This is a genomic window from Vibrio sp. EA2 (assembly GCF_033042495.1).
Taxonomy (GTDB): Bacteria; Pseudomonadota; Gammaproteobacteria; order Enterobacterales; family Vibrionaceae; genus Vibrio.
This window is the reverse complement of record NZ_JAWLID010000001.1, coordinates 1-57,671: the sequence shown is the minus strand read 5'-3', so window position 1 is coordinate 57,671 and position 57,671 is coordinate 1. Positions and strand designations below refer to the sequence as shown.

General features: G+C 43.0%; 54 protein-coding genes (1 of these 54 running past the window's edge). 19 read left to right on the top strand and 35 right to left on the bottom strand.

Going from position 1 to position 57,671, the window contains the following annotated elements; translation table 11 throughout:
* Positions 1 to 321: the 3' portion of a siderophore ABC transporter substrate-binding protein gene (locus tag RXX31_RS00270; RefSeq protein ID WP_317587104.1), read on the top strand. It extends 636 nt beyond the left edge of the window; only the last 321 of its 957 coding nucleotides appear in the window; its start codon lies beyond the left edge, outside the window; the stop codon is at positions 319 to 321.
* Between the two features lie 114 nt (positions 322 to 435).
* On the opposite strand, the gene RXX31_RS00265 is transcribed toward RXX31_RS00270, so the two are convergent.
* Positions 436 to 780, bottom strand: coding sequence for a YajD family HNH nuclease (locus RXX31_RS00265; protein WP_317587103.1), 345 nt, complete (start codon positions 778 to 780; stop codon positions 436 to 438).
* A gap of 72 nt (positions 781 to 852) precedes the next feature.
* Complete coding sequence (ppiC, locus tag RXX31_RS00260) at positions 853 to 1,155, bottom strand: peptidylprolyl isomerase PpiC (RefSeq protein ID WP_317587869.1); 303 nt, start codon at positions 1,153 to 1,155, stop codon at positions 853 to 855.
* Between the two features lie 231 nt (positions 1,156 to 1,386).
* On the opposite strand from ppiC, the gene RXX31_RS00255 reads away from it, so the two are divergent.
* Complete coding sequence (locus RXX31_RS00255) at positions 1,387 to 2,298, top strand: chemotaxis protein (RefSeq protein WP_317587102.1); 912 nt, start codon at positions 1,387 to 1,389, stop codon at positions 2,296 to 2,298.
* A 50-nt stretch (positions 2,299 to 2,348) separates the two neighbouring features.
* Here RXX31_RS00255 and RXX31_RS00250 read toward each other — a convergent pair whose 3' ends face one another.
* A complete protein-coding gene (locus RXX31_RS00250; RefSeq protein ID WP_317587101.1) occupies positions 2,349 to 2,810 on the bottom strand; it encodes a TetR/AcrR family transcriptional regulator in 462 nt (153 codons plus the stop codon).
* 506 nt (positions 2,811 to 3,316) lie between these two features.
* On the opposite strand from RXX31_RS00250, the gene RXX31_RS00245 reads away from it, so the two are divergent.
* Both RXX31_RS00245 and RXX31_RS00240 read left to right on the top strand, forming a co-directional pair.
* The gene (locus RXX31_RS00245) at positions 3,317 to 3,616 is read left to right on the top strand and encodes a DUF406 family protein (RefSeq protein ID WP_317587100.1); all 300 of its coding nucleotides are present in this window, start codon (positions 3,317 to 3,319) and stop codon (positions 3,614 to 3,616) included.
* Between the two features lie 151 nt (positions 3,617 to 3,767).
* Positions 3,768 to 4,367, top strand: coding sequence for a hypothetical protein (locus RXX31_RS00240; protein ID WP_317587099.1), 600 nt, complete (start codon positions 3,768 to 3,770; stop codon positions 4,365 to 4,367).
* 81 nt (positions 4,368 to 4,448) lie between these two features.
* Here RXX31_RS00240 and RXX31_RS00235 read toward each other — a convergent pair whose 3' ends face one another.
* Entirely contained in the window at positions 4,449 to 5,555 is a 1,107-nt protein-coding gene (locus RXX31_RS00235; RefSeq protein WP_317587098.1) for a 1-acyl-sn-glycerol-3-phosphate acyltransferase, read from the bottom strand.
* 192 nt (positions 5,556 to 5,747) lie between these two features.
* Here RXX31_RS00235 and RXX31_RS00230 point away from each other — a divergent pair, with 192 nt between their 5' ends.
* Positions 5,748 to 6,356, top strand: a complete 609-nt coding sequence (locus RXX31_RS00230) for an AraC family transcriptional regulator (protein WP_317587097.1) — start codon at positions 5,748 to 5,750, stop codon at positions 6,354 to 6,356.
* 101 nt (positions 6,357 to 6,457) lie between these two features.
* Here RXX31_RS00230 and RXX31_RS00225 read toward each other — a convergent pair whose 3' ends face one another.
* Entirely contained in the window at positions 6,458 to 6,940 is a 483-nt protein-coding gene (locus RXX31_RS00225) for a hypothetical protein (RefSeq protein WP_317587868.1), read from the bottom strand.
* A gap of 14 nt (positions 6,941 to 6,954) precedes the next feature.
* Positions 6,955 to 7,488: a nicotinate-nicotinamide nucleotide adenylyltransferase gene (locus tag RXX31_RS00220; RefSeq protein ID WP_317587096.1), complete on the bottom strand. Its 534-nt coding sequence runs from the start codon at positions 7,486 to 7,488 to the stop codon at positions 6,955 to 6,957.
* 215 nt (positions 7,489 to 7,703) lie between these two features.
* On the opposite strand from RXX31_RS00220, the gene nadE reads away from it, so the two are divergent.
* Entirely contained in the window at positions 7,704 to 8,534 is an 831-nt protein-coding gene (nadE, locus tag RXX31_RS00215) for an ammonia-dependent NAD(+) synthetase (RefSeq protein WP_317587095.1), read from the top strand.
* 53 nt (positions 8,535 to 8,587) lie between these two features.
* Here the strand turns inward: nadE and RXX31_RS00210 are convergent, their stop codons facing one another.
* A complete protein-coding gene (locus tag RXX31_RS00210) occupies positions 8,588 to 10,405 on the bottom strand; it encodes a hybrid-cluster NAD(P)-dependent oxidoreductase (RefSeq protein WP_317587094.1) in 1,818 nt (605 codons plus the stop codon).
* Positions 10,406 to 10,604: 199 nt separating this feature from the next.
* Between RXX31_RS00210 and RXX31_RS00205 the strand changes: the two genes are divergently transcribed.
* On the top strand, positions 10,605 to 10,769 hold the full coding sequence (locus tag RXX31_RS00205; RefSeq protein WP_014234744.1) for a YqaE/Pmp3 family membrane protein: 165 nt from the start codon (positions 10,605 to 10,607) through the stop codon (positions 10,767 to 10,769).
* Positions 10,770 to 10,926: 157 nt separating this feature from the next.
* Positions 10,927 to 11,955, top strand: coding sequence for a dihydroorotase (pyrC, locus tag RXX31_RS00200; RefSeq protein WP_317587093.1), 1,029 nt, complete (start codon positions 10,927 to 10,929; stop codon positions 11,953 to 11,955).
* 88 nt (positions 11,956 to 12,043) lie between these two features.
* Here the strand turns inward: pyrC and RXX31_RS00195 are convergent, their stop codons facing one another.
* Positions 12,044 to 12,949 carry a DUF808 domain-containing protein gene (locus RXX31_RS00195; protein ID WP_317587092.1) on the bottom strand — a complete coding sequence of 302 codons (906 nt, stop codon included), beginning with the start codon at positions 12,947 to 12,949 and terminating at the stop codon, positions 12,044 to 12,046.
* Positions 12,950 to 13,136: 187 nt separating this feature from the next.
* Between RXX31_RS00195 and RXX31_RS00190 the strand changes: the two genes are divergently transcribed.
* Complete coding sequence (locus RXX31_RS00190) at positions 13,137 to 14,054, top strand: M14 family metallocarboxypeptidase (RefSeq protein WP_317587091.1); 918 nt, start codon at positions 13,137 to 13,139, stop codon at positions 14,052 to 14,054.
* Positions 14,055 to 14,124: 70 nt separating this feature from the next.
* Positions 14,125 to 14,916 carry a CLCA_X family protein gene (locus tag RXX31_RS00185; RefSeq protein ID WP_317587090.1) on the top strand — a complete coding sequence of 264 codons (792 nt, stop codon included), beginning with the start codon at positions 14,125 to 14,127 and terminating at the stop codon, positions 14,914 to 14,916.
* 122 nt (positions 14,917 to 15,038) lie between these two features.
* On the opposite strand, the gene alsE is transcribed toward RXX31_RS00185, so the two are convergent.
* The 7 genes from alsE to RXX31_RS00150 all read right to left on the bottom strand — a co-directional run bounded on the left by alsE (position 15,039) and on the right by RXX31_RS00150 (position 20,675).
* Complete coding sequence (alsE, locus tag RXX31_RS00180; RefSeq protein ID WP_317587089.1) at positions 15,039 to 15,755, bottom strand: D-allulose 6-phosphate 3-epimerase; 717 nt, start codon at positions 15,753 to 15,755, stop codon at positions 15,039 to 15,041.
* A 158-nt stretch (positions 15,756 to 15,913) separates the two neighbouring features.
* On the bottom strand, positions 15,914 to 17,020 hold the full coding sequence (locus RXX31_RS00175) for a PTS fructose transporter subunit IIC (RefSeq protein ID WP_317587088.1): 1,107 nt from the start codon (positions 17,018 to 17,020) through the stop codon (positions 15,914 to 15,916).
* A 57-nt stretch (positions 17,021 to 17,077) separates the two neighbouring features.
* Positions 17,078 to 17,401, bottom strand: coding sequence for a PTS fructose transporter subunit IIB (locus RXX31_RS00170; RefSeq protein ID WP_317587087.1), 324 nt, complete (start codon positions 17,399 to 17,401; stop codon positions 17,078 to 17,080).
* Between the two features lie 65 nt (positions 17,402 to 17,466).
* Positions 17,467 to 17,934 (bottom strand): fructose PTS transporter subunit IIA, encoded by a 468-nt coding sequence (locus RXX31_RS00165; protein WP_317587086.1) that lies wholly within the window; start codon positions 17,932 to 17,934, stop codon positions 17,467 to 17,469.
* A 423-nt stretch (positions 17,935 to 18,357) separates the two neighbouring features.
* Positions 18,358 to 18,813, bottom strand: a complete 456-nt coding sequence (locus tag RXX31_RS00160; protein ID WP_317587085.1) for a fructose PTS transporter subunit IIA — start codon at positions 18,811 to 18,813, stop codon at positions 18,358 to 18,360.
* 23 nt (positions 18,814 to 18,836) lie between these two features.
* Positions 18,837 to 20,396: a transcription antiterminator gene (locus RXX31_RS00155; RefSeq protein WP_317587084.1), complete on the bottom strand. Its 1,560-nt coding sequence runs from the start codon at positions 20,394 to 20,396 to the stop codon at positions 18,837 to 18,839.
* A gap of 129 nt (positions 20,397 to 20,525) precedes the next feature.
* Entirely contained in the window at positions 20,526 to 20,675 is a 150-nt protein-coding gene (locus tag RXX31_RS00150; RefSeq protein WP_317587083.1) for a hypothetical protein, read from the bottom strand.
* A gap of 191 nt (positions 20,676 to 20,866) precedes the next feature.
* On the opposite strand from RXX31_RS00150, the gene RXX31_RS00145 reads away from it, so the two are divergent.
* Entirely contained in the window at positions 20,867 to 22,627 is a 1,761-nt protein-coding gene (locus tag RXX31_RS00145; RefSeq protein WP_317587082.1) for an ABC transporter ATP-binding protein/permease, read from the top strand.
* Between the two features lie 110 nt (positions 22,628 to 22,737).
* On the opposite strand, the gene RXX31_RS00140 is transcribed toward RXX31_RS00145, so the two are convergent.
* Positions 22,738 to 23,526, bottom strand: coding sequence for a helix-turn-helix transcriptional regulator (locus RXX31_RS00140; RefSeq protein ID WP_317587081.1), 789 nt, complete (start codon positions 23,524 to 23,526; stop codon positions 22,738 to 22,740).
* A gap of 98 nt (positions 23,527 to 23,624) precedes the next feature.
* On the opposite strand from RXX31_RS00140, the gene RXX31_RS00135 reads away from it, so the two are divergent.
* Together RXX31_RS00135 and RXX31_RS00130 are read left to right on the top strand one after the other, a co-directional pair.
* Complete coding sequence (locus RXX31_RS00135) at positions 23,625 to 24,530, top strand: DMT family transporter (RefSeq protein WP_317587080.1); 906 nt, start codon at positions 23,625 to 23,627, stop codon at positions 24,528 to 24,530.
* A gap of 126 nt (positions 24,531 to 24,656) precedes the next feature.
* Positions 24,657 to 25,079: an Hsp20/alpha crystallin family protein gene (locus RXX31_RS00130; RefSeq protein ID WP_317587079.1), complete on the top strand. Its 423-nt coding sequence runs from the start codon at positions 24,657 to 24,659 to the stop codon at positions 25,077 to 25,079.
* Positions 25,080 to 25,154: 75 nt separating this feature from the next.
* Here RXX31_RS00130 and RXX31_RS00125 read toward each other — a convergent pair whose 3' ends face one another.
* Positions 25,155 to 25,958, bottom strand: coding sequence for an alpha/beta hydrolase (locus RXX31_RS00125; RefSeq protein ID WP_317587078.1), 804 nt, complete (start codon positions 25,956 to 25,958; stop codon positions 25,155 to 25,157).
* Positions 25,959 to 25,988: 30 nt separating this feature from the next.
* Positions 25,989 to 27,491 (bottom strand): NAD(P)/FAD-dependent oxidoreductase, encoded by a 1,503-nt coding sequence (locus RXX31_RS00120; RefSeq protein ID WP_317587077.1) that lies wholly within the window; start codon positions 27,489 to 27,491, stop codon positions 25,989 to 25,991.
* 138 nt (positions 27,492 to 27,629) lie between these two features.
* Between RXX31_RS00120 and RXX31_RS00115 the strand changes: the two genes are divergently transcribed.
* A complete protein-coding gene (locus tag RXX31_RS00115; protein ID WP_317587076.1) occupies positions 27,630 to 28,700 on the top strand; it encodes an AraC family transcriptional regulator in 1,071 nt (356 codons plus the stop codon).
* A 71-nt stretch (positions 28,701 to 28,771) separates the two neighbouring features.
* Here the strand turns inward: RXX31_RS00115 and RXX31_RS00110 are convergent, their stop codons facing one another.
* A complete protein-coding gene (locus RXX31_RS00110) occupies positions 28,772 to 30,877 on the bottom strand; it encodes a phytase (protein WP_317587075.1) in 2,106 nt (701 codons plus the stop codon).
* 274 nt (positions 30,878 to 31,151) lie between these two features.
* Between RXX31_RS00110 and RXX31_RS00105 the strand changes: the two genes are divergently transcribed.
* A complete protein-coding gene (locus tag RXX31_RS00105) occupies positions 31,152 to 32,102 on the top strand; it encodes a hypothetical protein (RefSeq protein ID WP_317587074.1) in 951 nt (316 codons plus the stop codon).
* Between the two features lie 10 nt (positions 32,103 to 32,112).
* Entirely contained in the window at positions 32,113 to 33,132 is a 1,020-nt protein-coding gene (locus RXX31_RS00100) for an AraC family transcriptional regulator ligand-binding domain-containing protein (protein WP_317587073.1), read from the top strand.
* Between the two features lie 92 nt (positions 33,133 to 33,224).
* On the opposite strand, the gene RXX31_RS00095 is transcribed toward RXX31_RS00100, so the two are convergent.
* The 14 genes from RXX31_RS00095 to RXX31_RS00030 form a co-directional block, all read right to left on the bottom strand.
* Positions 33,225 to 34,418 carry an amino acid aminotransferase gene (locus RXX31_RS00095; RefSeq protein WP_317587072.1) on the bottom strand — a complete coding sequence of 398 codons (1,194 nt, stop codon included), beginning with the start codon at positions 34,416 to 34,418 and terminating at the stop codon, positions 33,225 to 33,227.
* A 14-nt stretch (positions 34,419 to 34,432) separates the two neighbouring features.
* The gene (locus RXX31_RS00090; protein ID WP_317587071.1) at positions 34,433 to 35,035 is read right to left on the bottom strand and encodes a YitT family protein; all 603 of its coding nucleotides are present in this window, start codon (positions 35,033 to 35,035) and stop codon (positions 34,433 to 34,435) included.
* A gap of 227 nt (positions 35,036 to 35,262) precedes the next feature.
* On the bottom strand, positions 35,263 to 35,727 hold the full coding sequence (locus RXX31_RS00085; RefSeq protein WP_317587070.1) for an Lrp/AsnC family transcriptional regulator: 465 nt from the start codon (positions 35,725 to 35,727) through the stop codon (positions 35,263 to 35,265).
* Between the two features lie 275 nt (positions 35,728 to 36,002).
* Positions 36,003 to 36,653: a hypothetical protein gene (locus tag RXX31_RS00080; RefSeq protein WP_317587069.1), complete on the bottom strand. Its 651-nt coding sequence runs from the start codon at positions 36,651 to 36,653 to the stop codon at positions 36,003 to 36,005.
* Positions 36,654 to 36,887: 234 nt separating this feature from the next.
* The gene (locus tag RXX31_RS00075) at positions 36,888 to 39,056 is read right to left on the bottom strand and encodes a VWA domain-containing protein (RefSeq protein WP_317587068.1); all 2,169 of its coding nucleotides are present in this window, start codon (positions 39,054 to 39,056) and stop codon (positions 36,888 to 36,890) included.
* Between the two features lie 199 nt (positions 39,057 to 39,255).
* Entirely contained in the window at positions 39,256 to 39,831 is a 576-nt protein-coding gene (locus tag RXX31_RS00070) for a hypothetical protein (RefSeq protein WP_317587067.1), read from the bottom strand.
* Positions 39,832 to 39,842: 11 nt separating this feature from the next.
* Positions 39,843 to 41,165 carry a transglycosylase SLT domain-containing protein gene (locus RXX31_RS00065; RefSeq protein ID WP_317587066.1) on the bottom strand — a complete coding sequence of 441 codons (1,323 nt, stop codon included), beginning with the start codon at positions 41,163 to 41,165 and terminating at the stop codon, positions 39,843 to 39,845.
* A gap of 23 nt (positions 41,166 to 41,188) precedes the next feature.
* On the bottom strand, positions 41,189 to 41,953 hold the full coding sequence (locus tag RXX31_RS00060; RefSeq protein WP_317587065.1) for a hypothetical protein: 765 nt from the start codon (positions 41,951 to 41,953) through the stop codon (positions 41,189 to 41,191).
* Positions 41,943 to 43,241, bottom strand: a complete 1,299-nt coding sequence (locus tag RXX31_RS00055; protein ID WP_317587064.1) for a hypothetical protein — start codon at positions 43,239 to 43,241, stop codon at positions 41,943 to 41,945. Before RXX31_RS00055 ends, RXX31_RS00060 begins: the two co-directional genes overlap by 11 nt.
* Positions 43,242 to 43,259: 18 nt before the next feature.
* Positions 43,260 to 44,657 (bottom strand): hypothetical protein, encoded by a 1,398-nt coding sequence (locus tag RXX31_RS00050; protein ID WP_317587063.1) that lies wholly within the window; start codon positions 44,655 to 44,657, stop codon positions 43,260 to 43,262.
* The gene (locus RXX31_RS00045) at positions 44,639 to 45,817 is read right to left on the bottom strand and encodes a hypothetical protein (protein WP_317587062.1); all 1,179 of its coding nucleotides are present in this window, start codon (positions 45,815 to 45,817) and stop codon (positions 44,639 to 44,641) included. The genes RXX31_RS00050 and RXX31_RS00045 overlap by 19 nt, the downstream gene beginning before the upstream one ends.
* A complete protein-coding gene (locus RXX31_RS00040) occupies positions 45,817 to 46,533 on the bottom strand; it encodes a hypothetical protein (RefSeq protein ID WP_317587061.1) in 717 nt (238 codons plus the stop codon). The genes RXX31_RS00045 and RXX31_RS00040 overlap by 1 nt, the downstream gene beginning before the upstream one ends.
* Positions 46,534 to 46,562: 29 nt before the next feature.
* Positions 46,563 to 47,462 (bottom strand): hypothetical protein, encoded by a 900-nt coding sequence (locus RXX31_RS00035; RefSeq protein ID WP_317587060.1) that lies wholly within the window; start codon positions 47,460 to 47,462, stop codon positions 46,563 to 46,565.
* Between the two features lie 732 nt (positions 47,463 to 48,194).
* On the bottom strand, positions 48,195 to 49,832 hold the full coding sequence (locus RXX31_RS00030; protein ID WP_317587059.1) for a BCCT family transporter: 1,638 nt from the start codon (positions 49,830 to 49,832) through the stop codon (positions 48,195 to 48,197).
* 636 nt (positions 49,833 to 50,468) lie between these two features.
* Between RXX31_RS00030 and RXX31_RS00025 the strand changes: the two genes are divergently transcribed.
* The 3 genes from RXX31_RS00025 to RXX31_RS00015 all read left to right on the top strand — a co-directional run bounded on the left by RXX31_RS00025 (position 50,469) and on the right by RXX31_RS00015 (position 54,882).
* Positions 50,469 to 51,581 carry a two-component system response regulator gene (locus tag RXX31_RS00025; protein WP_317587058.1) on the top strand — a complete coding sequence of 371 codons (1,113 nt, stop codon included), beginning with the start codon at positions 50,469 to 50,471 and terminating at the stop codon, positions 51,579 to 51,581.
* Between the two features lie 36 nt (positions 51,582 to 51,617).
* The gene (locus RXX31_RS00020; RefSeq protein ID WP_317587057.1) at positions 51,618 to 54,047 is read left to right on the top strand and encodes an ATP-binding protein; all 2,430 of its coding nucleotides are present in this window, start codon (positions 51,618 to 51,620) and stop codon (positions 54,045 to 54,047) included.
* Positions 54,048 to 54,390: 343 nt separating this feature from the next.
* Positions 54,391 to 54,882 (top strand): VOC family protein, encoded by a 492-nt coding sequence (locus RXX31_RS00015; protein WP_065303750.1) that lies wholly within the window; start codon positions 54,391 to 54,393, stop codon positions 54,880 to 54,882.
* Positions 54,883 to 54,995: 113 nt separating this feature from the next.
* On the opposite strand, the gene RXX31_RS00010 is transcribed toward RXX31_RS00015, so the two are convergent.
* Together RXX31_RS00010 and RXX31_RS00005 are read right to left on the bottom strand one after the other, a co-directional pair.
* Positions 54,996 to 55,934 carry a LysR family transcriptional regulator gene (locus tag RXX31_RS00010; RefSeq protein ID WP_317587056.1) on the bottom strand — a complete coding sequence of 313 codons (939 nt, stop codon included), beginning with the start codon at positions 55,932 to 55,934 and terminating at the stop codon, positions 54,996 to 54,998.
* A gap of 1,376 nt (positions 55,935 to 57,310) precedes the next feature.
* Positions 57,311 to 57,671: group II intron maturase-specific domain-containing protein (locus RXX31_RS00005; protein WP_317587055.1), on the bottom strand; the 361-nt coding region annotated here is incomplete at its 5' end.

Genomic DNA, 57,671 nt, shown 5'->3' with positions numbered 1-57,671 from the left:
TCATCAGAACAAAAACCTCAGTCAAGACCAAAACCGGGGTCTGAGGAAGCGAAAGCAGCCAGACTGCTGAGAGAACAAAAGCTGAAACAGGCTTTGGACAATAACCCTGAATGGCTCATTGTACTTGATCGCGGGGCAGCGACAGGCGGAGAGGGGCAAGCTGAGCAGACGCTGGCAGCACGAGAAGCGATTACGCAAACTCCGGCATGGAAATCCGGTCAGACGTACTATCTGAATCCAACCAATTGGTATCTCGCAACGGGTGGTTATCAAAGTGTAAGTGGTACTTTGTCAGCGTTAAAATCTCGTTTCAACAAGTAACTTGAACTGCACCCTATCGCCTTTTATTAGATGATACATGCAAGACCTGTATTGTGAAGTGAGGGCTAAAGTAAAGTTTGGAGGACAACCTCAAAGCACTTTAGCCCTTACGCATCACTTTTTCATCAGATTTGCTAAATCAGCAAATGGATTGTATGTCGCCCCTTGGTGTTCATCTTCACCGGGTTTAACTTCACTGCCATAACGTTCATGTTCCAGATATTTACTATGTTCATGATCGTGACAATAGAGACACAACAACTCCCAGTTGCTGCCATCTTCCGGGTTATTGGTGTGATCATGATCCTTGTGATGAACCGTTAACTCACGCAGATTTGAATACACAAACTCTCGCGCACACCTTCCGCATACCCAAGGGTAAAGCTTCAGTGCTTTCTCGCGATAACCGGCTTCTTTACGTGCATAACTGGCACTGGTTCCGTAGTAGTCTGATGCCATGCGTGCACCCTCACGTGTGATTTAAAATAAGATGCGAGCACGAGCACAAAGTTCCTGTGCTCGTGCTAAATATTATGTTCTATATAAAACTTTTACCACATGCCAGCCAAATTTAGTTTTCACTAAATGCGGGGTTAGCACTTCACCTGAAAAGCAAACTTTGTCGAACTGAGGCACCATTTGCCCACGACGAAACTCACCAAGATCACCACCGCGTTTTCCAGACGGGCAAGTCGAGTATTTCTTTGCCAGTGTCTGAAACTTCGCCCCTTTTTTAAGTTGCTTGATGATGTCTTCTGCTTGTTCTTTGTGTTTCACAAGAATATGCAATGCGGCTGCCGTATTTGCCATCTGTTTATCTCTCGCTGTTCTGATAGCGCAAGTTTACCGAATACACCCAATCACGCCAAACATTTCTCTCAGCACGCCTACAAGTGAAAATCAATTTGTGTTTTATTAACATGACCAGAGCAGAATTTGAACACACTCACATCTGCAATCCTAATAGATTGAATGAAAACTTAACTTTTCGGTGTAGGGCTGTTGAAGCCGAAGGTTGATCCGATTAGATTGGAGGCAATCAGATGTTATTTATAAGGTTATTTCATGGCAAAAGTCGTTAGTAAAGCGAATCAATCTCAGGGAATGCTAGTGTTTAAGCTTACCCTACAACAATATTTCGCCATCGGTACTCTGAAAGTCCGTGAAATTGTGCCTTATATGCCAACAACAAAGATCCCATACTCCCACCAGCATGTAGTGGGCACGGTTACGTTTCGTAATTTAACCGTGCCTGTGATTGATATGTCTGCGGCTGTAGGGTTCCGACCTATTCACGAATCAGAGTATCAGAACTGTTACCTGATAGTGACTGACTGTTTGCGGACCGTTGTTGCCTTTATGGTCCGCAGCATTGAAAAGATCATTGACTGTGACTGGAAAAGCATAGAGTCACCGCCAGAAAACGCCGGTAAAAACATTTTCGTCACGGGCATTACTCACTATGAAGAAAAAATGGTGCAAATGCTGGATGTGGAGCTGTTGCTATCTAAGATCTATCCACAATATGAAAACTCAAAAATTCCCATGTTGACTGATGTGGAGCGCGAACGTTTAAAAGCGTTAAATATCTTACTCGTCGACGACTCTTCCATTGCCCGCAAACAGCTTAGTGATGCGTTAGACAGCATTAACATCCCATATCAGATCAGTAAAAATGGCTCAGATGCTTTGCAATTAATGCAACATCAAGCCGAAGAGCGTAACCCTATTGATCTATTGGTCAGTGATATTGAAATGCCGGGTCTGGATGGATATGAGCTGGCGTTCGAAGTACAGAACGACTCCGCACTCAACCACTCGTACCGTATCCTGCACACTTCTCTCTCAAGCGAAATTTGTGTTGACCGTGCGCATCAGGTTGGCGCGCATGAAGCATTGGAAAAGTTCAACGCTGGTGAGTTAATTGAAGCGATGCTGCGAGGCGCGAAGGAGCTCGAAGTAAGATCAAAGGCCTAAAACAGAAAGCCCCGCTCGTCGACAGCGGGGCTTGCTGAATTGTATATCGATTATTTACTCATTTGAATCAGAGAGCGACCGATCAACCATTCGAGCTCTTTATCACCGCCAGCACCAAATTGACTGTCGACCAACTTATACAGACGATCAATGCCATTTGCTGCGAATTCATGCGCATTTTCAGTCGTTACGATATGGTGGAAGAGAAGTTTTAAAATAGCAATGAATTCCGCATCTTCCAGCGCCGTCATCCAACTATCAGAAAACGCATCCAAGTCTTTATCAAACTTCAGATGCTCGACAAACATTTTAAAGATCCGTGCATCTAGCGCTGCGGTGAAATCTGTTTTCTTCGGGAAGTGATGACTAATGCCTGTACGTGACACACCAGTCTGCTGACTCAGTGTAGTGTACGACATTTTGTCATAACCGAGTCTAAGCAGCTGATCGACAACGGCATCCATGATCTTCTGAATAGTAATTTCGGTATCTTCTTTACTACGCTTTGGCATATTTTTAAGCTCTTCTCTTTTAAATCCATCTGACTCACAACTCAACGAGGCTAGAGTGCCATCGCCCTCAGTCTATTACTGTATTCCCTAACCTAGACTCAGACCTCTGTCTTTACGATAAAGTGGTGCAAGAACCAAAAAACTTGGGATTCTCATCAACGTCTACTGCTTTATTCCGGAAGAAAAAATTAACAGCATCAGTATCTTGCGTCAGGCCACTCTTCAAAGCACCTCAGGAGTTAAGAATGATAATCATGTAGCATTAACAATTAATAGATACTCTTATAAATTGTTTCCCAGTTCAACTGGCCAGACACAAAACCTACTTCAAACTAGTGTAATTGCTCTTAAATATTGATATGTATCACATTAAGTATAGGGTTCGACCATCCATAAATAGAGACACCGCACGACTCTTTGTGCTTTTTTATGCAAATTCATTCATTTTTGTAGATAGAGATCAAATACCTGCTAGAATACCCTTAGTTTTTACAAGAGGATTCGTTATGAGCATCGAATTAGAAGGAAACCAAGTCTGCGAAGCGTGCGGCTGTGCGGGTGAAATTGGCTTTGTCATCAAAGAAGGCGACGAAGTTGCCGACGTAACGATTTTCGCAGAGTCCAAAGAGGCCCTAGAGTCAGGATTAGCAGAGTACATTGAATTGGCTAAATCCGTATGTGCTAACGTTGAATATAATGTCAGTGAAATCACGGAAGAGTCTGAACAAGCGTCGGCCCGTTTCAAGTTCGAAGTCAGTGCAGAGAAGCTGATTTTTGAATTGAAAACTCGTTCATTAGCGCGTTAATCCTATTTTAAAGCGAGCGCCCTGCTCGCTTTCTAACTGCATAACTCCCCGTTAAGCTGTTACTTTCATTCAAGTGTTAACACTTTGAATAGCCGACATGCGCACTTTGAGATATCCTTTTGAGGTTCCGCTTAAAGTAAAGTCATCAGCCATGCGTTTCATTCTACTTATTATTTCACTATTAGCAGTCAGTACATCTTCTGTCGCGTACGAACTGGACTACTACACCAAGCTAGCTTACTTGGATAATTATGGCAACCTGGACCTGCGCAACAAATCCTTCACTCAATTACCATCTGGTTTGTCGATTAAAGGCAACCTGAATATTTCCCAGACGCCCATCTCTCAGCTACCCAAAGGGCTCAATGTCGGTGGTAGTTTAGACGCAACAAACAGCGCACTTAAAACCGTCAGATCGGGGAGCAAAATAAAAGGTTATGCCAATTTATTAGGCAGCCAAATCGAAAGTTGGCCAAAAGGGGTAAAACTCGGCGGATTTTTGAACCTTACTGATACTCCTCTCAAAACACTTCCGGCGAGGCTACGTGTCTATGGTGATTTAAGTGTAATTCGCACGCCATTAACGACTTTACCTGATGGCTTAATCGTGGATGGCAATCTGTATATTGGTGGCTCAGCAGTTCAAGTCTTTCCGGACAATATGACCGTCAAGGGGAATATTTTCTTGGGAGGAAATAGAGTTACTAAATGGCCGGATAATCTGATTTTAGGTGGTGCCGTCGCACCATAGTCCTGATATAAAAACTTCAGATATAAAAAACCTCGGGGCAGAACCGAGGTTTTTTGAATCAGGAATAAGACTGTGTACACGCTATTCTCGATTGTTCACCGGGTTGGCATAGCTCGCAATCAGGTAAGAACGCGCGCCTTCTGGTAACTCTTCAAGCTTATCCGCCAATTTGCGTTTCACTTTTTCAGAAACACCTTCATCTTCACGGCCCGCGGCCAATAGATTTATCGGGTAAAGTCTATAGTTATTGTGAATTTGACGATCAATCTCTCCAGCCAGAGATTCTGGTGTTTCAAATTCTTGCTCAATCACATCACCGAAAGCAACATGGATTCGGCCTTTGTAACCAATAATACCTTGAATGATACTTTCAATATCTTCAAATTCACCTTTCTCGTATCGGCCACTTTCTGCTTTGGCAAACAACTCTTTCGCCTTAGCAAGGTCACAAGGATCATTCTCGTAAGAGATAGAGACAGGCACGATTTTTAAAGAGCGTGTGTACTCACCAAAACTGATTTTTTGTTTGCGCCCTTCGACATGAAACATTTTCAGGATGGCTGGATCAGTAAAGTCGTTTCCGTCTTTTGCTCGGCCTTCCTTTTGCGCAATCCAAATAGAATTGCCAGTATCTAGAGAGTGCTTGATGTAGCTAGACAGCTGTCCTAAGGCTTTCATCATTTCTCGTGGTGCTTTCGCTGAACGCTTAACAATAAAGCTCTTGTTCAATCGCATCAGTTCCGTCGCACAAGGCTTCTTAAGCAGGTTGTCACCAATGGCAATGCGAACGGTACGATGGTCTGTCTGGTGTAAACCATAGTTAACCAAGGCCGGATCCATCGCGATATCACGGTGGTTAGAAACGAATAAGTACGAGGTGTTTTTATCTAACTTATCTAAACCAGAAAAAGTGACGCCGTCCGTTGTCTTTTTCAACGCATCTTCAAGATACTTCTTCACTTCGATCTGAATCGCTTCTACAGAATCAAGCTTGATCCACTTCGCTTTGAGGTAAAGGCGAACAATCGGGCTCATTAGCGTTTTAAACCATCCTGCTTTGTTAGCAAAACGGTGATCAAGAATCGCAGTGATAAATTCATCATCCTGGATTAGACGGTCCAGCGCAGCTGGAATTTCTTCGTCATTATAAGGACGAATATCAATATAAGGGTCGGTATTGGCAGTCATTATTCATTACATATCTAAAAAAGCTGGCACATTTTACGCATAGTTTTCGTGTATAGCAGCATTTCAGCTGATACTTTTCTCATGGTCATACCAGTTCACCTAAAAATAGTGTGGCTAAAAAATTTTTCTAACCGGTTGGAATCCTATAGCTTTAGCGTTACGCTTAGCGCCCAAAAATCACTGGTAATCATAATGAACTACGCAATTGAATTTCACGACACTAATTACCCTTTTCTTAATGTTACTGCGCGTAAAAAAGCACTAAAGCACAGTTTGCTGTCTGTGATTGAAGGATTAGTGATCATTAAATTGGGTAAGCATGAGTATGCCATTGAACCGGGTCAGTTTTTTTGGATTCCTCAGGGATGTTTGAGCTCCCTCACCTTTTTACCTAATACTCGTGTACATCGTTGTGATTTTTCTGTGCGTTTGAGTGATGACTTTGCTCAGCAAGCAGGCTTCATTAAGCCATCCGCGCTACTACAAGCTTTACTCGATAAACTAGCGACCGTCGAATCGCGTTCGGATCTTCAGTTAGACTTGCTTGCAGTGATAAAACACGAAGTTGGTACGATTTCTCCCGCTCTATCTAGCTCCCCATTAAGCAAAGCAATCAATCAGTGGAAGCCTGGAGGTGAGGTCAGTATATCAAGAGAGCTATGCCTGGTACTCACGCTGAGAGAAGCGAGAAAAATGAAGTTATCGGGGAAAAAAGAGGCGGACATTGTGGAAGCGCTGTTTTCTGGAAATAGCGAAGAGTATGAGCAACTTTGTTTCTTGGTATTCGGTGAAGCACTATAGCGACTGACTAACGTAGCGACACACTACGATAACCACAGACTCAACAACCTTCCCCCATAAAAGCAAAAAGCGTACATCATCTAAGGTACGCTTTTATTTACTTAGAATGGTACTTCTATTTGCATCATCCAATCGGCGTCATAGTATTCATGCCAACGATAATCTAACCGCATTCTAGGCTCGCCATCCCCTTTGTCTCCAAAACCGATGCTGAACATCAGACCGTGATTCCGAATCCATTCTTCTGTGGTCATCTTACTTTCTTCGTCTAAAAGTTCTTCAGGCATCCAGATACCCAAGCCAAAGTAATTCTTCTCTAGATTTTGAGTCAGTATCGGTGTTTCATTTGGCGTAAACGCCCACTCTTCCCAGTAATTTTCCGTGGGTCCGTTCAGTTCAAGTTCAGGCTCATACCAGTTCAAAATATCAGAACTTAACACAACAGCACTGTCAAAAAGCTCTTCACATATAGGCATGGTATTGTCAGTGAAAACGACAGAGCGATCAGAAAAATAGTTACACGCTAAACTGGCTTGCGAATTAACAAGCAGTAGGCACGCACTAAATACGGCTAATCTGACCATTAACATTTAACCTCTCAGTTACCAGATAATGTTTCTCTATATAAACCTTCGTTGAGCAATAGTTCACTGACTGTTAACGTCGTAAAAGCGCTGATGTCTTTTCCTTCCATCAACGCTTCTCGAATATCGGTACTTCTAATTTTTATTTTTTCAGGACACGCCATAACGGTCCAACGCTCGGTAATTTCCTGCGCTCTATAAAATTTAGCAAATTTAAAGAAATTGTCAGGACCAATGACAAAAGTTAAATCGTCCGTCGGATGAATTTGTTGAATTTTGTCTAATAACGCATAGGTCGTCACACTTTGTCCAGGTTGGTATAAAGCTTGCTCCACGTTCGAGCGTTGAACATTAGAAAGCCCAATATCTTTAATAAATGCATCGACCAATTTGCACCGGGTTGGGTAATCCAGCATTTCTTTGCCCCACGCATGTGCGATGCTGGGTTCAAGTAGCACAAGGTCAAAGTGGCTAAGAGACTCGATAACACTTTTGTGGCCTAAGCTAGGTGGATTAAATGCGCTACCAAAAATGGCAATTTTTTTCATATCCGGCGATTACCTGGTTTAAGAGAGTTTTCTAATCTGATGATTTCGGTATGATACTACTAATCTTTATAGCTTTTTGACACTAAAGCGATGTTTGTGAACCTCAATTGGATAGATTGTCACCAATTGTGCGTAATTAAACCGTCGCTCTAACCGGTTTTGGTTCATACCAACGCTAGTGGTGTCTGATATATTTGCAGGAAAAGGAACCCTAAATGGAACAATCCATCCGTGATGAAATGCGCGTACTCCCTTCTATTGATCCGCATTTCGAAATTGAACGCCGTGTTGCTTTCATCAAGCGTAAGCTACAAGAAGCCGGTTGTAAGTCACTCGTGCTTGGTATTAGTGGCGGTGTTGACTCAACCACGTGTGGTCGTCTTGCCCAACTTGCAGTAGACGAACTCAATGAAGCCAGCGGTGGTCAAGACTATCAATTCGTCGCGGTTCGTCTGCCTTATGGCGAGCAAAAAGATGAGGATGAAGCACAACTTGCTTTATCGTTTATTCAACCGTCACATTCAGTATCAGTAAACATCAAACAGGGTGTTGACGGTATGCACGCAGCTTCTAACTTCGCGCTCGAAGGGACTGGCCTGTTACCAACTGACGCAGCAAAAGTAGACTTTGTTAAAGGCAATGTAAAAGCACGTGCTCGAATGGTCGCACAATACGAGATCGCGGGTTATGTGGGCGGTTTAGTCATCGGTACGGATCACTCGGCAGAAAACATCACGGGCTTCTACACGAAATTTGGTGACGGTGCCTGTGACCTTGCTCCTCTGTTTGGTCTGAGCAAGCGCCAAGTACGTGAAGTGGCAGCAACATTAGGCGCGCCAGAACTACTCGTGAAAAAGACACCAACCGCAGATTTGGAAGAGCTTGCACCGCAAAAAGCCGACGAAGATGCGTTGAACCTGACTTACGATCAAATTGATGACTTCCTGGAAGGTAAGCCTGTATCACAACAAGTGAGCGATCGTCTGGTTGCAATTTACAATGCAACGCAGCACAAACGTCAGCCTATCCCGACGATTTACGACTAGTTAAAAAGGTCCTAGGGTCTAGGATCCTAGGACCTAGGACCTAGGCCCCAGAATTAATCAGTCACCTTCACATCGGTTTCCGGAACCGCACAGCAGGCCAATACCGTTCCCATTGCTCGTTCTTCATCGCTTAACGCTGGTACATGCGGGTGGTCTACTTTCCCGGACTTTAATTGCACTTTACAAGAACCACATAACCCGGCGCGACAACTATTGCTGATATCCTTCCCTGCATCTTCCAGTTGATCAAGAAGGGTTTTCTGATTGTTGCCCGTGAATGTAGAACCGTTGAACTCGATTTCAATGCTTTTCTCTGCTTTTGCCTTCACCGGAGTGACGCCAAATGCTTCCTGGTGATAATGATCTTCTGGAAGTCCTTTTCTTAGCAGTAGGTTCTTCGCTTTTTGCATAAAGCCATCAGGACCACAAACAAACACCTGGCGCTGCTCGGCATCCTTAATCTGTTTGATGTGCGAAAGGCTCAGTCGACCTTTCAATCCAAACCAGTCTATCGCAGGCTGCGTCAGGCAGAATTTTACCTCTAGTCCCGGATGCTCTCGCTTCAGTTGTTCCAGTTCAGCTCGGCAAGGGATGTCTTTTTCAGTACGACACTGATGGTAAAACACAACATCATCTAATTGGTTGTTATCAGCTAGGTAACGTACCATCGACAACATCGGCGTGACGCCACTACCTGCAGAAAGCAATAACAGACGTTGGGTATGATGAGGCTTAAGATGAAATTCTCCATCTGGTTTTTCTGATTCTAAAATATCACCAACCTGAAGGTTATCCAGCAACGCATTCGACACACGGCCACCAGAAATTCGCTTAACTGAAATGGCATAACGTCCCGGGCGAGAAGGACTCGAAGAGAGCGTGTAACGTCGACCTACTTTTTTACCATCCACCTCAACATCTATCGGCAAATGCTGACCCGGTAAGTAATTAGGTAACTGACCTTTACTCGGTTCAAGCCAGAACGTCACAAAATCTTGCGCGATTTCTTCACGTTCGACGCAAGTTAACGTCAAACGCACCGGTGAGTTGTCCTCATAAAACTCAGGATCTTTGTATTCCAGTACTTCGACTTTATCGCCCTGGCGAATAATACCTTCATTACGCGCCACTAGGTTTTGCCCAAAAAAGACCCCGCCTTGCTCATTGGCACGGAACTGTTGCAACGTCTTCAGTGGCTCTTTACTCTCGCGGAACGTCCCTCGTTGCGTATTGACCGTGGTAAGAATACAACGCTCACAAGGCTTGAGTGACTCGAACTCCACCTCGCCGATACGAATGCGTTTCCAGGAGTCCTCTTCAAATGGCTTTGTGTCTGCGACAACCAGATTGGTACGGAACTGATCCATAGAGTGCTGCTCTGAGCTTCTCTTATTCAGTTCATCAAGCGAGGCCTGGCTGATAACCAAAACTGGATATCCATCAGCAAAACTCACATTATGACCAAACTTTTCGCGCACGCGGTTCGATTGCTCACCACAGAAAAGCAGCTCGACGCGCTGCCCTAATACACTGGTGAACCAGTCATCAGCTTCATCGGTCGTAGTGTAGGCGGTAAACGTGTCGCTCCAAACCGTTGCCGACGTTTCCTGCATTTTGAAATCTTGATAACGAATTTTAAGTGGTTGCATACCCAAGGCGCTAAACACAACACCATCGGCCAGTATTGCTGATTTCACTGTCACCATCTGAGGATATTTCCTTGCGGTGATCATCGATCCATCTGCTTTGGCAATCATAAAACGGCGATCAAAGCTTAAGCCTTGCTTTTCTACCCATGCAGAAGAGAGCGCGACCCCTCCAACTGATTTAACCGGAAAGACATTTATTTGCGATAAAGTGGGTTGTGACATGGCCTTCTTCCTGAGCTGCATTTTATTTATTGCGCTATTGTAGGGAGAAGTCTTTACTAATGTAAGGAGTTCACTTAACTAAATCTAAACATTGTATTTTTTACAACATGTTGACGAAACACCAATTGATATAGTGTGACACAAGACACATAATTCGCCACGCTTTTGACAACAACGACAAATTGACTAGAGGCTTATCATGGATACAAGAAAACTCGTTCTAATTTTACTGTGTATCTTTCTTCCACCAGTCGCGGTGTTTATGGAAAGAGGCTTCAATAAAGATTTCTTCATCAACTTGATCCTAACCTTTTTCTTCTTCCTACCGGGTACGATTCATGCCCTTTGGTTAACCATGAAGTAACGCGTAGGGCTTCCCTTATCGTAGAAAAGTGAAAAATGGGGTGAAATGTAGAGTCAATTCCTCTATCATCCTGTCGCCTAAGCGCAAGCGTTTGCTAAAAGCGCAAGTGCTTCGTTTAGGCTCCAATCAGACAACTTTTTAATGGTGGGAGCAATTAATGACAACACTGACTATTACTCGTCCAGACGACTGGCACGTTCACTTACGCGATGGGGAAGTCCTTAAAGACACCGTTCGCGATATCAGCCGCTACAATGGTCGCGCGCTGATCATGCCAAACACCGTCCCACCTGCTACTAATACTGAAATGGCGCTGGCCTACCGTGACAGAATCCTTAAAGAGCAACACGGTGAGCAATTTGAACCACTAATGTCGCTGTACCTTACCGACAACACCACTCCAGATGAAATTCGCGCTGCCAAAGCGACAGGAAAAATTGTTGCTGCAAAGCTTTATCCAGCAGGCGCCACCACCAACTCAGATTCTGGCGTGACCAATGCAAAGAACATTTACCACGTTCTGGAAGCAATGGAAGAAGTCGGCATGCTACTGTTGGTTCATGGCGAAGTCACACATCACGATGTTGATATCTTCGACCGTGAAAAAGAGTTCCTTGATACCGTTCTTGCTCCTATCGTTAATGATTTCCCAAATCTAAAAATCGTACTGGAACACATCACCACCGCTGACGCCGCTAACTTTGTAAATAACGCGTCTGATAACGTTGCGGCGACAATCACTGCTCACCACCTACTTTTCAACCGCAACCACATGCTTGTCGGTGGCATTAAGCCACATTTCTACTGCCTGCCAATCCTAAAGCGTAATACCCACCAGCAAGCTCTGATTGAAGCGGCAACAAGCGGCAGTAAGAAGTTCTTCCTAGGTACAGATTCAGCGCCACACGCAAAAGGCGCAAAAGAATCGGCTTGTGGCTGTGCGGGTTCGTACACAGCGCACGCATCTGTTGAGCTTTACGCTGAAGTATTCGACAAAGAAGGCAAACTGGAAAACCTGGAAGCATTTGCAAGTTTCAATGGTCCAGATTTCTACGGTATTGCTCGTAACACCGACACAATTACCTTAGAAAAAGCCGCTTGGGATGTGCCAGAAACAATGCCGTTTGGCAATGACATCGTTGTGCCTATCCGTGCAAACGAACAGATTGAATGGCGAGTTAAATAAGCACTGTACTTGACTAACGCTAGCGAATAAAAGGGTCATGACTTTCTATCTATAAAAAGTCATGACCCTTGTTGTTTTTGGGGTGAGATTAATTCCCACGCACCTTTTCTATCAATGTCCAACCACCAACAATCATCAAACCGGCAATAAACCCTATCAGACCGTTGAGTAAAATCGGTAACACTGCGGTGGCAAAAGAGTGACCACTAAAGTCCATCAGAATTGGTTCTACAAAGTGATGAATGGCTGGAACATTGTGAACAATAATGCCCCCACCAACCAAAAACATCGCTGCCGTGCCCACGATGGTTAGCAATCTCATCAACTTGGGCGCAAAAGTAACCAGCGCGTTACCGACTTTTGCCATGAAACCTTTTCCTTTCGCGCGCACCTCAAGGTACAAGCCTAAGTCATCCAGTTTAACTATCCCAGCAACTAAGCCATAAACACCAATGGTCATGACAACGGCAATCAGGCTCACCACAATGATCTGCGTAACAAAACTGGCTTCTGATACCGTACCTAAAGCAATCACAATGATTTCGGCAGAGAGAATAAAGTCGGTACGAATCGCGCCACTGACTTTCCGCTTTTCGAACGCTTCAATCGACTCTCCCGTATCCAGCACCTCTTCTTTTTCTTCATGAGAATGAGCGTGCGGAAAAAGCTTCTCCAACACTTTTTCAGCCCCTTCAAAGCAAAGAAACAGCCCCCCTAACAGAAGCAATGGCATGATCAACCACGGAATAATGGCGCTAATCAGTAATGCAGAAGGTACCAAAATCAATTTGTTCTTAAACGAACCCTTGGCAACAGCCCAAACAACAGGTATCTCACGTTCAGAGGCTACGCCTTGTACCTGCTGGGCGTTCAATGCTAAATCATCTCCTAACACACCTGCTGTCTTTTTTGCCGCCACTTTTGACATCACCGCGATATCATCGAGTACCGTGGCAATATCATCTAACAGTGTGAGTAAACTTGCTCCAGCCATTTTTTATCTCTTTAAATGCAATTAGTTACATTAAACCTAGTAAAAATTAAAATGTATCACCACAAATATGCTCAGCAAAGTGATTATCTGGCAAAGATTATGCTGACGGACGGTATTTTATATTGCTGTCGAGGTAAGACACGTCTAGTCTTGTCTTACCTTTGAGTAAACAAAAGAAAAAGTATAGATGAAAAGCGGATACACTTACCCAATTGGTACCCCAGGTCAACCTTGGGGCGAGCCAGAACGTAAAGCCTGGTTAGCAGAACGAGAAGTAAAACGCAGCTATCAGGAAGAAGTCGTCAGTAAAATCGACGCACTTCGCGACCGTTTTGATGTCGAGCAATACGGTGCACTCTCATATGACGAAGATCGTTTCCCACTATTTTGTATTAAAACCCGTAACTGGACCTCAGCAAAGCCCATTATTCTTGTGACTGGTGGCGTGCACGGCTACGAAACCAGCGGTGTGCATGGTGCATTAAAATTCTTGGACACAGAAGCAGAGCGTTACGCTGAGCACTTCAATATCGTCGTTGCACCGTGCGTTAGCCCTTGGGGTTATGAGGTGATTAACCGCTGGAATCCAAATGCGATTGATCCGAACCGCTCTTTCTACCCAGACAGCCCAGCAGAAGAGTCTGCAAACCTAATTAAACTGGTTGCAACATTGGGCGACGTATTAATGCACATTGATCTTCACGAGACGACGGATTCTGATGAGACAGAATTCCGCCCCGCTCTGGCGGCTCGCGATGGCATTAAATACATCGAAGGGATGATTCCGGACGGCTTCTACACGGTAGGTGATACTGAAAACCCGCAACCAGAGTTCCAAAAAGCAGTGATTGATTCGGTAGCGAAAGTGACACACATCGCCCCTGCGGACGATCAAGGCGAAATCATTGGATCACCTGTTGTTCAGTTTGGCGTGATCAACTACCCGATGGTGAAACTGGGATTATGTGGCGGTGTGACCAACTGCCAATATGGTACGACAACTGAAGTCTACCCAGACAGCCCAAAAGTCACTGACGAAGAATGTAATGATGCCCAAGTTGCAGCGGTTGTAGGCGGACTGGATTACGTTCTATCTCAGCGATAACTGACAAATTAAAGAACCCCAATCAGTTACTGCTTATCAACATCATAGAGTGCCACACTTAAGGAATACCTTGCAGTTAAAAAGCTTTAAATACAAAACTCGCATAGGTCCCGACTATCGACACGGAGACCAGGTCTCTTTCATCGATATAAAAGAGACGTTTGGTATCGGTAGTATTCGTATCGGCAAATGGGTGAACTCAGAAGAAAAAGACCTCGCGGCGAATTTAATCTTCGATTCGTTAGCCGATCTGGCTTATATATTGGCTTTACCGCCTACGGCTATTGGTCTTCGGGGGAGTCTGAACCTGGCTTTTGGTACTGGTGGCAGTAAAGGCGTTCAGGCTCACTATGCACCCAATCAACGCGAGCTGGCACTAGCGAAAAACGCCGGTGCAGGTGCGCTCGCTCATGAGTTTTGGCACGCTTTCGACCATTATATCGCTGAGAAAGCATTTAATATTGGTGATAGATCTGGTCCCCAGCAAAAAATTTTGTTCGCAAGTGATTGCTGGTTAAGAAGTGTGAACCATTTGCCACATCCGTTGAACGAGAGGTTACTGGAGATTTTTGACTCAACATTGCTAAGTGATGACGGTCAAGATAAACACGATTACGTCTCGCGAAGTGTAAGAGCAGATAAAGCAATGGGCTCAAATTATTTCTCCCAACCTACAGAGATGATGGCGCGCGCTTTTGAGGCGGTGGTCGAATCGTGCTCTGGTATCAAAAACTCGTATTTAGTGTCTGGTACGACTAAGCAAGAATATATCGACTTATATCCAGACATGGACCATAGACAAGTTATAAATAATGCCTTTCAAGCATACTTTCGCCCTCTTGGTGACGCATTAAGTCGATAACTGCTACCAGTGAAAGCGCAGATACCATATATCAGCCTTGGTCGATGGTATCTGCATAATGATCTGAACTAATCTTACATCTCTCACTGTACTAGCTCGTTTGAGGACTGGAATACTCTATGTTAAGCCGCCTCGTCAGAACGAAGCTGGATAAACTTTTCTCCAGTCTCTTCTTCAAACTCAGCAACCATTTGTTGCCATGAACTTTCAATATTATCCGTCAAATTGAACAGTCCACTGCGCCCAATGACATAAATATCCGGTTTAACATCATGAATCACTTTCCAATGTTCTTTATTGGTTGAACCATCCATTTCAATCAGATACTGGTAGCCATTTGCTTCACGAAGCTCTCTTAGTTCGGTAATTTTGTCTAACATCTTTACAAGGAATCGCTGGCCAGCAAACCCAGGATCAACCGTCATAATCGTGACTTTATCAAGAATATCGATATACGGCAGGATTTCGCTAACAGGCGTCTCTGGATTCAGTACCACTCCAGCTTTTAGGCCCGCAGCATGTATTTGGTCAATCAAACGGAAGGCTGTGCCATTTATTTGTTCCGCAGGCATACAAATAACTTCACATTTTATATCAATAAGCTGCTGCACCCAGAATGTAGGATCAGTTACCATCAAATGTGCAGACATCTCTTTATTAGTCAGCTTACGAGTTTGTTCAATAAACCATGGGGATAAGCTGAGATTAGGGACAAAATGACCATCCATTATATCAATATGAAATGAACCTACATTATTATTTAGAAAAGTAATTTGCTCTTTAAACTGGTCAAGATCCATTGTCATTAATGATGGGGAAATATGTATATGTTCACTCATACTTATAAAATCCGTTCTTTAATTAAAAGATAAACACTAAATTTTAGATAAAACGGTCCAGTATCCAATAACAGGTTGGAATACGTTCCATCAACCTACTTATTTAGACCATTTTATATTTCTACTTGAAAGAGGTATTAAATAATTTTAGCTATGTTTTAGCTTACTTTAATATCATCCAAATCGATATCTTCCTCTTCTGCGTCATCATCTGCGATAACATCAACAGGAACATCTTTTTTGATAACAGCATAGACGGTACCCGTAACTAGAATATTGACTAGCAATGCCATTACACCGGCCATTGGGTTCGACATGGTTGGAAGCATGAAAATGCCGCCAAAAGGTACAGTCGCATCAGCACCATACACCATGGTAATCGCACCACCACAAGCACCACCAATAGCTGCTGCAGTGATACCACGAACGATATCGTTCATAACCACCGGAATTGCTCCTTCAACAATATTCACAACCCCCATAGGAACCGCTGATTTAAGAGTTTCGATTTCCGCATAGTTATAAATATTTTTACGCATAAGCTTGCCAATAAAATAAGCCAGACCGAAACCTACAGGTGTTGCTGTATTTACTAACTGGAGTGCCGTAATTGGTTCATTAATACCCTGAGCCTGAAGCGTTAATACAAATGCAAAACATGTTTTATTGATCGGGCCACCGAAGTCAATAATACACAGAGCGCCAATAACAGCACCTAAAACCAAGTTAGATGAAGTGCCCATCTCTCTTAAGAAAGAAGTAAGTGCTTCGGTAAACATGCCCACAGGAGTACCGATGATATAGACCATAACCAGGCCACTAATGATCGATGCAAAAAATGGAACAATCAATGTCGGCATTAAGCCCTTAGCCCAATTTGGTACTTTGACATATTTGATAATGGCAAGAGCAAGGTAACCAGCCATATAACCGCCCAGAATACCACCAATGAAACCGGCGGAAATCGCATTAGCAGCCAAACCGACGACAAAACCAGGTGCTACACCCGGCTTACCGGCAATAGAACCAGCAATCCCGCAAGCAATAACAACAGGCAAAAGTCCAAGAGCCTTCGCTCCCATTGTAGCGAGCACACCCCATATATCGAATTGCCCGGCGACCAAAGTATCTTCGACCGAACCTCCAACGGACAAACCGATGGAAATAATGAAACCAGCACCGCAAACAATTGGAATCAAAAAGGAGATAGCGGTTAGCAGATGGCCTTTAGGGTTTGCTGCTTTCCATAGTTCTTTCATACTCATAAGTAACACCCTCTATTTCATATTGGATAATAATTGGTGAAAAAGTTATTATTTTTATTAATTTTTACAGTCTTCTAAAACTAATTCTTGTAGTTTTTCAATCAGTTTATTTGGCGATTTAACGGCTATTGCTGTTTTTACTTTAACGACTTTCTTTCCGGCAAACCTTTCTTCTCCAGAAACCTGAACATCAGCAGCCAACACAACGATATCTGCTTGAGCAATCTCTTCATCAGTTAAAGCGTTCTCAATACCAATCGTACCCTGCGTTTCAATTTTTACGTTATGACCGGCTTTTTTTCCTGCGATTTCAATTTTCTTTTGTGCAATATAAGTATGTGCAATGCCTACAGTACAAGCCGCAATTCCAACAATATTCATAATAATCCTCGACAATTTATTTCATTATTTTTCCGTCTACTAAAGACATTAAAAAACAACTCGGGTTAAGCAGTAACTTCTTCTGGTGCGTTCAAAATTTCAATAATATTTTCTGGATCATTTTCTTCCAGTAATTTAGCGATGATGTCCTCATCGGCTAATGCACATGAAACTTTGGTTAACAAACGGATGTGAGTTGTATCTTGGTCTTCCAAACGAACAGCAAATAAAATCACACAGCGAATATCGCTTCCATCCATCGTTTCCCATGGGATTTCATGTTGAGTACGTCCAATCGCCAATGTTGTATGGCTTACCGCCAAGGATTTCCCATGCGGGATCGCGACATGATTTTCAAATCCAGTCGATCCTTGTTCCTCGCGTAGCCAGACATCTCGAAGGAATTCATCCTTGTTGCTAACAGAGCCATCCTGCACTAACAAATCTGTTAATTCTTCAATTGCTTCTTCTTTCGTTTTTGCGACCATATCTAATTTGATATGCTTCACATTGAGTACTGACGAAATATCCATAAACCACCTTCGTTAATATTGAATCCAGCTTGAGTAACAGTAGATACATCACTTACCTGATGCAGTTTCTCTTTTATTCGATTTTCTCTAACACACCATATTTCTGCCAAATTGAATAAGATTTCATTTCTATTTAATGGCTACATTAGTGCGTAATCTTGATTATAAATATAAGGAGAAAGTCATAAGTCCACAATACTAAATGGTGTCCATATCTCAGGACATTTGACACACACTTAAGGACAGTAGAAATATTTATGTGAGGTGCATCATATTAATAGCGAATATAATTGAAATTGATTTAATAAAATAGATTCTGCGATGAATACGTTATGGTTGCAGCGAAAGGCTCAAAAGGATGGCGATACTGGAAACAACCGCTCTAGATAAGAAAAATATAAATGATTAGGGTTAACCACGAAATTAAGATTGTGTATTAAACATCTCAATAATATTTTTTGGATCATTTTCTTTCAGTAACTGAGCGATGATTCGATCATCTGCCAATGCACATGAAACTTGTGTTAATAAACGAATATTAGCAGTATTTTTCTCCTCCAAACGAACAGCATATAAAATGATACAGCGAATCTCGCTACCACACATCGTTTCCCATGAAATGTCATGTTGGGTACGCCCTATGGCCAATGTGGTATGCTTTACTGCCAAGGATTGTCCATGTGGGAGCGCTATATGATTTTCAAATCCAGTGGGCCCTTGTTCCTCGCGCTGCCAGATAGCTCGAAGAAATTCATCCTTGTCGTTAACAGAGCCATCTTGCACCAATAAATCTGTTAATTCTTCAAGTGCTTCTTTTTTCGTTTTTGCGACCATATTTAATTTTATATGGTTCAAGTTGAGTAGTGTCGAAATATCCATAAACTCACTTCGTTAATATTGAATCAAGATTGAGGAATAGCATGCGTATCGCTTGCCTGATGTAACTTCTCTGTGATTACTTTTTCAGTAATACGCTGGATATCTGAATCATTAAGAAATGCGGTGACATACACTACTGGCGTATCAATCTCTGGTACATGAATAGTAGAGATAATAAGATCAGGTGCGGTTTTCTGATTAACACTTTGTAAATTACTTGCTGGCACCGAAGCAACGATTTCCCAATCGGGAAATGCACGCAGAATACGGCTTTTCAACAAGTGTGATGTACCAATTCCTGTGGAACACACCAGCAAAACACGCTTATGCGTGATTTGGCGTTCAATAGCAGCCTGAAAATGAACAGCCAGATACCCAACTTCATCATCAGAAACTCTTTGTTGGGTACAACGAACAAAGATGTTTTCTACCGCAATACGGGTTAAGTTATATACATCCACCAGTTCATTTTTAATATCATCCAGTAAAGGATTACGAATATTAATTTGATAATGAAGTCGATTAATCAATGGCCTGATATGCACCACAAGTCCATCATACAGTTGGCTATCCTGGCTAAGGTCAATATTGATTAACTGTGAAAAATTCCTCACTAAGTCCGAAGTAATATCATGTGCCTCATTACTAAATAGTTCGGTATTCAACTGGGCGCTACTGCTATTTTCAACCACCAAGACTCCAGATGAAATAATGTATTGATAAATGAACCACACTTCATCTTCCGGTAAAGGTAAAGCAATGTGTTGTTCAATTTTTTCCACCATCTTACCGGCTACAAAAAATACCGGATCATCAAGAGGTGCTTGGGAGACATGCTCTGGATTATCCAGTAAATTCCCTCTGATACGGCGGCGCATCATAATCAAAATATGGGTAAAAATATTGATGTAGTATGCTTCGCCTAATGGGTAGGCCAGTTCCTGTTCCATTTCATGCAATAGGCCCTGCACAAAGGAAACTTCGTCTTCGCCAAAATACTGAACCAGCGCTTTATAACTCCCCGGATCCAGCCGTGAATGGCTCACGAGGCCCGGCTCCTGATGGTTAATTAACCCGTTAATCAATGCGGCCATCGCCTGACGCACATTACTTTCATTACCTTTAATTCGGGTCCCACTTTGGCTACGAATTAGCTGCAAACCCAGAGGCGTTATCCAATCTTCAATAATTCTTAAGTCATTAACAACAGAGGCATTACTGATATAAAAACGTTCTGACAGCTTATTAATTGACGTTTCTTTTGGTGTCTCGCTCAATAACCAGGAGACAATTTTTATGCGGCGGGCATGCCCCATAATACTGTTTGTATCTTCATTTTCTCCATTGAGCTGAAGCTCCAGTTGCATGAGATCCGCGGTATTTCCAGCCACCAGTAACACACCAGCGCCTACTTTTTTATCCACCTGGACGTTCGAATCAGCTAAGTAATCATTAAGAATATTGAGATCACGCTGGATAGTTTTTTTCGACACACCAAATTGTTCTGCCAGATTAGATAAGGTGACATACTCCCGCTGCTGTAACAGGAAGCGTAATATTTTATGTTGTCGTGAGGTAATCATTTTCAATTTTTACCTTTAGTTGCAGATCAAATAAATATGACCAGTCGCTCAATACTTTTATTTAATAGGCTGTTTCGGTGTGTGAACTATGCTTTTAAATACTAAGGAGAATCATATAAGGTCACAATACTAAATAGTGTCCATATCTAAGGACAATTGATGAACACCGAGATGCGAATTCACAAAGTAGACACGACGGCCAAGATCTGATGATAGCTCGCCTTTTCCCGCTAATACTCTGTGATCCATATCTATTGCAATTAGATTGACAGTCGTCATTTCTACTCATCCTTAGTATCTATCAATAGCATTAACTGTAACCGGTTACAAAAATAATGCAGTGCTAAACGTCAAAATTTAGACACGTGAGAGAAAAAGCCGTTCATCCTCCTGGAAAGAAACGCGTTACTGGTTTCACTAAACCAAGTAGCTTAGTATGCCAAATACTATACAAGGTTTGTGGATCAATCATGAGCAGTAAAAATAACAAAAACCTCGGCATCCTTCTGAAGCTAAACACCTTTGTTTCACCGTATAAATGGCGTGTGACCGCCGCTTTGGTCGCACTGGTCGCGACCGCGAGCCTGACATTGTCGGTAGGCTATGGTGTACGCATGCTAATCGATCAAGGTTTTGCTCAGCAGTCTTTGCAAGAACTCACCAGTGCAATTCAGTTTATTGTCGGTGTCACTTTATGCATTGCTATCGGTACTTTCTTTCGTTTCTATCTTGTTTCATCTGTAGGCGAACGCGTCAGCGCCGATATACGCCTTGCTGTGTTTAACCATGTTATATCGCTGCATCCGAGTTATTTTGAAACCCACAGTAGCGGCGATATTATGTCGCGCCTCACCACTGACACCACTTTGCTACAGAGCATTATTGGATCCTCATTTTCGATGGCAATGCGCAGCGCCTTGATGTGCCTTGGGGCTATCATTATGCTGTTCGCCACCAACTTTAAGCTCACGCTAATTGTACTTGCTTCTGTGCCCTTCGTTTTGGTGCCGATTTTGTTTTATGGGCGACGAGTACGCGCCCTGTCTCGCCAAAGCCAAGACTCAATGGCCGATGTGGGCAGCTATGCCGGTGAAGCGATAGAGCATATTAAAACCGTCCAAAGCTTTAGCTCAGAGCAACATGAAAAAGCCGCCTTTGCCGTAGAGGTGGAAAAAGCATTCGAGATTGGTAGACAGCGAGTAAAACAGCGCGCGATTTTAATCTCGGGTGTCATTGTGATTGTGTTTAGTGCCATTTGCGGCATGCTTTGGGTCGGTGGCAGCGATGTCATTCACGGTAAAATGTCAGCCGGTGATCTGGCAGCGTTTCTGTTTTACGCCATTATGGTCGCGTCCTCCACAGCCACCATTTCTGAAGTGCTTGGTGAACTACAAAGAGCCGCGGGCGCAACGGAAAGACTGATTGAGATCTTGCAAGTAGAAAGCGATATTTGTTCGCCAAACAATGCGTTACCAATAAACCCTACGATGCCGGCGGAGGTTACCTTTAACTCGGTTAGTTTCAACTACCCTTCTCGCCCCGATCAACCAGCTATCAAAGCATTAAACCTCACCGCTGAGCAAGGTAAGGTATTAGCGCTAGTTGGTCCGTCTGGTGCAGGTAAAACGACACTTTTCGAGCTACTCCAACGTTTTTATGACCCACAGCAAGGCCAGGTTATGTATGGAGGCCTTGATATTCGCCAGTTCGACCCGAACGACCTTCGCCAACAGATGGCGCTCGTACCGCAGCAGCCCGCTTTATTCAGCCACGACGTGTTCCACAATATTCGGTACGGCAACCCAGAAGCAACGGACGAGCAAGTCATCGAAGCGGCGAAAAAAGCACATGCACATGAGTTTATCGAGAAGCTACCTGAAGGCTATCGCAGCTTTTTGGGGGAGCGTGGCGTGAGACTATCAGGAGGACAAAAACAGCGAATTGCAATTGCTCGTGCCATTCTTAAAGATCCGAAGATCTTACTGCTTGATGAAGCCACCAGCGCATTAGACAGCGAAAGTGAGCACCATGTTCAGCAAGCACTTGAGGCGTTAATGAAAGGCCGCACCACACTGATCATTGCTCATCGTTTATCGACCATCCAACACGCGGACAAGATAGCCGTATTAGATGACGGCACATTGGTTGATATTGGTGACCACCAATCTTTGATGCAAAGCTGTGAACTTTATCAGCGACTGGTGGCATTGCAGTTTACGCACTTAGGATAACGCTTACTTAAGCTCGTTATAAATCGTTGCCTGAGTGGGTATGAAATTGATTTCGACAACTTCTACTTTCAGCGGAGACATGCGAAACCGTATGGATCCAGCCACACCAGTTATAACAAACGATTCTTATATTGCTCCGGTGTCATGCCGGAGTATTTCTTAAACATTGCAATAAAAGGGCTCGCCTGATTGTAACCCAACGTCAGTGCGACTTCTTTTACCGTTTGTCCCTTGCGCAGCAACTCCATAGAGTGGAGATAACGGACGCGTAATCGCCATTCAGTAAAACTCATTCCCAACTCACTCTGACAGTGACGCGCTAACGTTCGCTCCGTTGTATGAACTTTTGCCGCCCACTCCGCCAGGCTGATTTCATCCGTGGGTGATTCTTCTACAGCTTTAAGGATTGGTTCCAAATACTTATTATCAGTGGTCGGTAAAAAATGGTGTTCCACCTCTTGCTTAGCCAATTGATCGAGCAGCACCTGAACCAGACGTTTGTCTTCATCACTATGTGCGACATTGATGTCACGTTGGCGAAAATCCTCAATAATCGCAGCAATAACCGGCGTCACCTTAATTAAACTGGTTTTTGTAGGGAAATGCGCCGTTAAATCCGGAGAAATATTTAACGAGCAGTACTCGAGCGGTTTACGGTTATAACTGGTATGACGAATCCCCGCAGGCACCCAGATAGCTAAATGAGGTGGGGCTAAAAAGCGCGTGTCTTCGGCATCTATTTCCAAAATACCACCGCTGATCAATTGTACCTGGCCCCACGGGTGACTGTGCATTCGAGTCTCTGTATTGGATAAAAACGCTTCGAAGTTCATAAATACATCGGATGGAGCCCGATCGATTGATAATGAAGGGTGGAGGTTTCGCGAACTCTTTTTCAAAATTGTCTTCCTATCGCTCACTATGTCTTTTAGGAGATACTTTTCATTATAAAGACCTGCCAGACTATCGTCATCAATTATTATGCGATAGGGTTTTCATGGTTTACTTACTTCCGTTTTTTACCGTCATGATTTGGGGTGGAAATACTATCGTAAACAAAATGGCGGCCAGCACCATTGAACCTAGTGCGATGAGTTTCTACCGCTGGTTTATCGCACTGTTGATCCTGACACCATTTTGTCTGCCAGCCGTGATTAAGCAGCGTCAGGTTATTCGCCCTTATCTCACCAAACTAGCTTGTCTTGCTCTACTCGGTATGGTTTTAAATCAATCTCTTGGCTATTACGCTGGTTTAACCACCACGGCTTCTAATATGGCACTGATTACCTCACTGGTCCCACTCATCAGTGTATTTCTCAGCGTGCCTTTGTTAGGGAAGTCGATTTCTAAACTGAGTATCGTGGGCGGCTTAATGTCGTTATTGGGGTTAGCCTTTATGCTTGGTCATGGAGACATTACTTATTTCCTACATCAGGACATCACTCAGGGTGACGGTTTGATGTTGCTTGCGGCATTCGTGTATGCAGCTTACTGCGTACTACTTAAACGCTGGAAAATGCCATTTAACAATCTGACATTGGTGTACATGCAAGGGTTCTTCTCTGTAACCATGTTGACACCATTATGGTTGACGAGTGATCAACTACTACCAAGCCAAGAAGCGCTTCCACTGATTGCTTACGCGGGTATTGCAGCTTCAATTTTCGCACCACTGATGTGGGTAAAAGCGATAGATTTAATTGGCGCTGACTCCAGTGCGATGTTTATGAATTTGTTGCCTGTGGTTGCTGTGGCATTGGCATCCTTACTGCTGGGCGAAGAGCTCCGTCTCTACCATATTTTTGGCGGTTTATTGGTTATTTTTGGTGTAATTCTCTCGCAGATCAAAGTACGTCGTACAAGCCGTAACTTCCCGCCAGAGTTACCTTCGACGACCGTTTAAATTTCAGGTAACAACGCTTCTAGAATATTTGATTTTTATCAAACAGAGCAGTTATTTTTCCTGAAATTTCGGATACTGGAATTACACTTATAGTGGTGTTAGGAAAGAGTGAATGAGGAGGTACTTATGAGCTTGGTTCCTCGTGATAGCTGGGCTGATTTCTCCCGGTTCTTTGACAATTCATTTCCTGCATTGAGGACAAGATTCGAAGAAGGGTCTTTTTCGCCACGAGTTGATATTGTCGAGAAAGACCAAGCCTTCGAAGTCACTGCCGATTTGCCGGGAGTGAAAAAAGAAGATATCAAACTTAGCTGCCAGCAAGGTGTGTTATCCATCGAAGCCAGTATCGAAACTAAAAAAGAGACAGAAAAAGAAGGTAAGGTAGTCCACAGTGAACGATACAGTGGCAAAATGTCTCGAAGTTTTACGCTCGGTAACAACATCAATGTCGAAGAAATTAGCGCTGATTTTGTCGACGGTGTTTTGACTGTCGTGGTACCTAAACTAGCTGACCAACGTGAAGAAGAACATAAGATTCCAATTCGCTAGCTAAGAAAAAACAAATGCCCTCCTGTCACTGGAGGGCATTTTTTTAACGTGCAGTTCAATACCAAAAGTGTGCCGCTATGCGGCTATGTTCATTTGATCATCAAGCCAGTTAAAGATCACCGACATGACTTGGGGCAAATTGCTTCCCCCTATTGTCCAGTGGCATACCGCTGGCAATTCAACCAGGTTGGCCTGTTCCCCATACTTTTTCGCTATCGCACGCTGTACTTTGATAGGTGTAATACGATCTGCCAAACCACCTATGATAAGTATTGGGCACGCCACCTGCTTAGCATCAACCCGTGAAAAGCCACTGTTGAAAAAGCCGCCCACTCCAATCTGAAAAGTGGCCATGCCAGATTCGTAGGTCATGCTTTCCATAATCTGCGCCTGGACAGAAGCAGTCTGAGAGTTGGCAATCCCATATTTAACATTGCTCTCCCCAACTTCCGTGACTTTGCGCCAAAGTGGAAATATCAATAGGTTACGTCCAAATGTTCGAATCACCGACCAACTCCAGCCATTAATCCCGCCAGGAGCCGCTGACGAAAGAAGTACGAGCTTACTGATTGGTACTCTAGCCGCCACTAATTGTGCTAACAAACCTCCCATAGAATGCCCGACGAGAATCGGAGCTACAGCATGATCTTTAACTTTGGCAACGATAAAATCCACATAGTCTTGTAAAGACGTTCTAGCAAGTCGATTCTTAGCTGCTTGATCGTATTCGAGCTTCGCTTTGTGCTCAGGAAGGCATAGAGAATCCACCTCATACCCTTGCGCTTCAAAAGCCTGCTTCACTTCTGACAAGGTTTCCCCCGTGCTCCACATGCCGGGGATAAGTACCACCGGCGGCTTGGTATGATCTGGTATTGTCATTTTCACGTCCTTATCATCTGGCGAGTCGGGTTATGCTGTCGCTTCAACGTCCTGAACCAAGGTTTTCTCTTGGTTGACAGCAGGAGAAAACTGTAAAAACCCATCTTCGATTGGATCCTCAGTCAACGCTTTTTTGTCTTTGCCGTAGTGCATAGTGACAACCCAAGGCCCCTCATTACCTTGTCTCGGCATTCTTTCTTTTGCTCGTTCCATATAGCCCGGAGCAAACCCATCCAGCATACTGACCCCAGTACTTGCGTTGTCATTGTCTACCGGACGAACCACTGCGAAGCTCTTCTGTTCCATATGAGTAAACAAGTTACATAAATAACGGCCGCCGATATCCGCTTTCAGAGTCCATGGTGCATTGGTATAACCGAATATCCAACCGTAATTGGGCACCCCTTCAATCATGATCCCTTTGTATATCATGCGATTCGGAACGTTGATCGGCTCGCCATTTAAATGGAATGCCATACCACCCATTAGCTGGATATCTAGACCAGTCGCAGTCACTACCACATCGGCCTCTATGTACTGCCCCGATTTCAACTTAATGCCCTTTTCTGTAAAGTGATCGATATGATCCGTCACAATATCCGCCTTACCCGAACGTAGGGTCTGGAAAAAATCGCCATCAGGCGCAGCACACAAACGTTGCTCCCATGGATTGTAATTAGGGGTAAAGTGACTCATATCAAAATCAGGCCCTACTTGCTTACGAACATGTGACAACAAAACTTTACGCATTCTATTTGGCCATTTACGACACGCCAGATACATGCCTCGCTGCAATAAAATATTGCGCTTTCTCGTTAGGTTAAACACCCATTTTTTTGGCAAAAAGTGATTGAGGAAAACCGAGATTTTATCCGTGTTCGGCACCGACATAATGTAGCTTGGCGAGCGTTGAAGCATGGTAACACCCGCCGCCTTTTCCGCCATACTAGGCAAAAGCGTTATTGCTGTCGCACCACTACCAATAATCACCACCTTCTTATCCGAATAATCAAAGTCTTCCGGCCAAAACTGAGGATGAACAATGTCACCTTGGAACGACTCTTCCCCTTCGAAACGAGGTCGATGCCCTTTGTCAAAATTGTAGTAGCCAGCACAATTGATTAAAAATGAGCAAGTAAAGACTCTTTCCTCTCCAGAAGGCTCATGAGTCGCCGTCACTGTCCAGCGCTGTTTTTCATCAGACCAATCGGCTTTGGTGATCGCCAAGCCGTATTGAACCTTATCATCAAAGCCAAATTCTTCAGCAGTTTCCGCGACGTATTCCCTGATGCTTTTGCCATCAGCCAAAACTTTATCGGAATACCAAGGTTTAAAATCAAAACCAAAACTCGCCATATCCGAATCAGAGCGGATACCGGGATAACGAAATAAATCCCACGTACCACCCATTCGTTCTCTGCGCTCAAGGATAGCAAGCGTTTTATCAGGGTGTTCAGACGCCAGGTGGCAAGCCGTTCCAATCCCTGAAAGACCAGCCCCGATAATGATTGTGTCGTAGTGTGCAGCGTTCATAACCTTTTCCTTGTTGACTAAACATTGCTCAATATTTCAGAAAGGGCATAAGACAATATTGATGAATGACGACTTTTTTTTGATATAACGCGACAATGTTACTAAAATGTTAACTTGCATCTTTAGCTAGATAGAGGAATGGATAACCATGGAGTGGGTCATTTAGACAACGGAGAAATCGTGCATATTTTAATCAGGGCAACAAACCTTCGTGGGTATGACAATCTGACCAAGTTACTGGGCGGAGATCCGAACTCGCTGCTTGCAAAGTATCACATACCTAACGAACAGAGACGGGACGAGGATTCCTTTATAATGTTTCGCAATATGATTGCGCTACTAGAAGAGACCGTAACGGCTCTTGATTGCCCTGACTTTGGTCTGCGACTCGCAGAATATCAAGGTATGGGTATTCTTGGCCCGATTTCAGTCATTGCGCGCAGCTCCGCCACGGTTGGTGATGCGCTCGAAAACATATCAAACTACTTGCACCTACATTGCTCTGCATTAACGACCAAATATACGCCTGAATCCAATGGAAAAATTAAAACGATGAAGCTGGAATACACAGTCCAGGGACGCGGTATAGACTATTCAGTTCAGTGCTACGAGCTGGGTTTGGCCAATGCTATGCAGGTCATAAAATTATTGTGTGGGCATGAGTTTAAACCACTCGCTGTGCACTTTATGCACGCCCAATTGGGAGATGAGGTGTCTTATCAAACCGTATTTGGCTGCCCTGTAAATTTCAACCAAGACTGGTGTGGGTTTATTCTTCCCGAATCCGCATTTGCCATACCGCTCTCCAGTGAAGATGAGCAAACCTGCAAACTGGCAAAGCATTATCTGGATTCACAGCCCATTCCCTTCGCAAGTTCGGTTTCTGATGATGTAAGACGATTAATTCGCGCGCTGCTTCCCACAGGCCAATGCAGCACAGAAAATATTGCCGCACACCTCTCAATGCACAAACGGACTCTGCAACGAAAACTCGCCCAAGAGAATACAACCTACGAACAGCTCTTAGCGAACGAACGACAATTGATAGTGACAAAGTACTTGAAAGATCCAAACCTAAAACTGAGCCAAATTAGTGGCTTACTTGGATATTCAGAACAAGCGACGTTCAACCGCGCGTGTCGGGTTTGGTTTGGCGTTACGCCACGGACGTACCGTGCACGACTACTAGAAGAAATTGAATTTAATTAAATCTATAACAAAAAAGTAAAACGGTAAGAGAACCTGTCTCCTACCGTTTATTTAGTTAGATTTTTGGAAAATTATTCAGCAAACGCGGCGTCGATATCATTCCAGTCTGCAATCTTGAAGTTCTGATTTTCATACTCATAATCAGCATTAACGTTGAAGCCATCCTGAGCAATGAAAAATCCATTCGGGAATTGATCACCTACCGGGCTTGAAACGGCGTGAATCCCATCCGTCTCGCTAGCTCCATCCAAACCATTCTCGTCATCTGCCACCAGCGCGAAACTACCCGCGTATTGATAAGCTTCATCAATACTGTATACCGCGTAAGTGTGATTGCCCTGGCTCGACACAATCAAATAGTTCACTATGCCGTTGTTGTAGATAGTGATGCCTTCTGCGTCAGCAACAAGCTGCTTTCCATCCACTTCAATGATCATTTCACCATCGGTAGATGCAGATTCATCGGCAGAGAACTTCCACACACCAACATCTTCCTCTCCTACATATAAGGTTGCCGTTGTCGCATCGACAACACAGCCTTCTGGTTGGCTATCGACTTTGAGTCGTCGAACGATACTGCCTTCAATGCCAGCTTCCTGAACTGTCAGACGCCACTGTTCAATGTCCCCGCTCTTGCCGTTAATAAAGACATATGGCGTACCGTCTGAAGACTGATAAGTACACAAACCATATACTTCGTTATGTTCAGATTTTAGCTGCGCCACCTCTTGATGCGTATTCTCACCTACTGCATCTAGCGGAACAATCGGATTCTGGCTCTCCGTCGCTTCTTGGATTTTGTACAGCGCGATGGTATTAAATTCACGATTACTCGCCGCTGCTAACGCAAAGCTGTCACCATTTGTATCCGTCACAGACTGGATAATATCGACATTGTTTGGCTCCCCTTCATTGAGATATTGAAGTTCTGCACCATTCAGATCGTAAGCCATTAAACCACCCTGCTTATTGGTCGCAATAATTAGGCTGTTTTCCGGCGCGCTTTGATTGAGCCAAAACGCAGGGTCGTCCGCCGCATCGCCATCATCGTCCACAGGATCGGTTTCACTGACTACTTTAACCAATGCAATACCCGTCGAGCTTAGGTTTTCTGGGCTCAGTACCTGAGAGATTTGAGTATCGCCCATCGAACTTGCTTGATTAAGCGTTTCATAGCTTAGCTTCTCGTAAACCGGCTCATCGGCTTCTGAATTCGCTACCCAAAGGCCATCATCTGCAATGCTAAGCGATTTAATCTCAGCTACGCCGTCTAGATGGATATTGGCAGCAAGTTGCCAGTCATCACGGCGATACAGCATCATTCCTTTGCCTTCATCACCTATAACCAGATAACCATTACCATCAGACATGTACAGAAGGTCTAAAGCTTCTATTTCTTGCAGGTTACCCAGAGGCTCAATACCATCGACCATACGTCGAGAGTTAATATCTTCAGGATCCGATCCATAAGCCCAAACGCCAACATCCTGTTCGGCAACGTACAAGGTCGCGGTTTCATCATCGACAATACACGCACTTAACTCACCACCTACATCGAGCTCACGCACTGTGATAGGCACGCCATTATCATCGGTCAGAACACTTTTGATCTCGCCATTCTCGTACTTTAATTTGTACTGCAGTGCCACACCGTCTTCAGTAATGCCCGTGAGCAATAGTTCGCCATTGGTGGTATTTTTATGCAGACAAACTCCCTCGGCAGAATACTCTGTCGAAAGGGTACCGATCTCATCTAGAACTACGCCATCATCGTAACCAATCGAATAAAAGCCAAAACTGTTGCCATCCGGTAATGCCAGCGCAAGCAAATCGACCGATTCACCGTTATCATCACTGATATCGTATCGGATATCCGCCCCAGTGATCTCCAGCCCTTCTAACTTTTCTACCTCTGTACCCGATGGGTTATAGACAGCGAGTCCATCACCTTCCAACGTGACAAACAATAGGCTGTTTTCACGGTTGTTACTATTAATCCAGTATGCTGAATCACCAATGTCGTCGTAACTGGTATTAGCGGTCGCAGATGTTGTTAGCAACTCAGCTTCAATTGCACCAGCACTCTCAGCTTCGACATAAACGGTTTCGGTATCTTCCAAGTCACAGCCACTAAGCAGTGCAGCAACGATGAGTGAACTCAGTATTGAACGACGCATTTTTCTCTCCATGTATTTAAGTCAGGAGAGAATCTAGGTGGAACGCGTGAAAGATTTATGACAAAAAATTAAATTATAATTCAATATCAATAAGTTACACAAACAAACCAGAACTAATGAGCTTTTCGGACTAAGAATAACACTACGTATTGTCTTACCGCTCCTATCAATAATTTGTCACATTGTTATGGGAAGATAGATCACCTGAGCTTTTTGGACTTTTATCAATCTGCACGCTTAAAAAGCGTATTTTACTGACCTTGCACACTCTCTAATGAAAATAAAAAACTTAATTACCCAATTCAATTACCGACTCTTCGATATCTTTTACGGACTCCGCTGCCACCGAATTTGGCTAGTGATATTGGTCATCTTGCTCACTGCTCTTTTCGCTTTTAACTACCTCAATGGGTATGTAAAACCGCAATCTCAGTTAGACTGGCTCGACATTATCGGCGAAGGCTCTTCGACCATCATGGTGCTGTTGTGGGTGCTCGTAATCCTCTCAACCCGAACTCCGGGAAAGATTACCAACTATTTTTCGTTTGGCTTTATCTGTATTTTGCTGTCCCTGTCTCAAGATTTCATCGACGAATTTATCAGGCTTGAGTCTTATACGATTGTCGGTAACTTAATGGAGTGCATGCTGATTGGCTTAGGCATAGTAACGTATGCTTTCTGGCAATGGCGCAAAGAGCTTTTGGTCATCAACAATTATATTTCTCAACGACGTAAACTGAATCCAAGTACGCCCATTCATGCGGAGCATTATCGCCTTCCTGATGTTCACCATCTGTATCAGGCACTAACCCGTACGAAGCAGATCGCCACGCATAACGAGCCCACTTTTCTACTATCGATTCATTTAGTTAATGAGCGCCAACTCATTCACTCCTTATCGCTTAGTGAAGTAAGCAGGTTAACGATCTCAATTTCAGAACTGTTATTTATCACGGCCCGAAGTCATGACTTAGTGTGTCATTGCGCTGCACACCGTTACGTGATTCTGATGGAAAATTGTAGTGAAAGTGAGGCTTCACAATTCGCTCAGCATTTAGCAGGGTTACTGAATCGCTTTGTCTTCTACCTGGATTCAGGTGATTTCGTTGAACTTGAGTGGCAATTCAGCCTGACCCAAAGCCAGAAGCATGCGCATACACCACAGTCAGCTCAGAAACTGATTAATGACTCGATGAAACCCTTTAATCAAGTACAAAGCACCTAAAGGTATCAGCGTGAAAGGAAATCATGCTCTTGTACCAAAATGGGCTGAGCGGAATGATAAAGTAGTGCCTGCAAGACACCACATCGCTTTGTTACTTGATCTGCTCAGTAACAGAGGGGTCAATATGCACTACGCGCTACGAAATACAGGCATATTTTACCAAGACTTGATTGAGCGTGATTTAATGGTGAGCCCCGCCCAACTTGCTCGCCTGGTTCATAATGTGGCTAAACTGGAGCAGTTTCCGGAGATGAGTTTTCTGTCTGGACAACAGCTCATTCCCGGCGCATTTTCAGAGTCGAGTCATCTTATCGTCCATGCTGCAACGGTCAGAGAATTGATTGGGAATTTCGTGACTTATTCTGAGATTTACTTTCCACTACTCAAACTCCGGGAACGGATGGATGAAACGGGACTCTACTTATTTGAAGAAGACCCTTTTGGTGAAGCCAGTTCATTGAGTTTCGGGGCTCGCATCGCCTACCGTCGGTGGTTAATTGAGTATGTGTTCACATCCATTATTTCTGCCTCCAATTGGCGAGCGGATCAAAAGCTCCCCTGGTCTGTAAAAGTAGACTGGAGTGCACCATGCTGGCAGGAGCAGTACGATGTTTACTGGGGCAAAGTGGAATTTAAACAATCCATGGTTTCACTCTTCCTTCCCAAAGAATGTCTGGAATTAACCTTATCGGATTGCTCTTCAACCCTGTACAAAGTCGCTCAACAAACAACACCCCTACGACCTTGTGGCTTGCTGAGTTTCATCCGTGATCAACTTCGACAAGATCAGCTGCAGGTTCCGTCTCTCAATGATCTGTCTGAAATGATGAATGTAAGCCCTGCGACCCTGAAAAGGCGACTCAAAAGTCACAGTAGTACTTATCGTTCACTTCTTAACGATATTAATCGTCAGAACGCCCTTTACCTGCAAGAGGTTCACAAGCTGGATGATGTCCAGATCGCACACAAAATGAACTTTTTCGATGTCAGCAACTATCGACGAGCAGTAAGACGCTGGGGAGCAAATTAATACCCGATCCGGGCTCAACCTACTCATCTAAAATCTAAAAACCCTAGCACGAACACTAGGGTTTGGATTATAAAGCTTGGCTTAACGCCAGATTAAACAGCAGAGAATGCTTTAGCTACTCGTCCAACATTTTGCTCGTTAAGACCAGCTAAACACATACGGCCACTGTTAATCAGATAGATGCCATGGTCTTCACGAAGCTTTTCAACCGTCTCTTGCGAAAAGCCCGTGTAACTAAACATGCCTTTTTGCTTGATTAGAAAGCTGAAGTCTTTTTCAGGACGTAACGCTTTTAGCTGTTCGTGCAAGGTTTCACGCATTGTCAGAATACGGCTGCGCATGCCGTCAACTTCGCCAAACCACTGGGCTTTTAATTCATCGGTATTCAGTACGTTCGAAACCACAACAGCACCATGTTTCGCCGGACTTGAATAGTTACGACGAACGGTTGCTTTTAACTGACCAAGAACGCGAGATGCTTCTTCGTCATTACCACATACCACAGACAGCCCACCAGCACGCTCACCATAAAGAGAGAACGTTTTCGAGAATGAGTTACTTACGAAGCTTACTACGTCTTTTTCTAGCGAGATTTGGCGAATAACGTAAGCGTCTTCAGCAATCCCTTCGCCATAGCCTTGGTAAGCCATATCAAAGAATGGGATCAGTTTTTGTGTTTTAACCACTTCGATCACTTTGTCCCACTGATCGTTGGTAAGATCAACGCCTGTCGGGTTATGACAGCATGGGTGAAGTAGCACAATACTCTCTTCTGGTAGCGTTTTTAGCGTTGAGACCATGCCATCGAAATCGAGCATTTTCGTTTCAGGGTTAAAGTACGGGTAAGTACCTACTTCAAATCCTGCGCCAGCAAAAATTGCATGGTGGTTTTCCCAAGTTGGGTTACTGACCCATACTTTCGAATTCGGGAAATAATGCTTTAGGAAATCCGCACCGATCATCAGCGCGCCTGAACCACCGAGCGATTGAATCGTTGCCACTCTTTTCTCTTCCAAAGCCGGATGGTTTTCACCAAACACTAACTCTTGAACCGCTGCACGGTAAGGTGCTAAACCTTCCATTGGCAGGTAAATACAAGGCTGACTTTCTTCTTTCGCTAGCTGCTGCTGAGATGCAGCAACAGATGGAAGCGTTGGAATTTTACCATTTTCATCGTAGTACAGGCCGATACTTAAATTCACTTTTTCAGAACGTTCATCCGCCATAAATTGTTCCATCAGAGACAAAATTGGGTCTCCGGCATAGGCTGTTACATGATTAAGCACTGAAATTCTCCTTGTTAATTATTAACTTGATAACGGTCTGCACGGTGATTTAAACCTATGATGAAGTTCAATATGACACCGCAGAGTATTGATAAGGCCAGTTCGACGTAGCCGACAACGGATAGAGACACTAACATAATCGTGATGTCTACGCCCATTAAGAACCAACCTGCGCGTAAACCAATTTTGTCCTGAAGGTATAACGCGAGAATATTAAAACCACCCAGGCTGGCTTTATGACGGAATAAGATGATAAATCCGGTACCAAATAGAAAACCGCCAAAAATCGCACCGTAGAGGGGGTGGACATTGTTTAACTCAACAAAGTTCGACTGGATATTGGTGATAAATGAAACCAGACCAACTGCTGTGAAGGTCTTAAGACAGAATAACCACCCCATACGACGAATAGCCAAATAGTAAAACGGCAGATTTACCAGAAAGAAGATGGTGCCAAACTCTAACTGAAAGTTGTAGCTGAGGAACAGTGAAAGCCCGGCCGTGCCCCCTGTTACCATTCCCACTTGTTTTAAAAACAACACGCCAAACGATACTAAGCTTGTTCCCATAAAAAGAGCGAACACGTCTTCAAACCACTTATGGTCTGTGTTCGTCATTGTCGCCTCTGACACTTTATTAATCCCTTAACTAACACTTACACCCCAGCAATCAACCTATTCCTTGATCACTGTCCTCGCACAACAACATGCGTAATTTGTGCATTATTAATAACACAACAAATATATCGTGCAAGAAAAAATACAAAAATGACGATTTCATGCATAGGTTGAAAATTAATTGCACCAAACCCGCAGGGGGCGAGCTATTATGGTGCAACCATTTATCAAGATTGGAGGGTAGTGCCGTACTCTTTTACACGCTCAAGCACGACGGAAGTCTTAATATGGGAAATGAGTTGAGTTGTGAAGATGCGGTTGATCAAATCGTTTAACGTGTTCAGGTCGGCGACCAAGCACTTTATAAGATAATCCGCATCTCCCGTGGTTTTAAAGACTTCAACAATACACGATTCATTATCAATAAAGTTCAAGAAGTTATGAGTTTTCTCAGCTTCGTGATTCAGAAGTTTCACCTCTATCATCGCTATCACTTCCTGCTTTAGCGCTTTTGGTGATAAGCGAGCATGATAGCCAAGTATGAGATTATTGTTTTCTAATGTGATGCGACGGCGGGAACATTGCGAGGCTGACAACCCAACCAACTCACTAAGTTCTTGATTTGTCAGACGTCCATTATCTTGCAATAACTGCAGAATTTTTACGTCGTAATCGTCCAGTTCATTGGCCATGTAAAGCGTACTCCTTTTTATCAGCCCGTGAGTGTAACAACTCCTAATAAGCTCGACTACTTTTTCAGTGCGCAGTTAGCAATTGTTAGATACCTAAATGTCTTCAAGATACGGAACTAATAATATAAAGAAATTGGCGCTACAAAAGTCGCTAGCGATTAAATACGAGTCTATCGAACCCAAACTAGCAAAGAAGAGGGGAAACACGTTCGGCAGGAATAACCGCCTATCAATAATTTCGATGAGTATAACCCACCGAAATTATTGTCTATGAATTACATTACCTGACTGGCTTCAGTAAAGAAGTCATTCATGGTTAAAACAACATGTTTCTCAAACAGCTTAGCCGCGAGATCTTCACCAATGTCAAAACTATCAAACTGACCTCTTTCATGATCAATCGAATCTTCAACCTTGAACGATTTCTCATAAACTGTCTTTCCAGATTTATCCTGTAGTCTATAGGTGACGTCGAAATCAGCACGAATCGTATACTCTGATGCACCTAAACCTAACGTAATAATGTCTTTACCAAAAGTTATCGCAGCATCGAAATCCGCATAAGCCGGACCAGATTTATCATGAGCGGTTAACTCTGTTACCAGATCAAAATCTGCCTCTCCTACAGAACTAATTTTGGTTGATAGTGGTAATTGACGAGCAAACAGTTCCTTAAACCGAGCAAGCACTCGACTTGCACCGACAGAAAGCTCTGCATTTTCAATAGGTTTAAGCTCTAGCATTTCCCCTCCACTAAATATGCCCGGCTTTGGTTGAGCATAGAATACTTCTGAAGAGAAAATTTTATTTTCAAACTGAGGGTTTTCTACTGCTGATTTCACGGGTATAGAAACTTCTCCGTGAGTTGCACAACCAGCAAGTACAGATACGGCAGCGAAAGCGCCTAACAGCTTAATAGAACGCATTTAATAAACTCCTTATTATGATTTTATTATGATTTTATTATGAATATGATAGAAAAATGAATCGTTGTATGGGTAAACACGTTATTATTAAGACAAGCAGCGAAATAAAAAAGTACAAACAGATAATAAGCAATTTGTACTCATATTTTTATGGTTATTATTTTGTACCAAGCTAAATAAAGCTAAGTGCCCGAACACTCAGCTTTATTATTTAGCCTAGTTTCATAGTGCGATTTAGTTCGCTACATACTGATATGAAACTTTAATTTCACTACCCGCTGTAGGTATTGCAGTGCCAGTAAACACAATAGAGTGGGACTGAACATAATATTGCCAGCCATTGCTCGTATCACGATTAACCTCTACACCTTCAACCGTAACCGCGATCGAAGACGACAAGATCTGGTTTGTATCGCTCAACGTCAATTCATACCCCGCACTTAACGCCCCGGCATTATTAGCGATAGTATTCATGAAGTTGTCGTACTCTTCGATTTCTTCAATGTTCAGAACCGTACCATCTGTCGCGTTTGCCAAATCATCATACTGGCTATATCTCGCGTCATTTGGCTCAACCACTGCATAAACGCGATAACCATTGTCAATAAATAGATTATCTTCAACATCAAATGTTGAATCGCTTCTTCTTTCATATTGGCTCTCTTCATCACTCATAATAATGACCGAAAGTGATGCATTTTCACGCGGATAACCTGCAGTTGCGAGACTACCTGTATTTTCAGTCAGCGCTTCTTCTGCATAGTAAATACCTGTTTCAGTAGCACTACCCCATGTACCAGGCAGTAAATCCGAAGCGATTTGTTCATCATCGCTAGTAAAACCTAGACCTCTAAGCTCAGACGTATCTGTAGTGATAGTGCCAACCTTAAAATCTAATCCAGCATTTTTGATTGTGTCGATAAAGCTTGTTGTCAATGAGCTAATTTTATCTTGTTCATCAGACATACTTCCTGAGTTATCGATAACAAACAGAAAATCCGCTTTAGATGTTGTTTGCTCAATTGCTTTAAATGTATCGTTTTGCAGCTCTAGTGTTGAAGTTAAGTCTGCACTGATGCTTTCTGACGTAGTTTTAGCAATAAGATCAGAGTATGTGTCTGCTTTATCTTTCGCAACCAACGTCGCAGTTAAAATAGCGCTGTCATTTTCAGCATCGTAGCTGACTACAATATTAAACTGATAGTTTTTACTCGCCACTTCTGTTGAAGCAGGCTCCAACGTGTCCATTGAACCACCAATTGAGTTTACAGCAATTTGACTCATCAAATTCTCAAGCAACTCAGTTGGCTTTAGAGCGGTAAACAAAGAAATATTGTAGCTCGCTGATACATCTTTGTTCTCAAGAATCATGCTAGATACGACACTAAGAGAACTGGAGTAGTATGAAGTTTTGTATGCTCTAAGCATCCCTTCAATCAAAGTACCTGCATCGACACCTTGGTTCAGTGCCCCACGCTCGGCGACGAAACCAACAAGGTCGGTATTGTCTGGTGTTGGTATCGCGGACTGAGCAGAAACAACATTGGTCTCTGTCTTAATTGGGTCACCATAAATTACCGTACCAGAAATATCACCAGTGACTGGAGTAACGGAATAGCCTTCTGGTAAATACACCTGTTGAGTATCAAGTGCAATAGTTTGTGTTTCTGCGGAGGCCTGACCGATAGTAACGGAAATTTGCTTTTTCTGTAATGTGCGTGTGCCGTCAGTATTTTCGCGTATCACAGAAAGGTAATAGGTCTCAGTACCTTCGGTGTCGCCCACTGTCACTTGCAGTATATTACTTGTATCAGTTAACACATTTCCAGCTTGATCTGTCCACTCCAGAATATCTGTACTATTCTCATCGGAAGAAATAGTTGCAGTAATTGTGACTGAAGAACCCGGCGCTACAACCGCTGATGATGCAGATAATGAGTTAATAATAGTTTCAGGTGCTGTAAAATCACCCGTGTTACACATGGTAATCGTGTCAACAATTTCACCTTCATCAAGGATCTCGTTGTTGTTATTGTCGGTACCATACGTAATTTTTTGACCACCAAGCTCACACTCGCTATCACCCTGTGCAATCATAGCCACAGAAACTAACGCTTCAGAGAATATTTCATTCCCTTCTTCATCTGTTGTTTGAGTACTATCATTACAGATATACATCGATGATACCTGCTCTTCAAAGTCAAGGACATTATTACCATCCGTATCATAACCAGCAATAATGCTATAACCACCATTAGCACAATTGCTATCACCGGACTCTAATTTTTTAGTCGAGATTAATACATCTCCTTTTGATGCTTCTGGTGTCGTGGTGTTATTTGAAGAGCTGTCTCCCCCACCACATCCAAATAATGCGCCAACTGCCAGAGCTAATACCGACATTTTATATTTATTATTTATAGACAACTTGTTACCTCTTATTTTAATTAAATGTGTGACCATCACACATTTTGGATATAAATATTTATCAACACTAACCTCACTGGGGTTAATAGTACGACATCCCTGTGAATTATGATTAAGTTAATTTCGTATTATAAATGCGAGTCTCACGCTCGCTTTTATATAAGTCACAAACTAATTAAAGCGCTTCTGCCTGCTCTTCTAGTTGTTTTGTGGTCTTTTGACTAACAAACTCTTTATACAGAGACGCCTTATCGGTTGGATCGACAGATGACACGGTTAACGCGCTATTAAACAGCTTTTCAGATTCAACAGCAGGCATAACAACCAAAGCGCAAACCTGCTTTTCACCATCAATCTCAACTAATGAGATCTGCTCTACCTGGCTTTTCTGAATTGAAGTATTCGAAATCTGTTTAGCGATTTGTTCAAAAGACGTACCTGCAGCTTGTCCATCTACTGAGCTGCTAATCTTTTGGTAATTTTTCTCCAGCACACTGACTTTAATGTCCATGTTTTGCGCTAGCGTATTTCGCGCTAATGAGACAGCATGGTTGCGGTCAATTGAAAAGTTGCCTGATGATTCCACACAGTTTGATGCAGCAAAACCGTTTGCCGAAGTCGGGTTCAAAACCCACTTAGGTACAATAAAATTACTGGTTTCAATTTTTGCCGTTTCTACTTGCGCACTTTGACTTGCACAACCCGATAAAACCAATGCGCCGATTGCCGCAGTAAGAATATGATATTTCATCCCAGTTCCTTTTAAATGACTGAATTCGACTGCACACGATAAGTTTGCATTCTATCGTTCACCTTCTTCAGGTAGTTGCGAGTCTCTTGGTAAGGTAAATTTTTGATAAGTCGCTGATAAACTTCATCAGAACTCATGCTGTTGATCTTTTTAATTGCTCTAGAAACACGTCGCTCTCCAAAGGCTTTAGCCACGTTACCTGAACCGGTGTTATAAGCTGCAATGATGCTGTAAGTTGCACTTTGAGGGTCTTTAATGCCCTTCAAGTATCGGCTTTGTAAGATTTTCAGATAAGCGCTACCGGTTTCAATATTGACAGCAGGATCATAAAGATCATTTTCACGCATCGGCTTGTCTTTGCCGCGATAAAGTTTATTCACATCATGCCCTGCTGTGGTTGGGACAATCTGCATCAATCCATACGCAGGTACGTAAGATTTTGCTTTCGGGTTAAAGTGAGATTCTTCATGCATGATCGCAAGTACTAACGCCGGTGATAACTGACGTTTCCCTGCTTCTTTCTTTATTGCTGGTAAATATTTGTTTGCACGCTCTGAGAGAGACGACTTAGGGATTTTCACTGTATAAGCCACCACTTTTTGCGGTGCTTTTTTCAGCTTTTTCTCTTGTTGAACAAGTGCTTGCTTCACCTTTACGATGCGCTTTTGCTTTTGCTTATTCATCTCCTCTTTTTGTCGAGAGACTAGTTTCTCTGTTTTCTGCTCATTTAATACTGTTGTTCCTTGTGAAGATCCTTGAGCGACAAACATATCTAACTGACTCATTTGGCGTTGTGTCTGCTCTTCAATTTTTCGCTTCACTTGTTCGAAGGTTTCTTTCTGAACTTTCGCCTCTTTTACAACTACCGTATTAGGTTTGGCCTCAATAGGTTTCGGAACACCAATCTCTTTCCACAAGTGAGCATTACTCTCTATCACGGTATTGACGACTTCGGCTTCTTGGCTCTTCTTTGTCTTGTCTTCGTTCTTTGGCAAATAACTTACCGTGACTTCTCCTTTCTCCAAATCCACAACTGTCCGTGCGTCGTGTTTTTTGTCGTAAACGACGATCGTTTCTCTAGATGGGATTTGGCTATCGCCCCATTTTTTAATAGAAGCCTTTTGTTTTTTATCCCAATCGGCCAAATACGCTTGCTGCCACTGGTTGAACTCTTTGAGGTGGTCTGCATACCATCGCTCGAATTCAGCCGTATCATCAACAGTAAGCAACTCTATCTCTTGATCGAGTTCCGCAAACGGGTCATTGGCGTAACTTGGCATGGTCACGGCTAGGTTCAACACTACTGCCAGTGCGCAATATTTTAGTTTCATCATTCTTGCTACCGTCATCTTTCTCATCAAAAGTAAGAGGAGAGATCCCCTGCGCTTTCCGCTTGCTGCTCAAATAGAGTTTTTTCGATATCCAGCGCTAAACGTTCACATTGCTGACTGCTGCAGGACTTAGCAAGAAACTGACTTTCTTCAAGGTTCCCTTGGTCATATTTCCACTGAGCAAGCCAGGTCTTCACTTCATTTCGAGTGATAAGAGATCGATCAACATACTGCTGATAGTATTGGTCCGCTTTGCTCTCATCAGATTGAGCCAACAACAAAGTGACTATTCCGGCAGCATCCATCGCCACGCTCGACTCTTTCATTAACAGCGGCAGTATTGGCTTTATTTTTCCAAACTGCTTAGTCTCGTAATACGCGACCACATAGTTCAACGCCGTCGTATAAAGATTAGTTTTATAACCGGTGTCATTAATCACGGCAGAGCATGAAGCCTGATCTTTCTCCAGCGATGAGAACTGTATATTGGTTAACTCATAACTCAGGTTCGCAAACGGCCAAGTATCGAAGCGCTCATCAATCCATTCACCGTTAACCAGCTTATCTTCGTATTGCTTTCTCAGACTCAGTCCTAAACCTTTACGGCAAAGCGATTTGATTTGTTTCGTTGTCAGCGCATGCTCTCTTGATACCACTACCGAAATTTCAGTACCATTCTCGCTAACGAGATAATCAGTGCCGTTAAATGACCAGGCTTGTGGCTCAGAAGCAAAAGCTGGCGGGCCGATAAGGCCCACCAGTATTAACGTAAATCTGCTATTACAGATCATTCGCATTACTCACTTGGCCAGATGGGCCTTGAGTATTGTTACTACCATCGGTCAAACCACCTGTCGTAGAGATCTTATGATTGTAGCCAACAGTTTGACCTTCACGTACTCGCTGCTTGTTTTCTGCTGCCGCTTGTTTTGCCGCAGCTTCCAAAGAAGGTGCATAAACTGCTACCGCCAGCATCCAATCGCCATCATGGCTCTTGAAGGTTTTCACAGACACACCAGCAGGCACTTTACCCGACGCAAACGATTTGTATGAGTCTGTGCTCTTGATGTTGTTAAGGAAAGTGTGCTGGGTTTCTGCCAACACTTTCGCATCAGCCGGGTTGATGCTGTCTGGTTCGTATTCAAATTGCTCATTTTTCTCAAGCTGATTCTCAGTGAAACCACCTTCCCAGTAGACTTGCTCACCTTGCATTACCGCAATCAAACCATTACGCGCTTTGGCCTGAGCCTGAGACTTAGACATGTTTAACAGTTTGCGTTTTACGGCGTTGTTTTTGTTATCTCGGATGATTGAAGAACCAAAACCAAGAACAAAAGACTCACCTGTCTCTGCGTTGGTAATGACTTTCGCGCCAACTGGTGGCATGACACCCGTTTGGAGGTCTGCAATGATCTGTTTGAAGATAATATTCGGCTCAGTAGTCTGTGTGATTGCACCTACTTTGCGCTTGGTTTGTTCACGTGTTTTCGGTGTTGAAATTAAGCTAACACGGACTAAATTTTCACTTGGATCGTCAAAGACATCAAAAGTCACGTAACCTGCTAGCGCGCCCTGAACAGACTCCGCACAATTATCGCTCATCATACTGGTCGTATTGGCGACACTTTCAGTTGCGGTATCGATAGCATCCATTGTTTCGTTAATAGCCGTCGCACACATATTGCTCATGCCTTCCATGTTTTCAACCAGTTGCTTTTTAGCAATTTGGAATGCTTTCATGTACGCTGCACGTTTAGAAAGTAGCGTCGCGTTGCGGTTCTGGTACGTTTCGTAAGTCCCTGAGCCTGTGGATAGAATACCGATGCCAGAACCAACAGCGATCATTTTGACGCCATCGCCTTCCTCTTCAATCAAGCTTTGGTGAGCAACAAGCACAGCCGCTTTAGGGTCTTCAGCAACAACAACGTCACCTACTTCTTTAACGCCACTAGTATTCACCGACTGTGTTTCAGTCGCATTTGTTGCTGGCACTAAATCATTAAGATCGAATTCTGCACTTGCGTGTGCAGTACTAAAGGCACTCGCAAGTACCAATGAAAGGAGTGATTTTTTAAACATACTAATCCTTTAAATGTCCTAAAGTACGTTAATTTGATAATCGTTTAAGACACGTAATTTTGACGGGTAATTGGGCTGATGGATGCGCAAGGTTGGTTCGATATACTGCGCGAGATCATTGGCGTTATTCATGGAACGAAGCTTAACGACAACTCTTCCAGAGCGACTTTCAATATTAATATCAGATACACCATTAATTGCGCTGATGAGTGTGAAAAGTTGCCCTTGCTTTCCTGCTGCCGCTGGCGAGAAGATCAACTCTCGAACTGGCCCACCACGCATCGCCATTTTTTGAACAGCACCGTGTAAAGCCTGTGTTAACGCGGTTTTATTTTTCTCAACAGCCAGGTGAACAGAAGCGAGCTCATTGAGCATGCCTTCTTTATTTGGCAAGGTCATTAAGGTTGGGTCGTTATGCCACTCGCCGTATAAATTCCCGCTACGATCCTGCATTTTCGCTGACAACGCCAGCTGTAAACCAGAAGGTGTTACTTTCTTTTTTTCCTTTACTTTAAGGATAACCGTGGCCTGCTCAGGTGCAGACGAAAGGTCAAACCCCATATTTGCCAATGAAGTAGAGAAAGTAGAACGGACTACCGGAAGATGAGCATCCACATAAACAGCAGGCTGACCTAAGCTCTTTATAAGTTGAGCAATTTTCTCTTGCACTTTCTGACGCTCAACAGAGACATCTAACGTGATAGTCAGCACACCGTTTGGTTGCATTTGGCTTGCAATTTCACTCCATCCAGTAATCATGCCTTGTGACTGCATCGAAAGAGACTGAACCGCTACATCGTGGAGGTCGAAGTCATCACTTGTTGAGTTCGCAGACATACTCGAATAAGACTGTTGCAAATAACCTGACTTCACCATGACGCCAAGTACCTGACTGATTGCTCTGCGAAATGCATCTTGTTCTGCTGCCTGACGCGCACTTAAGCCCCGAGCGTTATTCGCTTTGCCTTCTCCCACAACGACCACAGAAACCGTTGGTTCAGAATCCCAGGAGATACTTTCGTCGCCGGAGGATGAGTTTGCCTTAGGTGGCGTCACACGAGCAGTCACACAAGTATCATCCCCCATTAACTCTGGCTGGCTAAAATCAGCACTGATCAACCCTTGATCAATACCCTCAACTAACATGTCCCGCGTAGCCTGATTAAATTGATCGTTTAGCAACTCTGAGTCATCGGTTGACAATGACATGCTAACTTGCCCCTTCAAGAAAAGACGCAGATTATTTAGCGCGTCGGCTTTTGCGGCTTCGATGGCCAACGCTCCACGTCCATATGAACAGCCTTGTTCAATAAGAACCAGTGCTGACTGGCTCTTATCGAGTTCAAGAGCATTTACTTGCGAGGCGGACATCAAGCTACTTAAGACAAGACAAGTACTTAACCTTCTTGTGCCCATGTGCTGCGTTCCTTCATGAATTCCATTGGTACGCCGACACTGACCGCAAAAATTCGACGTTGACGATCCGGACGGTAGATACCACTTTCAGCCTCATCGCGTACTTGATCTGCGAGCTTGCTGTCTTTCCAGAGCACAATTTTTCCCTGTGCACTTTGTTGGCTAGGGTTGACAGTCGCAACACCAATCGGCTCTACAAACCCAGCGCTGTATTCAAAAACCACCATGGTTTCATTTGGTAAAACACCTGCATTTTGTCCACGGTCAAGTGAAATTCGATCACCCTTAATACCCTGAACTTGAGCTGTGGCCGGCATTTCTTTCAATAGGCGGGTCAACATGATATCGAAGCCACGAGATGCCATTTCATTCATGACAGAGTCAACATCTTTGCTGCTGGTGTAGTTAAAGCCGCGGTAGTAATCACCGTTAGCAATGACCGTTGTGTAGCTCTTTTTGTCACGCACATCGAAGTTAGATACCCGGATTTTACCAATGTTTGGGTAACTCAACTTTTCACGCGTATATGGGTCAATAACGCCCGTCGTCATTTCCATCGAAGTTTGGAATAAAGACTGAGTTGACCCGAAAAGCATATCGCCAGTCTTTAACACATCCACTTTCATGATGTAATCGGTAGAAAGCTTCTCACGACTACTCATCTTCTGAGCAACCTTAACTGCACCTTCATCAGCAAGGATTTCTTCCAGTGCCGCGTTTACTGATTTGGTGTCACGAGTCAGGATGCGGAAACGGTTTACACCTGCAAACTGAGTTTCTAGCGTGTTTTCCAGCGCTTTGGTTTCAAACTGGCCAATGCTACTGTGCATAGAGTTAAAAACATCCGCAGACTTTCCTTGCAAGCTTTCACTCACGTCGGTTTTTACATCACCGAAATAAAGGCGAATAGTCTTTTTAGCCAGCGGACAACGGGCATCTTTTTCATTGGCTTCGTAAGAACAGAACTGAAGACCTTGAGTATTAAAATACGCTGGCACTTCAATATCACTATCTTCGAAATCAAAAGCGGATTTACCAATGATGAGTGACGAGTTACCGGCATTGCTTTCAACTGCGTAAGTCTGCTGACTGGGTGTACTGTTACATCCAGCTAGCACAAGACCTGCAGCGACTAACGTTGCGATCTTTGAATATTTCATTACGACTTCACTTGCTCTGCTACGACTTTGTCTAGGTTCTCTAGTTGATCAATTGTGTTTTGATCCAAAGAAATCATTTCGTTAGCGTCGTAAGCCAGTACTGAACGCGCTTTTAGTTCGTTATACGCCTCTACCACAGGTACAACTTCTTTTTCAGCATCTTCATCTTCAGATGAACTTGATGCAAAAGACAACACATTACCCAAACCCGCCAACGCAGACTCTTGAGCGATTACTGTTGCGTTTTGAGATGCAATAATAGCAATTTCACCTGTCTGCATAGCAATATCCGTCGCTAGCTCAACGTTTTTATCGAAGATTGAGTCCGATGCTGATTTGTAAGCGTCTACCTGAGGGCGAATCTTTTTGTTTTCTGGCTTACCTTCGTCAAAAGCGTTCATTGCGATCAGCAGTTCTTCATCAGATTTTTCTGAGTTTATTGCCAGGAAACCTGCAACATCAGCGTGTTTATCTGCAAGAGTGCGGTAGTCTTGGAAAACAGCACATTGGCGTTCTTGGATAGACACCATGATTTTTGACACTTTATCCACAGCGTAAGAAACAGGGGTGTACTCGGTACCTAACTCAGCACAAGTTTTTGTTAGTTGTGTGCTCATTTCGTTACGGTCAACTGTTGCTGATTCCATACCCGGCATCGAAGAACACCCAGCTAGTACAGAAACAAATAGAGTAGCCACTGCTGTTTTCTTAAACATTTTTTTATCCTTTAATATTATTAATTCATTCAATCAAAAATCGAATAGATAGACTCATTTGTTAGTTTTTTAATTAGTTTTTTCCTGGCGTCATCCGTTGCTTCCGCCAAGCTTTTTGGCGACTCTCCTAACTCAGTCACCAATTTTTGTGCGACCATCACTCCAGGTGCTGCTGCATCAAAAACTCTGAGTTGTACGTTCTGCCGTACAATGAAATTTTTCCCAACTCTTCCATTACGAGAAGAGGTTTTTATGTAGATAGCAATTTTGCCGTGAGGGCTAGAAATAGAGTTGTTTGACAGTATGCCCGTTAACTGACCGGCGAATGCGTCTGGTGAAGAACGAAATGAGACCGAAAACTTGTGCGCCGACCCTTCTAATTGTTTCTGCACGCGATGGTAGACAGGGCTTAAGTTACTCGCACCTTTTGCGTTAAGGGAGCTCAGAATCTTCATATCTATTTCATTTCTAGCGACGATATCGTTTGCTTCTGAAAATCTTTTAAAATCGCCCCAACGGTCACCCAAGTTATCAAGTTTTAGTTCGGCAAGTTCATAACTGCTCTTTAGCTCACGAGTGATCTTTTCCGACCACGCCTGTCGGTCAACTTTAAAACGGAATTCACACAAGTTGTTCTGGCATTCAGAGGTAACCAACTCTAGGTTTGGAATTTCTATTGGCAGGGAGCGGAGTGAAGACTCTTGCTCATATGAACTGGATACTCGTCCGTTATTTTTGGTGACCAGGCTCTTCTCGTGAACCTCGATTTCGCTATAAATATTCAATGCCAATTGCTTTTTTGCATCAACAACAGCTTCATCCACCGTGTTTCCTATTCCTGAAACATAGAAAAAACGATCTGACAACTGCGCTTGCATACTGCCAGAAGCCACTAAAAGACTAAAAAAAATGAAAAAATAGCGAAGCAAACCCTGAGCCTAAATTTGTCAACTTGATTGAGAACTCAGGAAGATATGAAACCACTATTTATTATTCAAGTGAACAACAAACAACCAATAATTCACATTTAATGAATAAAAATTCAAAAAAGCATAAAAGTGTGACTTTAATTCCATTATGTAAATATATGACAAAACCCTTACATAGTGTAATTATTCTTAAAATGTTGCCTTATTAATGAAACTTTCCCGTAAGTCACTAATATTCAAACAAATGAATTGATGACAGTAATATCAACAAAAAAACAATTAAATATATGTGATATTGATCAACATCAACTGTTTATAAAACAATCAAAAAGGCACCAGTAAGTTTCCACAAGTTACTGTTGGGTAGGGAAAAATTGGCATATTTTCTTTACTCACTCACCCATAATATTATTAATAATTAGTCAAAATTTTCTATAACAACGCATACGCGAAAGCTTGCTGCTTACCTAAAGTTGCATACTAATTATTCAGATCCTCACAGGATATCGGGAGTCCGTTCTAAAGCGTTAGGCTCTTTCTATCCGGTCGTGTTTCTCGGAGCTTAATTAATAACTTTGCTCTATGAACCTCTGAGCGTTAGAAAATAATTTGTAGATGGTGATTCACTGGTGGGAATGAATTTGATCAGTTTATTTCATTAGCTGTTTGGTAACGAAAAAAGGGGCGCATCATAATAGGTACGCCCCAGTTTAATCGAGTAGTGTTGAGCCTTTATTTTTGGGCCCGTGGCTCGTTCATTAACCCCAATATGAGAGAGAATGTGGCGATTAATAAGACGATCGTAAATGGGAATCCCGTCGTTACGGCCATGGCTTGTGCAGCGGCTAGACCACCACCTAGCAACAATGCAATCGCAACTAAGCCTTCAAACGTACACCAAAATATACGCTGTGGTGTTGGGGCATCAACTTTACCACCAGCAGCAATCGTGTCGATAACGAGTGAACCTGAATCCGATGACGTAATGAAGAACACCACAACCAGCACGATACCAACAAATGAGGTAATGCTTGATAATGGCATTACTTCCAACATTTCAAACAACTTGAGCGGAAGTTCGGCATCTTTAACGGCTTCATAACCATCATTTACAAACTGGCTAATGGCGGTTCCACCAAAGGCAGTCATCCAGAATACACACACGGTCGACGGCACAATGAGTACACAGAAAATAAATTCACGAACGGTACGTCCACGTGATACGCGGGCAATGAACATACCTACAAATGGTGACCATGAGATCCACCATGCCCAGTAGAATGAAGTCCAACCTTGAGAGTAGTTCACGTCTTCGCGATTAAATGGCATCGACAATGCGGGGAAGTTTTCTGCATACGAAACAATGTTGTCGAAAAAGCCCGTAACGATAAATAGAGTCGGTCCAACAATTACGATAAAGAACAGCAATAATGCAGCTAATACCATATTGATTTCAGAAAGGCGTTTAACCCCACCATCTAGCCCCGCGAGTACTGATACCAGTGCAAAAGCCGTAATGACAATAATCAGGACAATTTGGGTAGTATCCGATAGCGGGATACCAAATAGGAAGTTTAAACCGGTTGCCGCTTGAGAAGCACCATAACCCAATGAAGTCGCCAGACCAAATACCGTCGCGACGACCGCTAAAATATCAATAATGTGTCCAGGCCACCCCCAAATACGTTCACCGAAAACCGGGTAGAAGACCGAACGCATCGTTAATGGGAGCCCCTTATTGAACGAGAATATGGCCAAGCCCAACGCTAATAACGCATAAATAGCCCATGGATGCAAAGCCCAGTGGTAAATTGTCGCCGCCATCCCAAGTGATTGAGCCGCTTCTGTATCACCTGCAGCCCCTCCTAATGGTGCCCAGTCTGTCCTTACTCCGTTTTCAATGACAGGTCCTGCGAGAGAGCTACTAAAGTGAGACATTGGCTCAGATACACCAAAGAATACCAACCCAATACCCATACCAGCGGCAAACAACATCGCCAACCAGCCAGCGTAACTATAGTCAGGTAACGCCTCTGTCCCGCCTATCCTAACTTTACCTAGCGGTGAAATTGCTAAGCCAATACAAACGAGAACAAATATGTTTCCGGAAAGGATGAAAAACCAATCAAGGCTAGAAGTTAACCAGGAACGCATATTGACAAAAATGGGTTCTACCTGCTCTCTGAAAATTAGGGTAGCAAATACAAATATCACAATTGCTAACCCAGAAACCACAAACACTCGGTTATGAATGTCTAAGCCAAAAGGTCCAACGGATAAAACGACGTTGTCCTGCCCGACTTGATAGTCGGTATCAATCGGGTTGGCTTTTCCGCTATGTTTGGGAATACCACCATTATCTTTACTCATTTAATGTTCCTTTATCTTTACACAACCTAATTAGGTGTAAGGCATGGATCAATTAAGTACTCGTTATCAGCCATAAGTATAAGTCTTAAAATAAAAACATTTCGAATGTATTAAAATCAAGAGCTAAGACCTAACAGTTTCAGTATATCAATAATTCTCAAATTCGGATGAACACTTACAAGAAAAACCAGACCAAAAAAAGTAAGAAAGCCTATAGATATTAGACTCCTATAAAGATGTTCACAAAATCATAAACTGGATAATTTCATTGGCAAAATGCTAAGAGTAACGTGTCTAAACAAGTGTCAATCCTAATAGTTAAGAGCAATTCTCCGCCCCATCACAAGAAAAAATGTTTAGTAAAATCTTTAATTATCAGATAATTAACAAACCTGACACGTTAATATACTTGCTAAGCAATTACCCATCACCGTGAAAGTTCCTTATCAAAAAGCCATTAAAAACTGGAACAGAGATCACTACAAGTTGAACAGCATCACTATATCTAACAAAGACTTGTGCTACATTAGCCCTAACTAATATAAAAATAATAGTGCATCGTCATTACGTGATTTATGACACTTAAGAATAAGCACTAAATCACCATTTGCCTTATCGCTGCCAAAAGGAGAAAGGATGTTCCATTTTTCTTCATCCAAGCCAACTGTGTTGGTTATCGACGATATCCCTGAGAACCTCACGCTGATGTACCAATTACTTAAAGATGATTATAAGGTAAAAGGAGCAAACGGCGGTGAGCGCGGGCTTAGACTTGCCGAAACTGCTAATCCAGATTTGATCTTGCTTGACATCATGATGCCGGAAATAGACGGTTATCAGGTATGTGAGAAACTAAAATCAAACCCAGCAACCAGCGACATCCCGATAATATTCCTCACCGCTAAAGCTGAACGAGTCGATGAACAAAAAGGGCTAAAACTGGGTGCTGTTGATTACATAACCAAACCGATTAACCCAGAGGTCGTGAAGGCACGTGTTAACACTCATGTGACGCTGAAAATAGCTTCTGATACTTTAAAAGGTAAGAATCAGATACTTGAACAAGAGGTTGAAAGACGAACCAAAGAAGCTTTGCGCCAAAAAGAAGAGCTTCACGCAATTCAAGATGTTGCCTTTTATGCCATGATTTCGTTAGCCGAAACCCGTGATAACGAAACGGGTAACCACATTAAACGTACCCAAGCTTACATAAAACGTTTAGCAGAGCAATTACGCCAAAACTCGCGTTATGATTCAGAGATGACCGATGAGTTTATTGATTTATTATATAAATCAGCGCCACTGCACGATATCGGAAAAATAGGCATTCCAGACAACATCTTGCAGAAAGAAGGCTCCCTGACCGACGATGAGTTTAGGGTGATGAAAACTCATACCACCATCGGTTATGAAGCGATTAAAAACGCAGAGAAAGTATGCGGCCAGCCCATGAAATTCTTGACGGTAGCAAAAGAGATCGCCTACTCACATCACGAACGCTGGGATGGTGAAGGATATCCATTAGGCCTTGCTGGAGAGCAAATTCCGTTGTCCGCCCGACTCATGGCGATAGCAGACGTCTATGATGCGCTCATCAGCAAACGAGTTTACAAACCTGCTTTTTCGCATTCAGACGCATTGAATATCATTGTTTCTGGCAAAGGTACTCAGTTTGATCCTGTTATCACTGAAGCGTTCGCTGAAATTGCAGACGAATTCAATGCCATCGCACAAGAATACACAAACTAGATAAGACCAGTTCTTATAGCCGTTTCTGGGACAAACATGAAAAACAACAAAATCACCACACAATCGTGGGTGTGGCGTTCAATGGTTAAAACCGGAATCATTCCCCTCATTCTGGTGGAATCGGTTCTTATTGCCGTTTACCTAATAAGTAACCACTTTATAAGTACCGACAACATGGAATACATTTACACACAAGTAAATGAAGAGTTGAAGATTTCATCGGAAAGAGAAGCGGCGATCATTCGAGAAAAACTGCTCTCAATAGAAAGTTTAACAACCGTATACCGAAACGAGACAGAACGTGTTTTATCAGAAGAACACACCATTGACCGCTCCGAAAAAGATAACCTTTCAGTGAGCGAAGATGGCGTCTTGTATTCTAAACAAGATTTAGGCGGCTCAGCTTCTTTCTACTCTGGCCTTACTACCGAAAAAGATTGGGAGAAGGTGTATAAACTCGCTCACCTTGACCCACTGATGAAACAAATCGAAAACAACAGCGATTTGGTTGCGTCGATTTACTTTAATTCCTGGGATTCATACAACCGAATCTACCCGTGGTTTTCTACTGTCGATCAGTACCCTCCCAAAATGGACATTCCGGAGTACAACTTTTACTACCTGGCAAACGCTGAAAACAATCCTGATCAAAAGACAGTTTGGACGGATGTTTACATTGATCCTGCGGGTCATGGATGGATGGCATCAGCTATTGCTCCGGTCTACAACCAAGGTTTTCTGGAAGGGGTTGTCGGGCTAGATATCAAAGTTAGTGACATTATAGAAAGCATTCAAAATCTCGCTATTCCTTGGGGCGGCTACGCTGTTTTAGCGAGTAGTAACGGCACAATTATGGCTTTGCCACCTCAGGGCGAAGATGATTTTGGCTTGAAAGAACTCACTGAGCACAGCTACCAGCAAGCAATCACAAAAGAGGTTTTTAAGCCTGATGCGTTTAACCTGCATAAACGTGACGATACCGCTGACTTGAGCGCGCGTTTACTCAAGAACACCAATGGGCTTATGCAGCTCAAACTGAATGGTGAAAATAAACTGCTATCGTGGTCGACCATACCAGAAACCCAGTGGCGCTTACTGATGATTGTTGGTGAAAACGAAATGTACGCAACCTCACGTGCGCTAGAGGAGAAATATCATAACATTGGTTACATTCTTATCTTCGGTTTAGTCGCCTTCTACACTCTATTCTTGATCCTTATCTGGCGTTCTTCCAAGAAGATGAGCGAATTTATCGCGAAGCCACTAACGCAAATCCAGAGCATGGTAAATCGAGTCGGGTTGGGTGATTTTAACTTAGCTCATGAAGGCTTCCGATTAAAAGAGCTCAACGAAACAGCAAACGCGATCATCAACATGGGTGGCAAGTTGGATAGGCTCACCTCCGAACTGACTGAGGCAAAACTTTCTGCAGAAGATGCCAACATTACCAAAAGCCAATTTATATCGAATGTCAGCCATGAAATACGCACGCCGATGAACTCGATTCTCGGGCTGTCTCACATATTATTAAGTTCAGACCTCACGGCAGAGCAAAAAAATAACCTTAAAAAAATTGACAAGTCTGGCAAGCACTTGCTGACACTGATTAATGACATTCTGGATCTCTCTAAACTTGAAGCGAATAAAATCGATATTGAGAAAGCGCCATTTGATATCCGAGCGATTATTCAAGATGTCCAAGACCTTTTCGAACACAAATCCAAACAAAATGGTGTTCATCTTATTACTAAGGTTGATCAATCGATTCCTCAACTCATTGGAGATCAACTTCGCATTAAGCAAATCCTTTTAAATTATGTCAGTAACGCCATCAAGTTTACTAAAGGGGGGGAAGTCACGATTGTAGTCGGCGTAGTGAAGAGAACTGAAAATCGTATTCACTTGCACTTTAGTGTCATGGATACTGGTATTGGTTTATCTGAATACGAGCAGTCTGTCGTGTTTGACAGCTATCAGCAGGCAGATGCTTCTACGACCAGAAAATATGGTGGTACAGGTCTTGGACTGACTATTTCTAAGCGCATCGCAGAATTAATGGGCGGTCAAGTTGGTGTCGAAAGCGAGCTCGATAAAGGCAGTAATTTCTGGTTTACCATTGAACTCGATATCGATCACTCCGGTGTATCGGTAATTCCTAAGCACAAAGAACTTCCAGAAGCAGATATGGTTGAGACCAATGAGCTTCAACTTGAGTGTGATATAAAATCTGTCGAAGAGTTTGAGTCGAAAATGGGCCACCTAACGTCGTTACTTGAAGAGAGTGATTTAGAGTCAGAATTTTATTATTCAAAACACCGTACCTGTTTTGACCAGCTCAACCCTGAACTCAGTCGCTCACTCGCTGAAGCCGTCTCTGCTTATAATTTTGACTATGCTCTCGAACTTATAACTGAAATAAAAGTCGAGTTGAGTCAATTCAAACAGACCATGTTCTCCAATCAGTAATCGTCTGTCTAAGCAATAAATAACAGGCACTACATTCAGATGCAGTACCTGTTATTTTGCTACGTGACCAACTCCGTCAGACTGGACACGTCACACTAAACCCAGCATCCAAAATGAGTGGCACGGATTAGTTTTGGGTATTAGCCTCTAGAGCTATCAGCAAATTAAAAACAAGTGCACAAAGTGCTTCAATCTGAAGACCTATCTTAGCTTTCACAACTCCACGTCATAACTAAAAATTATCATTTAAATAATTAATGATAATTTTATATAATTTACTCATCCCCATATACTTCCTTCCGTCGAAACAAAGCTGAATAATTAACGGTATTGGGAGTAAATTATGAAAATGAATCACGTAGGTATCATGGTTGGTGATATGGACAAAGCGGTTGAATTCTATACTAAAGCGCTAGGTCTTCGTATTGTAATGAACAACACTAAAGTGATTGAAGAACGAGAATCTGCGATTGGCCGTATGTGCATTGCGGTTTTCGGTGAAGGTTTTAAAGGCTTTAACATCGCTCACCTGGTAACAACAGATGGTATCGGTGTTGAACTGTTTGAGATGAAAGATCGTCAAGAACGTCATGAAGTAGATTTCTCTCGCCTGGGTATCTTCCACTTCTGCTTGCAGCTACCAAAAGAACAGTTTGATACGGCAATCAAACGTGTTGAAGAGTATGGCGGTAAAGTTCGTATGGACATCATGCGTTACCATCCAGAAGACGAGCTAAAACAAGCACAAATGGTTTATCTGGAAGACCCATTTGGCAACCTGTTTGAGTTCTACTCACACTCTTACGAAGACACTTACGCTTCAGACTATGAGTAATTAAATACGTAAAGCAAAAGGTTGGCTCTGATGCCAACCTTTTTGTATTCATTCCTAGGTCAGATACAAGGCCAAAAAGCTCATCTCTTCTGAATAGTCGTGCTTAACTCTCATCAAACTATATCAAAAGAGTTCTCGATAACCTTAATGATCTGCTCATAACGCCTGGCAAGTGGTGAATTAAGTTTGCTAATCAAGTAAACAGGCTCTTGTATCTCTGCGGAAATATCGAATATTTTTAGCTGTTCTTTGTCTGCGAACAGGTTGACGCACCATCGAGGAACTACTGTAAAACCGATCCCCTTAGCAATAGGAACCAATATTTGATGCACTTGGTTAATGTAGCTTTGTGTCGAAACATCCTCTAAATCGACCAAACGAAGCAAATCGTTGTTCGCTTGATTAACATAAGTTTGGAAATAGTGAGCCAAATCTGGATGACGAACGACTCCCAACTCCATTAATAATTCATTTATCGGCACGCTTTCGTCTGCGGAAAGCGGCAGCACAAGAGCAAGACACTCCGCACCAATAATACGGCTCGAGAAATATTTAGGATTGGGTTCTTTTGTCACTAAACCTATATCCAATTTCCCCAGCAGTATCTGCTCAAATATACGTTGGTTTGGTGTTGCTTCTAACTCAATGGATAAGTCTGGATAACTCGCTTGCAAAGAGAGTAATTCTGAATAAATCAACCAAGCGAAAGTTCCCGAACAACCAATAGTACAGCGGCCTCGGAAAGGTTCGTCGTGTGCTAAATTCTGTAATAACTCAAACTCTTCTTCAAAGTGTTTGACAGCATAGTCGTAAACTTTACGCCCGTAGATGGTTAACTCAAACTTCTTGTTAAAGCGCTTTATGAGAGGATAACCGCATGCAGCTTCTAGTTTACTGATATGCTGGCTCACCCCAGGTTGCGTCATGTGGAGCAACTCGGCCGTTTTGGTGAAGTGTCCAACATCGACCAATGTTTTAAAAGTGTTGAGCCAAATAGGATTGAGCATGGTTAGAAACCAATAATTATTAATAAATACATTTTCAATAATCATTAATTATACCAAAAGCCACCCTTTGTGTCGCTATCGCTCACAGACAGCGACAGATTCATGACGAATAAGTTGGCTGTATTGCTAAACAACACGACAGCGGTCAAAAAAGATTATCAGCATTTGGCAAACTTTCCCGAACGGCCTTTTGTTTTACCTCGAGATTTTATTAGCTTCCGAGCAGGACTATGAAAAGCATTATTTAACGCTCTTTACATATTTATAGAAAGGTCATATTGCAAGGACATAAAAATGGCCGCTTTATGAAGTTGTCGTAAACTTACATAAGTTTAGGCTATAAAAAGAGTTATCATTTTATGGTTGTATATAATATCAATTTATGGTTTTAATTATCACTTAATAGTTGCATCAACAACTCATGTTGATACAACCATAAAGTGACATTTATAATTACTTTAATATCAAATAATTAGAAAAATACAACCATATGTTGATATTGCTTAATACAACCATAAGTTGATATTTTTGTGACGATAATATTTGAGGTATCAAAGCGCAGTAAGAAACTTTCTTACAGAATAGTTCCATCACTTCACCTAGTCATGTGTAAGCCGACAAAGTCGCTTGGTGATCACATAGAAGCTGAGATCTGCACCAGCATGTCTTTAAACAAAACCGATTTAGACAGCTAACTCAGTTTGAATCTCTCTAGGTAAGGTTTTACATTGGAAACGTCTAAACAAGCGGTCACCTTTGAAAGCCACCAATAATCACTAGTATCTTGGATATTTCTAATTATTAGATGTGTTAGGCTTAGCGAAATAAAGCAAATATGGGACCTGTTTTTGTGTTGGGTAAATTCACTAATGTGCCTGACTATTTCTCTGAGATAGGTGTTTCGCCTCAAACAGTTAAACCCTTCTTAACTCAGTTTAGATTGCTTTCACTAAACCCATCAGATATATAGCGTATGATTGCCATCGAAGAATGTCGGAACATAGTTGCTCAAAAAACTACCTCTCTTGGTGTTGGTATAGTTATCCGGAACACTGATTATCAAGTTCTTTTCGATTGGTAGTACGCGGGACACTGAGACCTCTCAACTTCTAGCCAAATATCAACTTAAACACAGTGTAACCTATCACATATCATCATTGGTATTGAAGATGGCTGGCGTCAGGAAAGAGATATGAAACAGCAAAGACTATTTGTCACGGTGTGAACTAAGCGCATGTCCGTTTGGATAAGTTATAGTAGTGCAGCAACGGATTAACAAAATGTGATGAGCTTTTACTCTGAGTGATTTGGTCGGGTAGACGACACTTGTTACCAAGTGCCGTCCCCCTAAGAACCCAGCGTGCAACTTTCACTGCACTAGGCTCAAGCCTTCACGAAGGCATCGTTTGATACCCAGCAACTTATAAAGCAGCGAGAGCAGGCTCCTTCCAAGAGTTGCGAGCTTGCCTTTTTGACTTTCTCTTATCCAAGTATTCTTGGTATTGAGGGTCATATGGTGTCGCTGCACTTCGGATTTTTACATGCCTCTCGATCGGTACTTTAGCTATTTGGAAGAGATTGAACTGGCAATCCATATCCATGATCTTCTGCCAACCATGAAAATGCCATTGGCCTTTTCGGTTGACGAAGTATTTGAGGGCCACCCAAGTTTTGGATTTTGTCGGATGACGCCTCACTGCCCAGTGCCATAATGCAAGAAATAGCTTATGACCAACATATCCGAATACCTGTTTAGCCACGCAATGGCGATAATAATTAGCC

Coding starts and splice junctions, on each gene's coding strand:
- RXX31_RS00265 (WP_317587103.1), bottom strand. CDS start 780: ATGGCATCAGACTACTACGGAACCAGTGCCAGTTATGCACGTAAAGAA.
- RXX31_RS00255 (WP_317587102.1), top strand. CDS start 1,387: ATGGCAAAAGTCGTTAGTAAAGCGAATCAATCTCAGGGAATGCTAGTG.
- RXX31_RS00250 (WP_317587101.1), bottom strand. CDS start 2,810: ATGCCAAAGCGTAGTAAAGAAGATACCGAAATTACTATTCAGAAGATC.
- RXX31_RS00245 (WP_317587100.1), top strand. CDS start 3,317: ATGAGCATCGAATTAGAAGGAAACCAAGTCTGCGAAGCGTGCGGCTGT.
- RXX31_RS00240 (WP_317587099.1), top strand. CDS start 3,768: ATGCGTTTCATTCTACTTATTATTTCACTATTAGCAGTCAGTACATCT.
- RXX31_RS00235 (WP_317587098.1), bottom strand. CDS start 5,555: ATGACTGCCAATACCGACCCTTATATTGATATTCGTCCTTATAATGAC.
- RXX31_RS00230 (WP_317587097.1), top strand. CDS start 5,748: ATGAACTACGCAATTGAATTTCACGACACTAATTACCCTTTTCTTAAT.
- RXX31_RS00225 (WP_317587868.1), bottom strand. CDS start 6,940: ATGGTCAGATTAGCCGTATTTAGTGCGTGCCTACTGCTTGTTAATTCG.
- RXX31_RS00220 (WP_317587096.1), bottom strand. CDS start 7,488: ATGAAAAAAATTGCCATTTTTGGTAGCGCATTTAATCCACCTAGCTTA.
- nadE (WP_317587095.1), top strand. CDS start 7,704: ATGGAACAATCCATCCGTGATGAAATGCGCGTACTCCCTTCTATTGAT.
- RXX31_RS00210 (WP_317587094.1), bottom strand. CDS start 10,405: ATGTCACAACCCACTTTATCGCAAATAAATGTCTTTCCGGTTAAATCA.
- RXX31_RS00205 (WP_014234744.1), top strand. CDS start 10,605: ATGGATACAAGAAAACTCGTTCTAATTTTACTGTGTATCTTTCTTCCA.
- pyrC (WP_317587093.1), top strand. CDS start 10,927: ATGACAACACTGACTATTACTCGTCCAGACGACTGGCACGTTCACTTA.
- RXX31_RS00195 (WP_317587092.1), bottom strand. CDS start 12,949: ATGGCTGGAGCAAGTTTACTCACACTGTTAGATGATATTGCCACGGTA.
- RXX31_RS00190 (WP_317587091.1), top strand. CDS start 13,137: ATGAAAAGCGGATACACTTACCCAATTGGTACCCCAGGTCAACCTTGG.
- alsE (WP_317587089.1), bottom strand. CDS start 15,755: ATGAGTGAACATATACATATTTCCCCATCATTAATGACAATGGATCTT.
- RXX31_RS00175 (WP_317587088.1), bottom strand. CDS start 17,020: ATGAGTATGAAAGAACTATGGAAAGCAGCAAACCCTAAAGGCCATCTG.
- RXX31_RS00170 (WP_317587087.1), bottom strand. CDS start 17,401: ATGAATATTGTTGGAATTGCGGCTTGTACTGTAGGCATTGCACATACT.
- RXX31_RS00165 (WP_317587086.1), bottom strand. CDS start 17,934: ATGGATATTTCGTCAGTACTCAATGTGAAGCATATCAAATTAGATATG.
- RXX31_RS00160 (WP_317587085.1), bottom strand. CDS start 18,813: ATGGATATTTCGACACTACTCAACTTGAACCATATAAAATTAAATATG.
- RXX31_RS00155 (WP_317587084.1), bottom strand. CDS start 20,396: ATGATTACCTCACGACAACATAAAATATTACGCTTCCTGTTACAGCAG.
- RXX31_RS00150 (WP_317587083.1), bottom strand. CDS start 20,675: ATGACGACTGTCAATCTAATTGCAATAGATATGGATCACAGAGTATTA.
- RXX31_RS00145 (WP_317587082.1), top strand. CDS start 20,867: ATGAGCAGTAAAAATAACAAAAACCTCGGCATCCTTCTGAAGCTAAAC.
- RXX31_RS00135 (WP_317587080.1), top strand. CDS start 23,625: ATGGTTTACTTACTTCCGTTTTTTACCGTCATGATTTGGGGTGGAAAT.
- RXX31_RS00130 (WP_317587079.1), top strand. CDS start 24,657: ATGAGCTTGGTTCCTCGTGATAGCTGGGCTGATTTCTCCCGGTTCTTT.
- RXX31_RS00125 (WP_317587078.1), bottom strand. CDS start 25,958: ATGACAATACCAGATCATACCAAGCCGCCGGTGGTACTTATCCCCGGC.
- RXX31_RS00120 (WP_317587077.1), bottom strand. CDS start 27,491: ATGAACGCTGCACACTACGACACAATCATTATCGGGGCTGGTCTTTCA.
- RXX31_RS00115 (WP_317587076.1), top strand. CDS start 27,630: ATGGATAACCATGGAGTGGGTCATTTAGACAACGGAGAAATCGTGCAT.
- RXX31_RS00110 (WP_317587075.1), bottom strand. CDS start 30,877: ATGCGTCGTTCAATACTGAGTTCACTCATCGTTGCTGCACTGCTTAGT.
- RXX31_RS00105 (WP_317587074.1), top strand. CDS start 31,152: ATGAAAATAAAAAACTTAATTACCCAATTCAATTACCGACTCTTCGAT.
- RXX31_RS00090 (WP_317587071.1), bottom strand. CDS start 35,035: ATGACGAACACAGACCATAAGTGGTTTGAAGACGTGTTCGCTCTTTTT.
- RXX31_RS00085 (WP_317587070.1), bottom strand. CDS start 35,727: ATGGCCAATGAACTGGACGATTACGACGTAAAAATTCTGCAGTTATTG.
- RXX31_RS00080 (WP_317587069.1), bottom strand. CDS start 36,653: ATGCGTTCTATTAAGCTGTTAGGCGCTTTCGCTGCCGTATCTGTACTT.
- RXX31_RS00075 (WP_317587068.1), bottom strand. CDS start 39,056: ATGTCGGTATTAGCTCTGGCAGTTGGCGCATTATTTGGATGTGGTGGG.
- RXX31_RS00070 (WP_317587067.1), bottom strand. CDS start 39,831: ATGAAATATCATATTCTTACTGCGGCAATCGGCGCATTGGTTTTATCG.
- RXX31_RS00065 (WP_317587066.1), bottom strand. CDS start 41,165: ATGATGAAACTAAAATATTGCGCACTGGCAGTAGTGTTGAACCTAGCC.
- RXX31_RS00060 (WP_317587065.1), bottom strand. CDS start 41,953: ATGATCTGTAATAGCAGATTTACGTTAATACTGGTGGGCCTTATCGGC.
- RXX31_RS00055 (WP_317587064.1), bottom strand. CDS start 43,241: ATGTTTAAAAAATCACTCCTTTCATTGGTACTTGCGAGTGCCTTTAGT.
- RXX31_RS00050 (WP_317587063.1), bottom strand. CDS start 44,657: ATGGGCACAAGAAGGTTAAGTACTTGTCTTGTCTTAAGTAGCTTGATG.
- RXX31_RS00045 (WP_317587062.1), bottom strand. CDS start 45,817: ATGAAATATTCAAAGATCGCAACGTTAGTCGCTGCAGGTCTTGTGCTA.
- RXX31_RS00040 (WP_317587061.1), bottom strand. CDS start 46,533: ATGTTTAAGAAAACAGCAGTGGCTACTCTATTTGTTTCTGTACTAGCT.
- RXX31_RS00030 (WP_317587059.1), bottom strand. CDS start 49,832: ATGAGTAAAGATAATGGTGGTATTCCCAAACATAGCGGAAAAGCCAAC.
- RXX31_RS00025 (WP_317587058.1), top strand. CDS start 50,469: ATGTTCCATTTTTCTTCATCCAAGCCAACTGTGTTGGTTATCGACGAT.
- RXX31_RS00020 (WP_317587057.1), top strand. CDS start 51,618: ATGAAAAACAACAAAATCACCACACAATCGTGGGTGTGGCGTTCAATG.
- RXX31_RS00015 (WP_065303750.1), top strand. CDS start 54,391: ATGAAAATGAATCACGTAGGTATCATGGTTGGTGATATGGACAAAGCG.
- RXX31_RS00010 (WP_317587056.1), bottom strand. CDS start 55,934: ATGATTATTGAAAATGTATTTATTAATAATTATTGGTTTCTAACCATG.